This is a genomic window from Peribacillus alkalitolerans (assembly GCF_010882125.1).
Classification (GTDB): domain Bacteria; phylum Bacillota; class Bacilli; order Bacillales; family DSM-1321; genus Bacillus_BN; species Bacillus_BN alkalitolerans.
The window spans coordinates 115,343-173,013 of sequence record NZ_JAAGVZ010000002.1 but is presented as its reverse complement, the minus strand read 5'-3'; the positions used below and the strand labels follow the sequence as shown (position 1 = coordinate 173,013).

The window sequence follows — 57,671 nt, the reverse complement described above, 5'->3', positions numbered from 1 at the left end:
AATATACACATTACAAACTATTTTAATTAAGGTGGAATAACGTTTTGGAAACCAATTCATATAGAGTTTTATTATATTATCATTATGTTGATATAGAGAATCCTGAAGAGTTTGTAAAAGAACATTTAGCTTTTTGTAATGATCTTGGTCTGAAAGGACGAGTTCTTATTGCTTCTGAAGGAATCAACGGAACTGTTTCAGGTACTATTGAGCAAACAGAAAAATATATAGAAGCGATGAGACAGGATCCTCGCTTTAAAGATATGGTGTACAAGATCGATGATGAAAATGAACATGCATTTAAAAAAATGAAAGTTAGACTTCGCCCAGAGCTGGTTACCCTTCGTTTAGAGGATGACGTAGATCCAAGGGAGTTGACAGGGAATCATCTAAGTCCAAAAGAATTTTATGAGAAGATGCAGGATGAAAATACGGTCATAATTGATGCTAGAAATGATTATGAGTACGATTTGGGTCATTTCAAAGGCGCCATTAAACCGGATATAAACACTTTTAAAGAGCTTCCTGAATGGATTCGTGAAAACAAAGAGCAATTCGAAGGTAAAAAAATCTTAACGTATTGCACAGGTGGAGTCCGTTGTGAAAAATTCTCAGGCTGGTTATTAAAAGAAGGTTTTTCTGACGTGTCACAATTACATGGTGGTATCGTGACATACGGTAAAGACCCTGAGGTTCAAGGTAAGCTTTGGGATGGTCTATGCTATGTGTTCGATGAAAGAATAAGCGTTCCTGTTAATAGAGTAGAACATGTTGTCGTAGGGAAAGATTATTTTTCAGGCGAACCTTGTGAGCGCTATGTAAACTGTGCGAACCCAGAATGTAACAAGAAAATTCTTAGCTCTGAAGAAAATGAGCACCGCTATTTGCGAAGCTGTTCTCATGAATGCCGCGTTCATTCTAGAAACCGTTATATCGAGCAACATGGATTAACGGAAGAGGAAGTACAGGCAAGAATGGAAAAGATTGAAGCATAATCTTAAGCTAATCGGATAAATCCGGTTAGCTTTTTTAATAAACATTCGTTATCCACTTTATTTTTAGCTTTAATTATCTATGGTCAAAACTCTGAAATTGAGAAAATAAACAGTTTATATTTCAAGAATCTAATAAAAAGCATTCATTTTTCTTGAAAATTTCGATATTATAATATTTAGGTATACGAAATACTTTTTAGAAAGAAGATGCTTAATGGAATGGATCAAACAAGGGTAGCTAAACGTAACTTAATCATCATGTGGTTTTCAAATTTCTTTATTGGTGGAAGTATGACCATGGTACTCCCGTTTATATCCCTATATATCGGGACGTTCGGGGATTTTTCTGAGGAGTATATCAAGCAATGGTCAGGGTGGACATTTGCAATTACCTTTGTTTCAGCCTTTTTATTTTCACCATTATGGGGTAGGATTGGAGATCGAATTGGAAGGAAGAACATTCTTATCTTTTGCGGTATCGGGATGGGGATCTCGATATTCTTAATGGGGTACGTCCATAACGTGTGGCAATTGTTCATATTAAGACTGTTTATGGGGGTTTTCACAGGATTTATATCCATGTCCCAAGCCTTTATTTCAACACAAACACCAAAAGAAATTGCTGGTCGAGTATTAGGAACTCTTCAAACAGGAAGTATTACTGGTTCTTTATTCGGACCGCTAATCGGTGGGGTACTTGCTGATTCATTGGGGTACGCTACGACTTTTAAATCCACGTCAATTTTAATATTTATATCAGCTATACTCGTAATGGCTACTAAAGAATTCAGAATTGGGATAAAAAAGGGGACAAAAACGAAGTATTCTAGCAAGGAAGTTTTATCTCACATAATTAAAAATCCAGTTTTATTAACCGTTTTAATCATTTCTTCCATTGTCCAAATTGCCCATTTCAGTATTCAACCTATATTGTCCTTATATGTTGCGGACTTGCATGGAAGTACTAATATAGCCTTTTACTCTGGAGTTGCTTTTTCTGCTGCAGGTCTTGGAAATCTGATGATGTCAAGGTATTGGGGGAAAATAGGAGATCGGATAGGGTACATAAAAATTCTAGTACTCCTTCTTTTTCTCTCTACAATCATTTATCTACCGGGTGCATTTGTCACAAATATATGGCAGTTGGTGGTGATTCGCTTTGCTCTTGGAATTGCAATTGGAGGTATCATTCCAGTAAGGGTTGCTTATATCCGACAAGAAGCTCCTATTGCGATGCAAGGGGAGGTATTAGGCTATAACACGAGCCTTCGATTTTTAGGTAATGTCATCGGACCGATGATGGGTGGTATGATTTCAGCCTATTTTGGATTTTCTGCTGTTTTTATTTTAACAAGTATGTTATTACTACTAGCTGGAATTATCCTATATGTTTCAATGCATCGTCATCCAGAATTGGAGAAACAATCCGTTTAGGATATACTTGCATCAAAGAACTAATGAATCATAGGAGGTAACTAAAGTGAGACTCCAATCAAAAAGGATAATACAGCTTGTCAGCAATGATTTTGAGGACTTAGAGTTATGGTATCCAGTTTTACGCTTAAAAGAAGAAGGGGCAATCGTTCATATCGTCGGAGAAAAGGCGGGAGAAAAATACATAGGTAAATATGGTGTTCCTATATTTTCTGATTATGCTTTTTCAGACATCAATCCAGATGATTATGATGCGATTTTGGTTCCTGGTGGCTGGTCCCCGGATTTATTAAGACGTTTTGATGACGTTTTAAGCATGGTTCGTACTATGAATGATCAACAAAAACCAATAGGTCAAATCTGTCATGCAGGTTGGGTATTGATTTCCGCTAAAATCCTTTCAGGTAAAAAAGTGACTAGTACTCCAGGCATAAAAGATGATATGACCAATGCGGGAGCTACTTGGCTTGATGAACCAGTCGTAGTTGACGGAAATATTGTATCTAGTCGAAGACCACCTGATTTGCCAGATTATATGCGCGAATTCATTAATGTGTTGGGGTAGATTTTTAATCATTAGGCAGTGAAATCGACAAGTTGGGAATATAGAAGGCAAAGTCGGGAATAAAAGAAACTGATCTTTGCGAAGGATAGTAGTAGGGAACTTCTAAAAATAGAAGTTCCCATTTTTTATGGCTTATAGCTTAAACGGATTAGTTAATTTTGAATTACATTGTAAAAAAGTTATCTCTCTCCACTTTGCAAACTCTAAGGGAGAAATTTTTATACCATTCGGTTTTTCCTTTTTCTTGAGCCACCCTATGAACTGAATTTTCCTTCCAATTTTTAATAGATTCTAATGAGTCCCAATATGAAACCGTAATTCCCAATTCTTGATCACGAGCACTTTCAATACCTAAGAAACCATTTTGTTTAGAGGCTAGCTCTACCATTTTCTCTGCCATTACCCCGTATCCTTTGTCACCTTCAGTACGTTGTGATGCAAATATAACAGCATAATAAGGTGGCTTAGGAGTTTTTGCAATTCCACTCATTTTCTTTCCCCCAATACTATAATTTATTTATTAAACTCATCTTCCCTTTAAATGTAATGCCATTACCCAGTTATAGATTCTTTGGTTGTTTCAGAAAAACAGATCTGTTTTCCAGGCCTAGCAACAAGATAAAGCACAAATAAAGAAAATAACACATTCAAAGCTGCCAATAGAACGATTGTATATCTTAAGGGAAAGACGTCACCTAAAAAACCAACCAATAGCAAAAGGAAGATTTGCAAACCACTTTGAGCAACACTGACAACACTTGATACCCTACCCATCAAGTGAAGGGGGATATTATTTTGATAAAACGTACTAAATCCTGTATTCATAAATGCATTAAACAGGCCAAGGATGGTAAATCCTACAACAATGGTTAGGAACGAGTTTGATAGTGAATAAATGAGATAACCGATAGATACTAAGAGCATCCCCAGTCCCATTAATGTCCTTAAGCTTAAATGCTTAGATAAGAAAGCCGTGATGAAAGCACCGACTGCGAACCCGACTCCGGTAATACTCACTAAAAAGCTATAATCAGCTTCAGTCAATCCAACCACTTGTTGTACAAAAACTACCTCCTGGGAATCCATCGCTAGTGAAAATAATCCAAATGTTAAAAAACAAGAATAGACAGCCATGACAAAATATTCTTTTCTACCGAAGGATATGACTTCCTTCCAGTCATCTTTCAGTGTAGCATATCTAGATTTATTAGAATTCTCATGACTTTCCGGATTAACATTTGGCAATAACAAAATGATCATGGCTGAAATAAGAAAAGATGCGGCGTTTGCAAATATCGCGAATTCAATTGATCCCATCAAAAATAAGCCTCCAGCAATGGCAGGACCAACTATAAAAGCACCTGAAGTAACCAAACCACTTATGGAATTGTATTTTTTTCGCTTTTCTACAGGTACTAGTGTTGCAATATAGGTTGTAGAAGCAGGGGAAAAGAACGATTTAGCTACACTGATCAGACACAATAAAGAATAAATACCCCAAACATTAGTCATGAAAGGTATCAATGCCACTAGGATTGTGCGAATGATATCAGTCGTGATCATGATTTTTTTCTTATTTGATCGGTCAATAAACCCGCCACTCCATGAATTGGTTAGCACAGAAATAATCGGTCCCACAATCCAAAGACCTGCGACAGCTGCAGCTGAATGGGTCATTTGATAAACGAGCAAATTGATCGCAATCAGGTAAATAAAATCACCTAGCGTAGAGATGCCGATTCCAGTTAGCATTAGGGAAGCTAATTTCCAATTAAATAGTTTCATTCTCTTAACTCCAACTGTTTAAATTTTCATGGACCTCTTACTCTTTAATTATGGATGAAAGGTGGCTAAATAAAAAGAAAAAAATGTAAAAGAAGACATCGAAAAAATGGCGTCTCTTCGTTTATTTACCTACATATCTTCCCAAATCTGGTATTGCGATTTGATTAAAGTAATAGGGTTATGATTTTAATTAATGAGGTAATTTAGGAAAAGGTATACACGATGACTTTAATCCTTATTTAATAAATGAATCAAATATTGAGTTTCCCTATATACAATGTATATTTGACCGACATAATTAAACATGTTACTATAAGGTCACACGTTACATGTGACCAAACGGTAACATGTAATAAGAACCATACGAAAGGATCGTTGTAATGGAGGACGAACTTTCTACGTTATTCAAAGCTTTAGGCCATCCAATTCGTCGAGGGATATTGGATATTCTTAAACATTCACCTAAAACAACGGGTGAGCTAAACGAATACTTTCCTGAAGTCACAAGGTATGCCATTATGAAGCATTTGTCGATTTTGGAAGAAGGAAATTTGGTAGTGGTGAGACGTGAAGGGAAATATAGACGGAATTTCTTGAACGCACTCCCTCTCCAAGAAATGAATAACCGTTGGGTAGGTAAATATATGGAATCAACTGCTAATTCACTATTAAACCTACGATCGGTAGTTGAACAAAAAGGAGGAGATCTTGATATGACAACAACTGAGCAAGAACAAAGCAAAGTTTTTCGTATTGAACAAGAGGTTTTCATCAATGGACCACGCGAACAAATATTTAAAGCGTTAACAGAACAAGCAGGAGATTGGTGGGAATTTCGGATAGCTCCTAAAGGAGTATCATCTCATTTTACCTTTGACCCAGTACCTGGAGGTCAATTCATTGAAAGATGGGGTGGAAATGAAGGGGCCGTTTGGGGTAATGTTTATTATGTGAATGCGCCTGAGGAGATTAGAATGATGGGTCACCTTGGGATGCAAGGAGCTGTAAACAGCGCATATACGTACCGACTAGTTGAAAAGGATGGCGGGACATTGCTTCAGTTGTCCCATACTGCTTCAGGTATCATTCAAGAAGATTGGGAACAAAGCCATACCGAAGGATGGAAGTATCTTCTTGGAACTTTACTTAAAAATTATATAGAACAAAAATAAAAAGAATTAACTTTCAATATTGGTTTTACTGTTAAACATGAAGATCCATCTGTAGTGGAGGCAAAAATGTGGCAACATGCAATTCAAGATCAAATCGAAATGCTAAAGTCCATGAGTGAAGAGAATTTGGTCGGATAGTTGTCTGAGACACATTATAAGATTGGACTACGTTCATAATCAAAATTCATCACAAAAACAGTCGCAACATACGTATTGTAACTGTTTTTAGTTGTTTTTATGAATTGAAAGAATCAAAGACTGTGAGGTATTAGGTTATGGTGGATGTATCTACAGAAATAAGTATTCGCTGCCCACTCACTACGGTTTCTGAGTATGCAGCAGACCCAGATCATGCTCCTGAATGGTATGTAAATATAAAGTCGGCTGAGTGGAAAACACAAAAGCCTTTAAACATTGGATCGTTAATAGCATTCAAAGCCCAATTTTTAGGACGAGAACTAGCCTATGTGTATGAGATAAAAGAATATAAACCAGGGGAAATTCTCGTCATGAGAACTGCAGATGGTCCTTTTCCAATGGAGACAACATACACTTGGGAAGCCATTGACGAAAATGTAACGAAAATGACTTTAAGAAATAAGGGAATTCCTACTGGGTTCTCTAAAATAATGACACCGTTCATGTCAGCGATGATGAAAAGAGCAAATCAAAAAGATTTAAAGAAAATCAAAGATATTTTGGAAAATAAGTAATAAAAAGGCCGTTCTCTGATGTATGAGAGCGGCCTAATTTATTAACCATCACTTCCGGAGCTGCTGGAATCAGCTGCAGTCGCAGCTGTAATACTTGCAGTCATGGCAGCTTGCTGTGCTTGAATCAAGGTTTCAATAGTTACATTTAAGCCAGCTCTTGTAGCATCGCCAATAGTCGTTTTATGACTCATGAAGAGCATTACACTTAACATAAAATTAACATCCTTATTCCATTTAAAGAGCCTATCATTATTTAATTCAGTATAAATAGTAACTAGTTCATCTATTTCACTTTCAGGTTTTTCTAAAAAAGTAAGCATACCTATATAAGGATAATACATCATTTTAGTCTTAATTTTTGCTCTCTCTAAAAGAGTTTTCAAGGTAAAGAACTGCTCTGCTTTTTTATCAGCCATTTGTTCTTCATTCAATGCCAAAACATGGCTTAAAAATTGGAGGTCATTGCCTTTATATAACCCTTTTTGGTTCAGGATCCTGTAATAGTCCTCAACGTTATTCACTAATTCATCTGCACTTTTTTCTCGCATGGAAAGGATTGCAGCTAATGGATAATCCCCTGAGTTTGTTAGGAAAAAGTGGTGATCCTTCATTCCTTTGTAAATGTCTATGGTTTTTTGTATATAGTCATCCATCCGATTATCGTCCACTTTTAAAAGAGTACTAGCTGCAATATATGAAAAAGGGGTTCTACTGAAGCCTTTTTCTATAAGTGCTTCGTATATTTTTAGTAGATAATTAAAACTAGTATGAATTTCTTCTGTAGAAGTATCCAAAGCAGCAGCTGTAGTAAATCGTTGAGCGGATTTTAAGTATGAAAACATTCCTACTTCGTCCTTTACATAGTCAGCAACCTCTACGAATCTCTTTAAGTTAAACTCTTTTGAGGTTGTTACATACATAGCAGAAATTAACATAAGAAATCGTTTATCCGCTTTCCATTTTAATGAAGAATAAAGTTGGGAATAGATGTCTTTATAAAGTTCGATTCTTTCATTTAATGTAAGATCTAGCATTAGGATTATCACACCTTTTTTATGATAGTACTAATAAGTACGTGTTCAATTTGATAAAGGTTTCAGAAGTAGTTATTTTTTAACAAATAAATAATAATGAAGGAACAAAATAGTCAAGAAGGAAACTTGATACAAATTATAGAACTAATCCTTACTTGAAATATCAAAAACAAAGAACATTATAAGGAAAATTACTGGGGGTATATTATGAACGAGCATTTAACAGTGAAATCAGGTATTAATATCATGGCACCAGCATCAAAAGTTTGGGAGGTTCTGACCAAATCAGAATTCATTCGACAGTGGGATGATATTCCTGAAGGTTTTACAGCTGATAGCTTATCTCTTGGTAGTGTATTAGAATGGGCAGGGTATTCAATGCTTACTGTTAAATCTTTTGAACCAAATAAATTGCTGTATCTTTCCCTTTACTCACTTAAATGGGATCTACCTCCTTCCTCATATGATATTGGCTATACTTACAATTTATCCACAGAATCCCAATTTACGCTACTCACAGTTGAAATAGGAGACTTCTCTCAATTGCCTGAAGGCGAAAAATATTATCAAAGTTCATTAGAATTTGTTAATATTGCCTTGAAAAAAATAAAAGGGCTTTCAGAAATGTAATATTTTTAATGAAGGACTTAAGGTTTGCAATATATTTTTGTTCCTTTTATGTTGTAATTAATTGAAGCTTCTTTGAAAAGTCTAATGTTATGGTTTTTGCAATTAATCCTTTACCATCCATGTTGGTTACAAAAACGTATATTTATAGTGATATAATATGATTTTTCTATTGTACATCCGTATTTATTTTTCGTTAATAAGCAGAACAAAAAGGAGTTCACACTAAGCTCCATTTTATCTAATTATTTTATAAGCTTTTTTAAATCCTTTTCTAATTGCTTAAACAAAACCTCATGTCTACACTTCATTCCAATATTCTCCTTTTATTGATGACAATATTATTCGGTAACTTGTTTGTGATTTCTTGCTTATCACATGAGAAAAAAAGGATTTATGCTTACGTAAGCCTTAGGTCTTATAGAAAATTATAGCTTAGGGTCGTTATTCTCCATTCCATTTTTCCTTATGATGGAAATATAAGAAATGATTAAATGGAGGAATGAATAATGAAGAAATCAATTAATATAGGATTGGTCATTGGTGCATTGTTACTATTTACTACAGGTTGTAATTCAGTGGTTACAGGGAAAGTAAAGGAAGAAAACATCTCTGTAAATAAGGATAAGGCAAAGGAATTAGAAGTTGAGCTGAATTTAGGAGTAGGGGAAATGATGGTTACAAATGGAGCAAATGAATGGGTAGAGGGCAGTATTAGATCTAACATTAAGAACTTTGAGCCTAAGGTTTCCTATGACCTTGATGGTAAAAAAGGAAAGGTCGTTATTGAACAATCCAAGCAAAAATTCAAGAATATGAAAATAGGAAATATAGAAAATGAATGGAACTTAATGCTTTCTGAAGATATTCCGATGAGTCTTGATGTCAATGTAGGTGCAGCAAGTACAAAGCTGGATTTGAAGGGTATTGAACTTAAAGATCTAGATATTGATGCTGGTGTAGGTAATCTAACTGTTGATTTGGGGGGAGATTGGGAAGATAGCTTCGAAACGAATATAAAAGCGGGAGTGGGTAAAACCACTATAGTATTACCATCAGAGGTTGGCGTAAAAATTACTTCAAAAAAAGGGATTGGTTCAACGAATATCGTCGACTTTATTTCCAAAGGTGATGGAGTTTATGTTAATGAAGCCTACGAGGATGCTGACGTGATTATCACCGTAAATACAGATTTGGGAGTCGGGGAAGTAACTTTTAAATTAGATAAGTAATTTTTGAAGTGGACTGTTTTTAAAAAGCAGTCCACTTTTTTATTTATTCTAATGATATTTACCGGAGTAAGTATAAGGAACTAAAATACATTACTACCAAAAAACGACAATATAATGTGAAACTTTTCCAATATTGTAACGTAGAGTAGGTATTCACAAAAAATAAAGAAATAAATTAGGAGGGCTCCAGTATGTTTGAATTATTCAAACGAGTAAAAACCGTTGTCAATGCAGAATTACATTCCTTAATTGACAAGGCTGAAAATCCGATTCACATGCTTCATGAATACCTACGACAAATGAGCGTAGAAATTAAGGAAGCAGAAAAAGCCACTGCAAAAGTAATTGCCAATGAAAAGCTTTTGTCTAAAAAACTAAGCGATTTAAACGAGATTATTACTAAAAGGAAAGAACAGGCTATTGAAGCATTAACAAACAATAGAGAAGACTTAGCGAAACGTGCATTGGAAGATAAAACAAAAATAATGAATGAGATGAATGAATTAGTAGAGCAGCACGATACTACTTTACAGCATGCAACTGATCTAAAAGCTAAGTTAAAGATTATGAAAGATGAGTATCGAGAAATGGAAATAAAGCTCGATTCCCTAAAGGCAAGGCAAAACGTCGCAAAGGCTAGAGCATCCATAAATCATGCATTAACTTCAATTAATCAAGGAAATGCCAAAAATGACTTTAAGAGGATGGAAGAAAAAGTGATTCAGTTTGAAGCAGAAGCTGGGGCCAGTGAAGATTTGCAGGTGGTAAGTCAATCTTTAGATCAAGAAATCTCTGAATTGTCAGGTAAAAATCAGGTGGATTTAGAATTAGAAGAATTGAAAAAACAGCTGATCAAAAATGAGGATACAAATTAGAGGGTGACTACTTATGGAGCTTTTCGGATTTCCTCTTCAAACTATTTATCTAGTTATGCTAATTGTATTTGGAGTACTCACATTACTATACTTACTGTTTGCTGATATTTTAGAGGGAATTGCAACAACATCATTTGATTTTTTCAATCCGACCTTATGTTTAGCTTTTTTCACTTTTTTTTCAGCAGGTGGATATATTTTAGAACGTCTCTCACCTTTTAAAAGTATTTTCATAGTTTTGATATCCATAATCACTTCACTTTTTCTAGTTACACTACTCAATGTATTTATCCTTATTCCTTTATCAAAGGCTGAAGAATCCCTTGTTTATACACAAGATTCGTTAAAAGGACGAATAGGAAAAGTGATCATCCCAATACCAGAGGATGGATTTGGTGAAGTATTACTAGAAAGTAATAGTGGACGTATCTCTAAGCCAGCAGCATGCTTTGAAGGCTCTGCAATAAACGAAGGCCAAATAGTTTTGGTCATAGATATTCAACATGGAGTACTGTACGTATCACCTCATGAATTCTCAGAAGAATTCTACTCATAATCTAGCAGGTTCTAAACAAAGAGGAGGATGTCTGTATGACACCAATTATTATTACTATAGGTATAGTTGCTTTTGTATTGATTGCCCTTATTGCCGTTTTTATCATTAAGTATCGAACTGTAGGTCCAGATGAAGCTTTGATCGTAACTGGAAGTTACTTAGGTAGTAAAAATGTAAATGTGGACGAATCTGGAAATAAAATCAAAATCATCCGTGGTGGTGGAGCGTTTATTTTGCCTGTTTTCCAACAAGCAGAGCCACTAAGTCTATTAACTAGTAAACTAGAAGTTACAACACCTGAAGTGTACACAGAGCAAGGCGTTCCAGTCATGGCAGATGGTACTGCAATCATCAAGATTGGCGGGACTATTGAAGATATTGCGACAGCAGCGGAACAATTTTTAGGAAAAGGAAAAGAAGACCGAGAGAACGAGGCTCGCGAGGTTTTAGAAGGACATCTTCGTTCCATTCTAGGATCCATGACTGTTGAAGAAATTTATAAAAATCGTGACAAATTTTCACAAGAAGTCCAACGAGTTGCATCACAGGATTTAGCAAAAATGGGACTTATCATTGTCTCCTTTACGATTAAAGATGTAAGAGATAAAAATGGATACCTGGATGCACTTGGTAAACCAAGGATTGCACAAGTTCGAAGAGACGCAGATATCGCGACAGCCGAAGCTGAAAAAGAAACTAGGATCAAGCGCGCTGAGGCTGATAAAGAAGCCAAAAAAGCTGAATTGGAACGTGCTACAGAGATTGCTGAAGCCGAAAAAGACAATCAAATGAAAATGGCTGATTTCAGACGAGATCAGGACGTGGCAAAAGCACGTGCTGACCAAGCCTATGACCTAGAAACAGCACGATCAAAACAAGAAGTAACCGAACAAGAAATGCAAATCAAGATTATTGAACGCCAAAAACAAATTGAATTAGAAGAAAAAGAGATTTTGCGAAGAGAAAGACAATATGATTCGGAAGTGAAAAAGAAAGCGGATGCAGATCGATATGCTGTAGAGCAGGCGGCGGCAGCTGAAAAGGCGAAGGAATTTGCTGCAGCAGATGCAAATCAATATAGAATAGAATCCATGGCAAAAGCTGAAGCCGAGAAGGTTAGACTAGATGGTTTAGCTAAAGCAGAGGCTGAAAGAGCGAAAGGGGAAACGGAAGCTGAAATTATTCGCTTAACTGGATTAGCTGAAGCCGAAGCGAAACGCAAGATTGCTGAAGCGTTTGAACAGTACGGCCAAGCTGCTATCCTTGATATGATCGTCAGAATGCTTCCGGAATACGCGAAACAAGTAGCAAGCCCGTTATCGAACATTGATAAAATTACCGTCGTTGATACTGGAGGAAGTGGGGATCATGGTGGCGCGAATAAAGTGACGGGTTATGCAACAAGCCTCATGTCATCGTTACAGGAATCCTTAAAAGCATCATCAGGAATTGATGTGAAGGAATTATTAGAAAACCTATCTGGGAAAGGGAATATTCGTCATAGCCTAGATAGGATTTCATACGAGCTTGGAACTACCAATCAAATTTCAGCAAGTAAAGATGTAAATGAAAAAGAAATGAATAACCTGTAATGATAAAAAGGTCGCCCATGATATTTTCATGGGCGACCTTTTTGAATTCAATTTATGAAAAACGGTTTTCAAAGTATCTTTTCTTGCTTGAAAGTATCATTCAGTTTCATTTTCTCTATTTCAAGTCTCATTTTTTCCGTTTCGATTAGGTAGTTTTGATTTTTAAGCTTTTCTAGTTCTAATTCATCTTGTATAAATTTACCCTTAAGCTTAGTCTGGGTTTGGAAATGCCCTGTTACGATAGCAACGATGGGGATCGAGAAAACCATGATCACTGCCACAAGTCCTGTCATACGGAATCCTCCTAAAAAGATAATATGATATTTAATTATTTATTACGAAAATGAGTTACTAAAAGTTTCAAGGGTTGGAAGTAGAAGTTATCTGTTAAAAAATGAAAAGGGCAAGCTGTTATTATTTTGAATGTCAGATTCCATTATACCATTATTATCCATTTAATATAAGTCTAGTTAAATTCCATCACCCTGAATTCTTAATTTACAATTAGTAGGAGGTAAGAACATGATTGATTATAGAATAGTTCAAGGGCAAGGTTATTCTAAAAAAATAGGTTCACTAGTTTCAATGATGGATTATTCAAGAGCTGTGTTATTGGATGATATAAAAAATCTTAGTCAAGAGGATTTAGATTTCTTACCAGAAGGCCTTGGAAACACCATTGGGGCTTTATTAATGCATATTGCTTCCATTGAATTTGTTCATCAATTAATAACGTTTGAAAACAGGGACATAAATGAAAATGAACGTTTAAAATGGGGCACAGCTTTGGAACTTGGTGAAAAAGCAATGCTTGAAATAAAGGGAAAATCTCTAGTGTTTTACCTGAATGAATTAAATCATGTCAGGGAAAAAACTTTAACACTGCTAAAATCACAAAAAGATAACTGGTTGTTACATGAGCGCAAATGGGACAATGGTATTTCTTATAATCACTACTGGATGTGGTACCATGTGATGGAGGATGAAATTAACCATCGTGGCCAAATCAGAATCATTAAACGTTTGTTGAACAAAAATTAACTTATTAGAAGAGCTGCATAATCCTATGTCAGCTCTTGTTTATTTTATTTGTATGCCTTCTGAAAGAAATTCTGATTTTAACCTTTGTGCAGAAGTAACCGCATTTGTTCCATCACCATGTAAACAAATGGTATCTGCTACTATCGGTATCATCTTACCATGTATTGGGGTTGCCAGCATGAAAACCGCATGCAATATTGGCGGAAATTTCGCGATCATCGACGATACGAAAGGCACCAAAGCTTTCTCAAAGGTCACAATTCAAATCTACCTCAAACAACTAGTATCTACTCTCTTGCCATTTTGCAGTTATTATTTTTTGAAGCGATCTGATTTCATTTTCTTGCTCAAAAGCTAATTGATGGGCTTCTTTAAGGGATATTTCAGTAAAGAAAAATGAATCCCCTGGTTTAAGCTGTGCCAAGCGAGGTAAGTCCCTCGAAATAACTTGTGCAATTTTAGGGTATCCGCCAGTCGTTTGTCTGTCAGCCATTAATATTATAGGTTGACCATTTGGTGGTACTTGGATTGACCCAAATGTGACACCTTCGGTTATCATTTCCTGTTTTTTGGTGAGTTGAAGCTCGGATCCATGTAAACGAAATCCCATTCTATTTGAATCCTTCGTAAACTTAAAGGGGGTTGTTTGAAACTTGATTCTACTTTCCACATCAAACAGATCATACTGTTTTCCTCTAATAAATCTTATAGGTCCTGAGGTAAATATCGTTTGAAAGTAGCGATAAGATAGCATCCAATTGAATTTTTTTGGGGTCTTATGATGAACTTCTTCGATCGGCAGCAGATCTCCTTTTACTAAAGCCCTTCCATGCATACCGCCAAATCTTGCAGGTAGACAGGTGCTTTTACTTCCTAACACTTCATCAACTTGGATACCACCTTTAAAGGCGATATAGCAGCGACAACCATCCACCACTTTTCCAAAATTTAAAAGTTCGCCTTTTTTTACAAACGTGGGTTTATTTATTGAAACTGGATTATCGTTGATTGAAGGTGACAAATTCCCCCCACTTATAGCAATAACTGAATCTACTAAAAACTGAAGGGAGGGACCTACTAAAGTCACCTCAAGAACAGCCTCCTTCTCATCGTTTCCAACAAGAAGATTAGCTAATCTCATAGATAATAAATCCATTGCACCAGAAACAATAATGCCTTCACGCTGATACCCGTATCGACCAATATCCTGTACCGTCGTTAATAATCCTGGTTTATGTACCATTACTTCCATGATTTACTCTCCCATTGTTCGAATTCCTTTTTACTAATTGGAAAGAACTTTACTTGATCCCCGGCTTTTAATAGGGTAGGAGGACTTTGGTAAATATCAAAAAGGTTGACTGGTGTACGACCGATAATCTGCCATCCACCTGGTGTATCTAAGGGATAGATACCCGTTTGTTTCCCAGAGATTCCCACAGATCCTTGTTTAACCTTCAATCGTGGACTAGTTTTTCTTGGATAGTGGAGTCTTTGATCGAGCCCAGAAAGAAAGGGGAACCCAGGAGAAAATCCGATAAAAACCACATCATAAACAGTATTAGAATGTAAGTGAATGATTTCTTGAATGGTTAGGCTCTTATTTGCTGCCAGTTCTAAAAGATCTAATCCAAAATCCTCCTCATAACAAACGGGAATATCAAAAATACGCTTATTTAAAACAACTACTGCATTTAGTGAATCTAGGATTTTAGTTAGTTGGCTTTTAACAGTATGGAACGGAAGAGAGCCTTTAATTACATAAGGGTTATAATAAATGGTAATGGTATTGTAAGCGGGGACAAGTTCTAAAAACCCTTCAAATGGTTGTTGACTGATTTGATGGACTGCTTTTTGTACTTCAAGGGTTTGCTCGTGCAAATTATCATGTATAAATTGTATGATAATTGCATCCTCGCTTAATGAGCTTATCGTATATTCCATTGGATTGTTTCACTCTTTCTTTATCTGCCTAAATTAAAGATAACAGATAAATCAGAAAATGGTAAATGGAATTCGTTTTTTCAAAAATGGAGTTTTGATTTTCCTTTTCTTCTTCTATTTTTCGATAAAAAGAAAAAGCCTTTGATTTCCCATCACAGGCTTGATCAATTCTATACTCAATAACACAAATGCACATTTACCTTTATTCTGTAAGTATAAATCGTTTTATCCTTTACTTGTTTTTATATTCCGTTGCTCATAACCACAATCAGGGCAATTAAAAATTACATTTTGATTGGATTGTGCAGTCAATACCAATTGTATTTCAGATTGTGATTTACAATTTGGACAAGTTACAACTGGAGTATCCATATTCATCTATATCCCTCCATATAGCAAGGTGGTATCAACTCTTGATACATTAAAATGAACTATTCCATTATATGTTCTATTAAATTAGATACAGGAACATCTTGTTCTTTGCTTGGTTCATCAAGCGGGTAAATTCTAGCTGTTTCATTCTTTTCATCTACATTTTGAATATAAATGGGTACCTCATTGTAAGTAACGTTAGCCATTACAGGTGAAGCAGCAATCTCTTGGGCTCGCTGTTTATTCATATCTTTACCTCCTTATGATTGGGAACAGTTTTAATGTTTACTTTTAACAAATGAAGTATTCTTGAAGCATAGAGATTGTTCATGGATGGCCGTTTCTATTAAGTATTTGACGAATAGTGATTAAAAAAGAGCATTGAGATTTTTTTGTTTTCTTATCAAGCAGGAATCAATAAAAATTTAAAGAATTATTAGTAAGTCATTTATTGAAGATTGAAATTTGGAGGATCCTGACATGGCAACACCAAAGCATATCGTTTCAGCAGCAGCTATCATATTGAATGAGCATAATGAAATTCTATTGATAAAAGGTCCACGACGAGGCTGGGAAATGCCAGGTGGACAAGTTGAAGAGGGAGAGTCCTTGAAACAAGCTGCAATTAGAGAAACAAAGGAAGAAAGTGGAATAGATATTGAAATATTAAAATTTTGTGGCGTCTTCCAAAATGTAAACGAATCGATTTGTAACACATTGTTTTTAGGATCCCCAATCGGTGGAGAACTCACAACTACTCCAGAGAGTTTGGAGGTAGGTTACTTTCCAATTAAAGAAGCAATTGAGATGGTAACTTGGAAAAATTTTAGACAGAGAATTGAACTATGTTTAAACCCAGAATCCCAACCTTTTTATATTGAGTTTTAAAAGGTTATTCCATTTCATAGCGGACCAACCAATTCGTTTGAGGTAAGTAATATAAAGTGAATTTTTTATTTTTTAATTCTTCCAGATTTTTATACCACGGGGTCGGATATAACTCATAAGTCTTGCCATCGATAGTCAAATAAACATCTGTACCGCCTCTTGCAGTGTCGTATTCTTCTATGGCATATGGTTTTCCACTAATGATGACAAAATCTTTTCTGTTGTAGGAGGGTATATCTCTCCAATAATAAATAGAACTGTACATCAGTCCACTCCTATGAGTAAGACAAGTCCTTTAACTATGACTGTTGGGATGTTTTTTTTAGTTTTAAATGACTGGTTAGCAGATTTCCATCGGGTTGGAATGGTGATTCCTGTTAAAAGAATAAAGATTGCCATTCCCGTTAATCCGATGACAAACAAAATGAACATACGGGCTGCATGTCCTGCTAAAAGAAAAATTCCAAAAAATAATGAAAGTCTAAAGAATATGCCAGGATGCAAGCTCAACCACCTTCTAAGCATTTTATAATTGACATTAGTATGTTAATTGGTATCCTTTTTATGTAAAAAGGAAGAAAGTAAAAGAACTATCAATAAGTTTTAGAAGTAATAAGAAGAATAGTTGATTTATGAGAGGGAAATAATGATTAAAATCCTTAATGGTTCTCAAACTGCAATCATTGTGTTACATGAAATATATGGAATGAATCCCCATATCAAAAATTTTTGTGAAAAAATATCAAAAGAGAATTTTGATATTTTTTGTCCAAACTTATTAGATAATGAAACATCATTTGACTATTCACAAGAAGAACAGGCCTATCATCATTTTATTGAGAATGTAGGTTTCTATGGAGCGGCTGATAAAATTAGAGACTTCGTAAAAGGTTTAAGGGATTCGTACCAAAAAGTATTTATTATCGGATTTAGCGTAGGCGCAACGATTGCTTGGCTATGTAGTGAATTAGAATTTGTAGATGGCGTAATAGGATTCTACGGATCTCGGATTAGAAATTATAATGATATTAATCCTAGATGTCCTATTCTGTTGTTCTTTCCTCAAGTTGAAAAATCATTTGATGTGGACGAGTTAATTTCTAGATTGGTTGAAAAGAATATCAGTATTTATAAATTGAGAGGCGAGCATGGTTTTAGTGATCCTTATTCTTCAAAATATCATGCTGAATCTGACCAAATTACATATAGAGAACTATTGAATTTTATCAAAACACATTAAGGGAGAGTCTATAGCCATGTACGAATTGAAAACAAAAGAAAACGATCACAGTGTGATTGAGTTTATTGAAAATGTCGATAGCCTTAAAAAAAAGGAAGATGCATATAAATTATTAGATATTTTCACTGAAACTACAGGATTTAAAGCGAAGATGTGGGGCCCAAGTATAATTGGATTTGGTTCATATCATTATAAATATGAATCTGGTCACGAAGGAGATGCGCCATTAGTAGGCTTTTCTCCTAGGAAAGCTAAAATTAGTTTGTATTTTGCCCCAGGTGATACAAAGAGAGATGAGTTGTTAGGCAAATTTGGAAAACACACTACCGGAAAAGCCTGCGTATACATAAATAAAATTGCAGATATTGATGAGGATGTACTAAAAGAATTGATTACCCAATCGATTAAATTTTTACAAGAAACCTATCCTAATCAATAAAAACTGAAATTTGCAATTGTAAAATAAATGTTTACAATTAATTCTTTGATTGTTACTATATCATAAATCAAAATTTTGACATGGCGATGAAGAGAAGAGTAGATAAAATGTATTCTTTACAGAGAGCTCCATTTGCTGAAAAGGAGTAAGAATGATTTATTGAACCAAGCCTCTGAGCTATTACATTGGAACCTTTAAGTAGGGGATAGTGTGACAGGAGCTCCTGTTATAGAGCTAGGGTATAAGTATTGTAGGATACCGTACCCGAAGAGGTTAATATGGCGACATATTAATAAACTGGGGTGGCACCACGATATCAAATCTCGTCCCCAAGACTGAATATAGTCTTGGGGGTGGGATTTTTTTTATTTACTTAAACAAATTAGTTCTTTTTAAAAATAAATGATCATTAAGGAGGAAAAAAATGTTTACTGATTCTGTTTTCAATAAACTCATTGAAGAAGATATAACAAATAATTCCTATCCAAGACCCATATGTACGAGGTTTCCACCTGAACCAAATGGGTACCTCCATATTGGTAGTGCCTACGCAATTCACTTAAATCATATGATTGCTAAACAATATAACGGGAGTTTCAACTTACGATTTGATGATACCAATCCTTTAAAAGAGGAAATTGAATTTGTTCATTCAATTATCGAGGATATGAATTGGTTAGGAGTAAATCCTAGTAATCGAGTATTTTATGGGTCTGACTACTCAAATGAGATCTTTGAGGCTGCAATTAGATTGATTAACAAAGCGAAAGCGTATGTATGTGAATTATCACCAGAAGAAACTACAGAATACCGCGGGACATTGACCAGCCCTGGTAAGAATAGTCCCTATAGAAATAGATCGATTGAAGAAAATATAAACTTATTTAATCAAATGAAGAATGGCGAATTTCCGACATCCTCCATGGTTTTACGTGCAAAAATAGACATGGAATCGCCAAACATCAACTTAAGAGACCCAATTCTATACAGGATTATTCATGCCCAACATTATAGAACGGGTAATGATTGGTGTATTTATCCGATGTACGATTTTGCTCATCCAATCCAAGATGCGATTGAAGGAATAACTCATTCCTTATGTTCGATAGAATTTAAAGATCACCGACCACTTTATGAATGGGTATTAAATGAATTAAATATTATGGATCCTCCAAAACAAAGAGAATTTGGTAGAGTAAATTTAACTGGGGTTGTAACAAGTAAGCGGTATTTACGTGAATTAGTCGCCGGTAATTATGTTGATGGCTGGGATGATCCAAGATTGCCTACTATCCGTGGTTTAAGAAGAAGGGGCTTTACGCCAGAAAGCATCAAAATGTTCATCAACGATATTGGTTTAGTGAAGCATCAAAGTACTGTTGATTATTCCATGTTGGAAAGTGCCCTAAGAAGTGATCTTAAGGCTAAAGTGAGCAGTGTTATGGCAGTCCTAAATCCACTTAAAGTGACTTTAACGAACTATGATGAAGGTAAGACCGAATATGTAACAATAGAAAATAATGCTGAGAATGAAGATTTAGGAAGGAGAGAAGTTCCCTTTTCTAAGGTTATTTATATAGAGAAGGAGGACTTTATGGAAGTGCCACCAAAAGGATTTAATCGATTGACTTTAAATTCTGAAGTCCGTTTAAAGGGAGCCTATTTCATTAAATGTAATGAAGTAATAAAAGATGAATTAACAGGTGAAGTCATTGAGCTTCGTTGTACTTATGATCCTATTACTAAAAGCGGAACAGGATTTACAGGAAGAAAGGTAAAGGGAACCATTCACTGGGTGTCAGCACTACATGGTATAAAAGCAGATGTAAACTTATTTGAAAAAATGTTTGAAGATGAAGAAATCGTTAGGGACAATGAAATGACATGGGATCAAAAAATAAACTCAAATTCAAAAGTTACCCTTAAAGACTGTGTTATTGAGCCTTCCATTAAAAACGCTAGAGCAGAAGATAAATTTCAGTTTATAAGACACGGATATTTTTGTGTTGATAAAAATTCAACAGCGAAAGAATTAATTTTCAATTGGTCTGTTTCATTGAAGGATTCATGGAAAACAAAAAGCTCTTAGGTTTGATTACCTTTTTATTAAAAGGCTGTTTTCGTAAAGTTTGTTGTTTTTTTAGTGTAATTTAACATTAACTATCTGAGTTTATTGTAGTGGAGGGCACTTGACTTCTGCGGGAAAAAGAGGGAAGTGGGAGACCCCACAGGCGGTAACGCCGAGGAGGCTCCCATCCCTCCCCGCGGAAAGCAAGTGCCGGAAATAAACGGACAAACTATATAGTCTAAAAACAACCCTCTATGCGAAATGAGCTTATAAATAAACAAGCATAGAAAAGTGATTACAGCTTCTATGCTTGTTTTAATATCATTTATTAAAACAAAGGATTTCCCAAAGGTTTTCATCTGGGTCCGAGAAATAAAAGGAGTAACCCCAGTCATTTTTTTGAAGAGGTTTTTTGATTAACCCTTCAGAATTCGTTATTTTTTCAAATAAGTCATTAACCTCTTTCTCCGACTCACAATAATGGGACAAAATGACACTGCTTAATGGAGTTGTTAAACTATTACTTTCTTTACCAGAGATTTTGTCCATTTCTTTCCTAAGAAATAAAACAAGTGATAACTCATTTTCCAATTCAAATAAAATGTGATCACCACCAGATGCTTCGTTAGCAATGCCTTGTGTTTTTAACCCTAATGTGTCTCTATAAAAGCGCAAGGCTCTTTTCAAATTATCTACAGGTAAAGTAACGATGTTAATTTTCGGTTTAATGTCCAATACACCCTTTCAAGGAAATTGTTTCTTAAGATTATATCAAATGTAGTTAACCATACTTATAAATAAACTAACCTTTTTGGACCCTAAATTAGAGCTATTAACCGGTAGAATAATATGAATCAATGGAAAAATTTTATAAAATTCTTAATGTCAAATACTGTTTTGTTATATACTTAATTTAGATTTGTTAACCATTGTTTAGGGAGTAAAATGTATGAAATACGAATGGCGTAAACAGGATAAAGAATTATATATTCCCAAAAACTTACCAAGCTTAATAGAAATTCCTCCATTAAAGTATTTCACAATTAAAGGTAAAGGGAACCCTAATAGTGATGCTTTTTCCAAACTTGTCGAGGCGTTATATAAATTGTCTTATACTATTCGAATGATGCCCAAAAAGGGTTTCACACCAGATGGCTATTTCGAATATACAGTATTTCCTTTAGAAGGCGTCTGGGATTTAGATGAGGAAGGAAGAAAACTAAATGTATTGGATAAAGATAGATTCGTATATATATTAATGATTCGTCAGCCGGATTTTGTGACTGATGATTTAATAATGCAGGCTAAAGAGTCGTTAATTAATAAGGGCTCTGAAAAATTGATAAATGAAATAGAGCTTGAAGTCATTCAGGAAGGCTTGTGTGTCCAATGCATGCATGTAGGAAGTTATGATGATGAACCAAAAACATTTTCGTTGATGGAAGAGTTTTGCAAGGAAAAAGGACTGCAACGAACGGAAAAAATACATAAAGAGATCTATATTAGCGACCCAAGAAAAACAGCTACAGACAAGTTAAAAACTGTTCTTCGCATTAAAGTTACAGCTGATTTTTAAATAATTAGGAGGGGAAATAAATGAGATTATATTTTGACCTTTTTGAAAACGATCAACCTGCTATTCATAACTAAGTCGAGGTATGAATAGGAAAATTGATTCTGCCTCGTCATAAATATTTATTTTTTAATAAACCATGACGGAGGTATATATATGAATCATGTTAAACAAACCCTTATTGGAGCTATTTGTTTATCGTTAGCAGCAAGTATCTGGGGCGGTATGTATGTCGTTAGTAAATATGTGATGGATTTTATCCCCCCATTAACATTAGTATGGTTACGGTATATTGTTGCCTTTATCGTTCTGTTTGGAATACTAAAGGCTTTTCAAAGCAAAAAAACAAAACAAGAACCCATTAAGAAAAAGGATTGGCTTCTATTTGCTTGGATTGGTTTCATCGGGTATTTCGTATCCATTTCATGTCAATTTATTGGTACTAAATTATCCGATGCTCATACAGGCGCGCTGATTACTTCAGCTACACCAGCCTTTATTGTTATCTTTGCAAGGATTGTTCTGAAAGAGAAATTAACAGTGCAAAAGGGCATTTCTTTATTACTTGCGACCATAGGTGTTGTTATAGTAATAGGTTGGGATACGAAAGTAGGTAGCTATTACACGGGAAGTCTTATTTTATTAGGAGCTGCCATTACATGGGCATTACTATCAGTTTATGTGAAAATTGCTTCTGAAAAATTTTCAACACTGATCATTACAACCTACGCTATACTATTTGCGCTTATCTTTACTACACCTGTGATGGTTTGGGAACTACAATCTTATGAGTTAAATATTCCAAGCACTATGGTTCTATTAGGTGTGTTATATCTTGGAGTGGTTTCAACAGCGGGAGCTTTCTTTCTTTGGAATAAGGGGATGGAACTAATGGATGCCGGGATAGGATCCTTATTTTTCTTCTTCCAACCCGTTGTTGGTTCTTTCCTAGGGTGGCTTTTACTTAATGAGAAATTGAATGTAAATTTCTTTATTGGTGGAATGTTTATTCTTGCAGGTGTATTGATTGTCACCTTCAAAAAGGGAAAAAATCGAGCAGAAAAAATAGAAGCGGAACTTACTAAAAATTGATTGGTTTGACTGTTGAAATCGGAGGATTATAAAGAAAATTATTTCTCACCAATATTCAATAGACTAGAAGATTTGCTGGAGCTAATCCAGCAAATCTTTTTTTCTCATATATTTCAAAGGCATTAACAAGACCAGTAAAGAAATCGTACTTAGTGAAGTTATTGAACAAGACCTTTATAAGAATAAATGACAAATGGTCAACAACATTTTTTATGCCTGCTGATCATTTGAACGAAAAGAGGGTAACCATGAATAGAAAAAAACTAATTTCTGATTTAGTAGATAGGATTTTGGATGTAAAAGGAACTCATCCTATAAAAGTAGGAGTTAGTGGAATCACCGCATCGGGAAAGACAACTCTCGCTAATGAGATTGCGGAAGAAATTCTAGTTAGAAAGAAAAATGCTATTAGAGCGAGTATAGATTATTTTCATAATCCAAGGGCTATTCGTTACAAGCAAGGGAAGGATTCAGCTATAGGTTATTACGAGGATGCCCACGATTATGAAGCCTTTAGGGAAAAACTATTGTTACCATTATGTCCCGGGGGTAATTTGTATTATCATACTGTTTCTTTAGACTTAGCTACGGATAAATATGTAAGAACAGAACCAAAAAGAGCAACCAAGGATATGGTTTTTATTATTGATGGCACCTTCCTATTCAAAAAGGATTTAATAAAACTTTACGATTTTAAGATTTTTGTAAAAACAGACTTTGAGATTGCAAGAAATAGAGGTGCTCTAAGAGAACAACACAATTTTGGTGGATATGATAAAGCAGAATCAATATTCATTAATAGATATCATGCAGCTTCAAAGTTATATATAGATCAACACTTACCAGAACGAATTGCGGATATAGTTATCAATAATAATGATTTTGATGATCCATATTTTGAGTGTTAATCTTTTTTATAAGCTATGTTGATTTAGGAGCCTTCAAATGATTGCATAATTTAATGAAGAAGGGTGTTTGAATGTGCGAAATGAACAAGTAATGATGGATCTAATCATAAACACTGCGATGAATGATGAGAGAATCCGTGTGGTGTTAATGAATGGATCGAGGGTAAATCCTAATGCTAAAAAAGATTTTCTTCAGGATTACGATGTCGTGTACCTTGTGAATGATATTGAATCTTTTACTTCTGATCATTCTTGGGTTAACATCTTTGGTGAAAGAATCATAATGCAAATGCCTGAGGATATGGTTCTGCCTCCAGCTGATGGTGATGAGCGTTTTGTATATTTAATGTGGTTTAAGGACGGCAATCGAATAGACCTTACCCTAATTCCTATCGAAAAAAAGAACCAATTACTAAAACCGGATAGTTTAACGAAGTTGATAGTAGATAAGGACGGTATCATTGGTAATCTACCGCCATCAAGCGACGAAGACTATCATATTAATAGACCTTCAGCAAAGGAATATGATGATATTTGTAACGAGTATTGGTGGATATGCATGAATATAGGGAAAGGCCTTTGGCGTGAAGAGCTGACCTACACCAAATTTATGTATGAACAAATCAATCGGAATGTGCTCATTCAAATGATTGAGTGGTACATCGGAACACAAACTGATTTCAAGAAAAGTGCTGGCAACCGAGGAAAGTATATAGAAGATTTTCTAAATCCTAAGGAATGGGCTGAATTCGTTGAAACATATGCGGATGCCAAATACGAAAATATCTGGGAATCACTCTTTAAAATGTGTAATTTGTTTAGAAAAATTTCAAGGATTGTAGCCGATCGATTAGATTTCGTGTACCCAATTGAAGAGGATAAGAATGTTATTCAATTTCTAAAACACCTACAATATAAACCTAAAAACTAAAATAATGTCATAGGGACTAAGGGGGAACTATGTATACATATTTAATGTTTGAGAGAAAAAACGAAAAAGAATTAGTTGAATTTTTAACTTCAGAAACTTGGTATTTTCATGGGCAAGAAAACCCGACCGAGGAATCAATCAGAAATAACATCAACAAGGGGTTTTACTCGGAAGATGGAAATGTGACTTTTTGGATTTTGCATGAACAAGATAAAATAGGCATCATTAGAATTTTTGATTTAGAAGATCCTATCTGTTTATTCGACATAAGACTAAGAGAGTCGGATAGAGGTAAGGGAATCGGTAAAGAAGCCCTTAGATGGCTTTGCGATTATGTCTTTAAGAATTTCCCAGAAATGATAAGGATTGAGGGACATACAAGACAGGACAATTTCGCTATGAGAAAAACCTTTTATAACAGCGGTTTTGTCAAAGAATCCTTAAATCGACAAGCCTGGAGACAAAATGGGAAATTATATGATTCTGTTGGATACGCGATGATTAGGGAAGATTGGCTGAATAATACTATAACAATAATTGAGGATCATTTTCGATATTGATTTTTATTAGAACTATTATTTTATAGAAGGAGGGGCTTATGTGACCACAATAGGTCTGATAAGGCATGGAATCACAGAATGGAACACTTTAGGAAAGGCTCAGGGACTATCTGATATTCCTTTAAATGAAATAGGTAAACAACAGGCATTAGCATTGGCAAATAGACTTTCTCTGGAAGATAAATGGGATATGATTGTAACTAGTAACCTATCGCGGGCTATAGAGACTGCAGAAATTATTTCTTCCAAACTTGATGTATCCATTACCCATATAGATGAAAGAATCAGAGAAATCAACTATGGTGATATTGTAGGGACTACTGAACAAGAAAGAATTGAAAAGTGGGGTAGTAATTGGAGTGAATTAAATCTTGGAATGGAAAAGCATGAAGATGTGGCAAGAAGAGGGATTGAATTTATTAGAGAAATATCTCTTACCTATCCAGAGAAAAGAGTACTTCTAGTCAGTCACGGCTCGTTAATCGGCCTTACCCTCGAACACCTACTTCCAGAAAGGTTCCAAATGACCCTCATTAATAATACTTCAGTAACAATCCTTGAAAATATAGAAAATAAATGGGAATGCACTTTATTTAACTGTACAGCCCATTTAGAACAGAAAGTTAACTAATTTTATGCTAATAGTAGGATAAAAAATGATCGGAAATCAAAAACATGTTAGGGAACTTGGTAATTATATTTGAAGGTTGCTAACTGGTACATACAATGCTATCACTGATATCCCTGGTGTGAATCCGTCAAGATCCCACATTTACTAATTAAAACTTTAATTGCAGGTATTGTAAGGTCTTGTCGACTACAAACAGAAACACATTTCTAAATCCTTAGATGATTTATCTAAGGATTTTTTTGTATGAATAAAAATAGAACCTATATTTAACAATGATTTTCAAACAACATAAAACAAAAATATTTTCTATTAATTTACGAATACTAAGGAATATAAAAATACATGATTAACAATTTCTTAACAAAGGGTTAATGTGGGATTAATATGCAATGATTATGATTAAACCGTAAGAAACAGTAAGGAACATTAAAAAAACCACATTAATTGGAGGTACTATTAATGAAATGCAGCTCTAAGAAAAAAGGTTTCAAATCTATTCAAGCTATGATGTTAGGTCTTAGTGTAATAGGATTAACTGCTTGTGGAACTGATAAGGAGCAATCTGCACCAGCAGTAACGGATGCAAAATCATTAACCCTGCAAGACATCGAAACAAAAGCAAAAGCAGAGGGAGAAGTCAATAGTGTGGGGATGCCTGATTCATGGGCTAACTGGGGTGAAACATGGCAAGAAGTAACAGATAAATATACATTGAAGCATACTGACACAGATTTATCCAGTGCTGAAGAAATTGCAAAAATGGAAACTGAAAAAGAAAATGCAACAGCTGACATTGGTGATGTAGGGATTTCATTCGGCCCAATCGCTGAAGGAAAAGGTTTAACAATCCCATATAAAACTTCCTATTGGGATGAGGTACCTGAATGGGCGAAAGATGATGATGGAGATTGGGTGGTTGGTTACCAAGGAACAATTGCATTCCTAACTAACAAAGAGTTAGTAAAAAATCCACCAAAATCTTGGGATGACATTTTAAATGGTGATTATAAAGTTACTGTTGGCGATGTTCAACGTGGTGCTCAGAATCAAATGGCGGTTCTTGCAGCAGCGATTGCTTACGGCGGTGATGAAACAAATCTTAAACCAGGAATCGAATTTTTCACTAAGCTAGCTAAGGAAGGTCGTCTAAGCTTAACAGATGCTAAACCAGCAAATATTGAAAAGGGTGAAGTTGAGGTCGCTCTAGTATGGGACTTCAATGCTCTTGGTTACGCAGAACAAATCAACCGTGATCAGTTTGAAGTAAGTATTCCTAGTGAAGGATCAGTAGTAAGTGGTTACGCAACAATTATCAATAAATATGCAAAGCATCCTCATGCAGCTATGGCGACAAGAGAATATATCTTAAGTGATGAAGGACAAATTAATTTAGCAAAAGGATTTGCTCGTCCGATTCGTGATGTGGAGCTTCCTAAAGAAGTAGCTGAAAAAATGGTTCCGAAAGAACAATACGAAAAAGCAAAACCTATTGAAGATTACAAAGCTTGGGAAGAAACGGTTAAAACTTTACCGCAACTTTGGCAGGAAGAGGTGTTAGTACATGTCAAATAAAGTAATAGCAATAGTAGTTGATGGCATGAGATACGATAAAGCATGTGAAGCATTAGGATTTCTTCAGCATTTAGTTGAAACAAATCAAGCATCGCTATATAAGGTGAAGTCCGAGCTTCCTAGTCTCTCGCGTCCATTGTATGAAGTATTGCTTACAGGAACACCAGCATCAATGAACGGAATTACTTCTAACTATGCCGTTCGTCTATCAACAGAGAAAAGTCTTTTCCACCTTACACAAGAAAACGGATTAAGAAATGGAACGGTATCTTATTACTGGGTAAGTGAGCTTTATAATCGAGCTCCATTCCAACATATTGAAGATCGAGAGCAAGAAGATCCATCCAAGCCCATTCAATACGGAAAATTCTATTGGGAGGATGATTATCCAGATAGTCATGTGTTAGTAGATGCAGAAGCTTTACGAAGAAAGTACGACCCTCACTTCCTATATATCCATCCGTTAGGTGTGGATGTGCAAGGAGAAATATATGGTTCAGAATCAAAGGAATACCGTGAACAAATATTAAAAATGGGTAGCTTATTAGCACAATTTCTGCCTATATGGATTAAAGAAGGCTACCATATTTTAATAACATCTGATCATGGTATGAGTGAGACTGGCAACCATGGTGGAATAACAGATGGAGAGCGTGATGTACCACTATTCATTATCAGTCCTAAAGTAGAACCAGGCGTATACAGTGAAGAAATCCCGCAACTAGCCTTTGCACCACTAGTTTGTGAACTTTTAAATATTGAACCTTCAGAAAAAATGATTTCTTATCAATTACCAGGCTTAAAAAAAGGTATCTCTATTCATTAAAGCTTTCCCCCCTGAGAAAGCTTTAATATAGGAATTGGATTAACGATTGATCGTTAATCCAATTCCAAAATCGTTAAAGAAAATAGAGGAGCGATAGACTTGCTAAAAATTAAAAAACAAAAATTCTACTTATTTGCTCTTTTATTGCCATTTATTCTGTTTGTAATCGGTTTTGAAATTGGACCATTAGTGGCAATGATTAAGAATAGCTTTTATGCAGATGACGGAATAACAGTATCAATAAACCAATATATCACAATTTTCAAAAGCAAATTTTACTTACAAGCACTAAAAAATAGTCTAATCATTTCCCTATTTTCTGCAGTAGTCTCAGTGATTGTAGCTGTCATTGCAGCATATTCGTTTACAAGGTTTTCTAAAAAAATACAAAATCGACTATTGATGATTGCCAATATGACTTCAAATTTTGAAGGTATTCCGCTTTCATTTTCTTATATTATCCTACTTGGTAATAATGGGTTATTTACGCTACTTTTTGCAAAGCTTGGTTGGGATTTGTTTGCAGATTTCAATTTATATTCATGGACAGGACTTATCCTAGTATATGTTTATTTTCAAATACCTCTCGCTGTCATGCTGATCTATCCTTCCTACCAAGGAATTAAAAAACAATGGATTGAAGCCTCCTCATTATTGGGAGGAAATAGATCATCTTTTTGGTTACGTATCGGGATACCAGTACTTTTACCTAGTATTATAGGTACATTTAGTATTTTGTTTGCAAATGCAATGGGAGCTTATGCAACTGCTTATGCATTGGTTGGAAGCAATTACAATTTGCTATCCTTACAAATCGCATCTCTAGTTGCTAGTGACGTCACATTAAAACCACAGTTAGGAAGTGCATTAGGTGTCCTGCTTGCAGCGACCATGATAGGTGCGATGTGGTTCAATGAACGTATGATGCGTCGCATTAGGAGGGATCTACAGTGAAATCTTCTTTAACTTTTCATAAAGTGGTTATTGGATTACTAGTTACGTATTTATTGATTCCATTAGTTGGAACATTCTTATTCTCAATTGCTGGTAAATGGGATAATAGCATCTTACCTGAGAGTTACACAATGAAGTGGTATATTGAATTATTTCAAGATGAAAGGTTTTACGATGCTTTTAAACGAACATTATTCTTAATTGTCATGTCAGTTGGTATAAGCATTGTGATCATGCTCCCTACGATTTTTATTATCTCAATATATTTCAGTAAATGGGAAAGATTACTCCAAGCAACGGCAATGCTTCCTTATGGCATCCCTCCAATAGTTGGAGCAGTTGGTTTAATTAAAGTTTATTCTGATGGACCCATCCAAATTGCCGGAACACCTTGGATCTTAATCGGTGCTTATTTCATTACCATTCTACCATTTATGTATCAAGGTATTCGAAATAGTCTTCGAACGATAAATGCGGTCCAACTTGTGGATGCAGCTGAATTATTAGGTGCTACTAAATTTCAAGCGTTTCGAACTGTTGTATTTCCAAACATTATTTCAGGTATTTTAGTATCTACCTTATTATCGGTCGCTCTATTATTTAGTGAGTTTGCGATGGCAAATTTACTCGTAGGAGGTCGATTCGAGACACTACAAATCTATCTTGCCGATAAGCTTAATAGTAGTGGGCATTTAACAAGCGCAATTGTCATTACCTACTATTCAGTGATTTTACTGTTAACAGGAACTGTATTAAAGCTTACATTCAGAAAAGAAAATAAATCAGCAATGTCTACTAAGATGCGAATTCTTTCCATATTTAAAAAACATAATCCTCAAAAAAATACAGCTTTAGAAGGTGAAAACTAATGAGCTATGTAACGATTGATCAAGTAAATAAGGCTTATGACAATCAATTAGTTTTAGATAACATTTCATTAACCTTGAAAAAGGGCGAATTTGCAACACTTCTTGGACAAAGTGGATGCGGCAAAAGTACCTTATTACGTTCCATTGCTGGACTTGAAGAAGTAGATGTTGGAAGCATCCAAATTGATGGGAAAGATATTACAAATTTATCCCCACGTCAGCGTGAAGTCGGCATGGTGTTTCAGTCTTATGCTCTGTTTCCGAATATGACTGTTTTTGATAATATCGCCTATGGACTTAAAATGAAAAAAGTAAAAAATATTAAGTCTAGAGTTAATAAAATGATTGAAAAGGTCGATTTAATTGGCAAAGAAGAGTCTTACCCACATCAATTATCTGGCGGACAACAACAAAGGGTTGCGCTTGCCCGTGCACTAGTGATGGAACCAAAGGTACTTCTATTGGATGAACCTCTAAGTGCATTGGATGCAAAAATTAGAAAAAGCTTGCAAAAAGAATTGAAGAGAATTCAAAAAGAACTAGATATTACGACAATTTTTGTTACTCATGATCAGGAGGAAGCAATGACGATGTCTGACCGAATTTTTGTAATGAATAAGGGTCAGGTTGTCCAAACCGGTTCTCCATCAGAAATTTATACTACACCAGTTAATTCATTCGTTGCCAAATTTATTGGAAATTACAATGTTTTAAGCATGAAAGCTTTCCATAAACTAGTTCGAAGCTCTGAATTACAAGGAGATGAAGTGGCTATACGACCAGAAGTTTTACAATTAGCTTCTTCTGTAGAAGAAAACCTAAATTCTCTAGAGAGCTGGGGAATTAAAGGCTACATTAAAGATGTAACCATGACGGGAAATGTTTTAAGATATGAAGTTGAAACCAACGAGTCCTCTATTCTTGTTGACTATCTTCACCACCGTGGGGAAATGTTTGATCAGGGTTCACGAGTTCAGATAATTGTCCCCAAGCAGGAATGCATTGTTTTATAATAGAATAATTTTTGAAGGGGGGCAGAAGTATGTCTGTATTACCTGAAGAAAGAAAAAATGAAATATTAAAAGAGCTAAATAACATGGGTAAAGTAAAAGTTATGGAATTAGTCGAGCAATTTCAGGTTTCTGAGGAAACCATTCGACGTGACTTGATGTTATTAGAGGAAAAAGGCCTATTAAAAAGAGTATACGGGGGAGCGATTAAATCAGTTTTTCAATTCGAGGAGCCTCCTTTTTTACAGCGTACAACGGTGAATCAAGAAGCGAAAGGTAGAATCGGACAAAAGGCAGTAGAACTTATATCTAATGGAGATGTGATTGTCATTGATGTAGGAACGACAACCCTTGAGTTTGCTAAATTTATAGAAAATAAAAATGATATTACAATTATCACTAATTCATTACCTGTTTCTTCTGTATTAACAGAATCGCTTAATCAAAATAGATTTAGTGGGCAAGTTTTATTATTAGGTGGACAAATTGATCCTAAGCAGCAATCTATTAGTGGCAGTCTTACCGAACAATTATTAAATCAATTTAACGTAGATAAAGCTTTCATATCAGCTGGTGGTGTTTCAATCAAAAGTGGAGTTAGTAACTATCATTTACATGAGTCTTTGGTATCAAGGAAGATGGTTGAAGTATCAAAACAAGTAATTCTGCTATCAGATTACTCTAAAATGGGTGTGGATACATTTTGTAAGGTTTGTCCTCTTGAAAAGTTGGACGTAATTGTATGTAATCAACCAATGACAGAGGAATGGAGAAGTCACACTAATTTAGAAAACATCGAATGGATAGAGGCATAGTTATTCCGCTAATCGACAAATAAAAAGTCAGAAGGAAGATTTATTTTTCTACTGGCAATTTCCGGTAAGGCACCGTGAAGTGCTAGTTCTAAGAAAAGCATTCCTTCTGGCTTTGTTTTTGGCACTCCTACATTTGGATTGTTTCTTATTCCCAATTTGTAATTTGTGAAGAACTAGCAAGAAAATTGATAAAAAAGGGAGCTAATCACAATGGGATTCATTGCAATTGATTTAGATGGAACATTACTTAACGATCAAAATGAAATAAGTGAAGAAAATATTAAGGCAATAAATTATGCACAGGATAAAGGGATTGAGGTAGTCATTTCAACGGGAAGGGCTTACTTTGACGTGAAAGCAATATGTAAGAAAGCTGGAATATCAACATTTGTCATCGGGACAAATGGGTCAACTATTCATACAAAAGATGGAAGGAATCTTTCTTCAATCGTATTGGATAATGAATGTGTCAAATCTATTGTGAAATGGTTAGATGAAAGGAATTATTATTACGAGGTGTTTACTGACAAAGCAATTTATACCATTAAAAAAGCAAAAGAACAATTCGAAAATGAGATTAATAGTTTAAAAAGCAAAGATTTGGATGAAAAGATGAGAGAAGTAGTAGATGTTGCGGAACGACAATTTGATCAGTTTGGATATATTTTAGTTGATAACTATCAAAATATATTTGAACAGAAGGAAGAATTTTTTAATATTCTTGCGTGTTCATTTGATATGAAAAAATTAGAGGAAGCACGAGACCAATTCAAAGAGTATAAAGAGTTAGTGGTTGTATCCTCTGCAGACCATAACATTGAAATGACTAGTAAAAGTGCGACAAAAGGGTTAGCCCTTGAAAAATTAGCATACTTGTTGAATGGCTCCTTAAATCAGTCCATGGCAATTGGTGACAGCAATAATGATTTATCTATGTTCGAGAAAGTTCGGTATAGTGTTGCAATGGGGAATGCAAATGAGGAAATAAAAGCTGCATGTACAACGACCACCTTAAGGAATGATGAAAATGGTGTTGCAAATGCAATTTATAGATATATGGAAAACCTAGCAATCATAAAATAAGCGTAACAGGATTTGGGTACGTTTCGTACTTTATAACGAACATTCCAAGTATTCTATCGTTTAATTTACTAAAGGGTGAAAATGAAAGTCAATATTGAAGGAGAACAATAGAATGGCTTGGATATATATAATAATAGCAGGACTTTTAGAAATTGTTTGGGTGATTGGTCTTAAGTATTCACACGGTTTTACGAAATTGGTACCTAGTATCATTACAATATTAATCATATTCTTTAGTTTCTATTTACTTTCTAAATCGTTATATTCCATATCACTAGGTACTGGATACGCCATTTTCACTGGCTTAGGAACAATTGGTACAGTTATTGTTGGTGTTTTGTTTTGGGGAGAGCCCATAAGTTCATTAAAAGTATTTTTTATTTCTCTTATCATAATAGGCATAATTGGTTTAAAAATCATTCCTGAAAAAAAATTAAACGTGTTACACAAGGATAGGGGGGAGAATTAATGCCTTGGTTATTTCTACTTGTTGCAGGGTTTGCCGAAATTGGTAGTGTAATAAGTCTAAAGCAAGCAGATGGATTTAAAAAATTGCTACCATCAATTTCTTGCCTTATATTTGGGAGTGTAAGCTTTTATTTCCTTTCCATGTCATTGATTTCTCTTCCAGTAGGGACTGCCTATGCAATATGGACTGGCATCGGATCAGTTGGAAGTGTTATTGCAGGAATGATCTTTTATAATGAATCAAGAAGCATAATGAGAATTATTCTAATTTTGTTTATTATAGCTGGAGTAATGGGCATTAAAATGACATCCTGATATTATTAAATTATTGGCTCTGTTAAACTTGCCTGTTGATTTCCGTTCCAGACGCTTGCTTTCCGGGGGGCGTTCGCCGAGCCTGTAACGCTAATCCCCCAGGAGTCAAGCGCCCTCCACTCCAATCAGCAAAGAGCTAAAAATCAACAATGGACTTTAACACAGCCAAATTATTAATAACAATAATTTTGATATTAAATTCGGATGATTCCAGTCGAGGAGAATAGAGATGAAAACTACACAAGAATGGATTAAAGAATACCCTTTAATTACGGATTTAGTCAATTTTAAGGAAGTATTTTGGTCAAATCCTAAATATGAACCCTATCAGAATAGTGCTAATAATCTTCCACTTAAAGTTGAAGATGTACAGGCTGCAGAGGAACGGTTAAAGCGTTTTGCACCATACATTGCTAATGTATTTCTAGAGACTAGGAACCTAAACGGTATCATAGAATCTCCAATCGCTGAAATACCAGTTTTTAAACAAAAGTTAGAACAAATCTATCAACAATCATTGCCAGGTAAATTTTTATTAAAGTGTGATAATGATCTCCCTATCTCTGGATCTATCAAAGCCAGAGGGGGAATTTACGAGGTTCTGAAACATGCAGAAGACTTGGCACTCCAATATGGAATGATAAGGTTAGAAGATGATTATTCCGTTTTAGATAGTGAAAAGTTCAAAATTTTCTTTTCAAAATTTTCTATTGCAGTGGGTTCTACCGGTAACTTAGGTTTAAGTATTGGCATCATGAGTGCCAAAATTGGTTTTAAGGTAATTGTTCACATGTCTGCAGATGCAAAGCAATGGAAAAAAGATCTCCTTAGAAGTAAAGGCGTGACGGTTATCGAGTATAAAGAAGATTACAGTAAAGCAGTGGAGGAAGGACGTAAACAAGCTCAAAGTGATCCGAATTGCTACTTTATTGATGATGAAAATTCTAGAGATTTATTTTTAGGCTACGCTGTAGCAGCATTACGCTTAACAAAACAATTAGAAGATCTTAATGTTATTGTTGATGAAAATCATCCACTTTTTGTATATCTTCCATGTGGAGTAGGCGGTGGACCAGGTGGAGTAGCTTTTGGTCTAAAACTTATGTTACAAGACCATGTACATTGCTTCTTTGCTGAGCCTACTCATTCGCCATGTATGCTATTAGGTTTAATGACAGGGCTTCATGATAAAATTTCTGTACAAGATATTGGAATAGACAATATTACTGCAGCTGATGGTCTTGCGGTCGGAAGAGCGTCAGGTTTTGTAGGTAAAGTGATCGAGCCAATATTAAGCGGAGACTATACCGTTAGTGATGATGAATTATATAGACTATTAGCTTTAATGAGAGATACAGAAAACATTTGCTTGGAGCCGTCTGCATTGGCAGGTGTAATAGGTCCGGTAAAGCTATGTATAGAACAAGATGGACAAGAGTACATCCAGAAGAAAAATTTAGATGATAAACTGAAAAATGCAACTCATCTCATGTGGGCTACCGGTGGAAGCATGGTTCCTGAAGAAATCATGATGGATTATTATAATAAAGGTTTTTCCTTACTGAAATAAATATTAATTTTTCATTAAGATATAATTATTTGAATTTCACATATAAATTGGATAAGCGCTTACATTAGTGTGCGCACAATCACTGGTTTGGTTATAATGCTATGAAAAGAAAACCTCTTTTCATTTTCCCATTAGATCCGTTCAACCATGATTACTTTCGTATGAATAGGTATTCTATTCATTTGGAGTATTCATGCTTGGACGGTTTTTTATTATACATAATCTTGTCCCAATCTGAATAATGGTTATTAATTTATGACTTTTACCGTTGTTACCATTCTAGAAGTTTATTAAATATTTCTAGGATCTCTATAAAAACTATTTACAAGGGGGAAGAAATTTGAAGAAAACTATCATATTTGCTCTGACATTATGTTTAGTATTCATGCTTGCAGCGTGTGGCAAAAGTGAGAAAAGCACATCAAATGGGAAACAGGATGAGAAAAAAGACACTGGGGTTTTGGCGGAAATTCAAAAGGCTGGAGTTATTGATATTGGAATTGAAGGCGCATATCCTCCATTTAACTACTTTGATGAGAGCAATAAGTTAATAGGATTTGACGTCGATATTGCAGACGAAATTACAAAGAGAATGGGAGTTAAGCCTAATTACGTTCCTACGCCATGGGACACTATCATAGGTGGTTTGCTGACAAAAAAATACGACATTATCCTATCAAGTATGTCTATAACTGAAGAGAGAAAACAAAAAGTGGACTTCACAGACCCATACTATCATACCGGAGCTCAATTATTTGTTAACGAAGACTATACAGAAATAAAAGATCCTGCAACAGATATTAAAGGTAAAAAAATAGGGGTAGGAATTGGTACAACCTTTGAAAAGAAAGCAACTGAACTTGGCGCAAGCGTAGTGGCATATAAAAGTGATCTTTTAACTTTCCAGGACTTAGCTAATAAGCGTGTCGTAGGTGTAATTACCGATAAAGCAGTCGGAGCTAGGATGATACAAGAAAAAGGTTACCCATTTAAGACTGTAGGTGACATGCTGATCCAAGATGCTGCAGGTATCACTCTAAACAAAAATGAAGAAGCATTAAAAGCAGAAATTAATAAGCACCTTAAAGGCATGATGGAAGATGGGACCTATGAAGAAATTAGTAAGAAATGGTTCGGTGAGGATATTCGCTAAGGAGAGATATAATGCTGAATTTTAGTTTAGTTGGCGAGTTTATTCCATTCTTGATCAAGGCGGCAGTTGTAACAATGCAACTGTCTCTTGTATCTATCATAGTTGGACTAGTCTTAGGTCTATTCATTGCTTTAATGAGGATTTCCAAAATCAAGGTTTTGTCTTATATTGCTCAGTTCTATATTTGGATCATACGTGGTACCCCTATGCTGGTTCAATTGTTTCTTGTTTATTTTGGCTTGCCGCAAATAGGGATTGAGCTTTCCCCATTTCTATCATCAGTCATTGCCTTGGGGATGAATGCTGCCGCGTACATCGCTGAAATTTATCGTGGGGGCATCATGTCTGTACCAACAGGACAAGTAGAGGCTGCGGAATCACTAGGAATGAGATATCCCGCAATTATGAAAAAAATCATATTGCCTCAAGCAATTAGAGTTAGTGTTCCATCACTTGGAAATCAAGCGGTTATGATGTTGAAGGATTCTTCATTAGCATCCCTTGTAACGGTTTCTGAACTTATGATGGTTTCACAGCGCTTTGCATCTACAAATTATGCATTTATAGAATTCTATATTGTCGCAGCTGGTTTCTATCTTGTGATGACCACCATCTTTACATTTATTTTGAACAAGGTTGAACATCGAATGTCCATTAGTGAACGCTAGGAGGAAATTGAAGTGGAAGCTAGGAAGATCGAAGAAGTTGGCATAGTACCCCCCATCATTCTTGTTGAAAATCTTCATAAGAGCTTTGATCGATTAGAAGTTTTAAAAGGGATTGACCTTCAAATTAAAAAGGGTGAAGTAGTCGCTCTGATCGGTGCCAGTGGTTCTGGAAAAAGTACTTTGCTTAGATGTCTGAATCGACTAGAAAGCGTGTCAAGCGGAAAAATTACGATCGATCAGATTGCCTTGGATAATTCTGTGAAGAATATCAGCAAAATTAGGCAAGAGGTAGGTATGGTCTTTCAACAATTTAATTTATTTCCCCATTTGACAGTTTTGGATAACGTAACAGTGGGACCGATTCAAGTATTAAAACAAACCAAAGCCGAAGCGGAGCTTGCAGCGATAAAACTCTTAGAAAAAGTGGGTCTGAAGGATAAAAAAGATGTATACCCAAAGAAGCTCTCGGGAGGACAACAGCAACGGGTGGCAATAGCACGATCCCTCGCAATGAATCCGAAAATCATGCTATTCGATGAACCGACCTCTGCACTGGACCCAGAATTGGTAGGGGAAGTCTTACAGGTTATGAAGCAATTGGCACTGGAGGGCATGACCATGGTGATTGTAACGCATGAGATGGGGTTTGCAAAAGAGGTCGCAGACCGAGTGATTTTCATGCATGGCGGTGTCATTGAGGAAGAGGGAGATCCGAAGGTAGTATTGACTAATCCGAAAAGTGAGAGGCTGAACTCATTTTTACGGTTAGTAAAGTAAACTATTAAAATCATGAAAAGGAAGCCCTGCAATGAATCGTCTCAGTCTGTTAAGTTTACAAGTTAATCAAGAAACTGATCAGTCAGCTAAACAAGCAAAAGACACTTATACCTATCTGAAAGAGTTTTTATCAGAAGAAAAAATAGTAAAAACTAAACCCCATATTACCATCATAGGTGGTGGCATTGTTGGACTCATGTCTGCCTATTTTTTGATAAAATGTGGGTTCCATATCACCGTTTTAGAAAAAGAGTCATTTGGAGCTGCCGCTTCTGGTAGAAATGGAGGAGGTGTCCTTACATTAGGTAGGGAGCTAGTAGAAATCCCTTTTGCCCGATTGGCAACTGAAATATGGAGTTCACTTGATAAAGATGGAATTGACACAAAATTTATTTCATCCGGTCATGTTATGGTCGCAAGAAATGAATATGAGAAAGAAAAACTATTAGCTGCTCAAGAGTTATATAGAACTGCTGGTTTGAATATGAAAGAGTTGACCCCAAAAAAATTAATTAACCTGGTTCCAGATATATATCCAGAAGTGAAATTGGGATTGTTTAGCGAAACTGACGCGCAAAGTTACCCTTTTTCAACGACAACAAGTCTATTAAAGCACCTTAATGAAATGGGAGCTACCTTAGTCAATCATTGTGAAGTAATTGGATTTAATATCACTAACGGATTCATAGAGTATGTGATTACCGACCAAGGAAATTACCATTCCGATGCTTACCTCATTTGTGCAGGACCATGGACCACAGATATTTGTAAAGCTCTTCAGGAACAAATCATCATCAAGCCAAGGCGTTCACAGATTTTAGTGACAGATATAATTAATGGAAGGAGAATTCATCCTTTCGTTACTGGAAATTCATTATATTTACGTCAAACACACGCCGGTAATGTCATATTCGGTGGAGGAGGTCCTTGGGAGATTACTGGATTTGATGTTACTAACACTACCTTTGCAATGGAATTTCTAACTAGTAGATTACTAGAACTGTTTCCTTCATTCCGAAATAAGCAATTAATTCGGGCTTTTGCTGGGACCGTTGAATTAACGGAGGATCATTTACCTTACTTTGGGAAATTGAATAGTCTCGAAAATACCTTTATCTCTGCAGGTTATAACGGCCATGGTTACGGAATGTCAGCAATCATGGGGAAAATCATGGCACATAGCTTGTGTTACCACTTTCGCGGGATTAGGAACCCGATTGAAAAATCGATTTTGTCGAATTTTTCAGTAACACGTTTCAAGCAAAAAGGCAGGGAATGAACATGTGGAATCGCTCTATCATTATTTGTAGATGTGAAGAGGTTTTACTTGAAGAAATAGAGTTAGCAATTCTTGAAGGTGCATGCACGACTCAAGAACTAAAAATGGCAACTCGTGCTGGGATGGGTATTTGCCAAGGAAGGATTTGCAGGTTGTCTTTGGAATCCTTAGTTCCACCAGGTACAAAAGAGTTTTTAGAAAGCCCCAGTCAACTTACCATACATCTGCCTGTTCGTCCGGTCTCTCTTTCTAAAATTTTGAGAAGGGAGACATAAAATGAGAATCCAGCATCCAATGTTATCGCCTCGGTCCAATAAAACCATCTCTTTTTCTTTTAATTATGTACGCTATGAAGGGTTAGAAGGAGATACGGTGGCTATTGCGTTATGGGCAAATGGTGTAAAAGCCTTACGTATTAGTGAGAAAAATAATGAACCTAGAGGCATGTATTGTGGGATAGGTCAATGTTATGAGTGCAGGATTCATCAATCTAAACAGGGTTTAGTAAAAGCATGCACGACAACCATAAATGAAGGAGATCAATTTTTTTCTTCAGAATCATAAAAAATGGACCTAGTGATGTAAAGGGGGGAGGGAATTGAAGGTCGATGTTGTCGTGGTGGGGGGCGGTCCTGCAGGCTTGTCTGCTGCAATTGAGATTGGGAAAAGAGGCGGTAAGGTAGCTTTAGTCGACGACCACCCAAGATTAGGGGGAAAATTACTCGGTCAGCTACATCAGGAGGGAAAGCATGGCTTTTGGTGGAAAGGGTTTGAATTAGCTCAATCTCTGCAAAAGGAAGCACAAGGTGCAAATGTAATATTTCTATCCAATAAACAGGTTTGGGGCTTGGAGCCTGGATGGAAAGTCTATATATCTGACCTAGTTAAGGACGAAGCAGGATTGGAGATCGAAGCTAATGTGGTACTACTGGCAACTGGTGCTGTAGAAAAACCAATCCCCATACCTGGATGGACATTACCTGGTGTAATTTCTATCGGGGCTGCCCAAGTCATGACTAATGTCTATCATGTGTTGCCGGGTCAAAAAATTCTCATTTTAGGGATTGATATACTATCTTTAACGATTGGTAGATCCATGAAGTTAGCTGGTGCGAAAATCCAAGGAATTTATATGCTACCAAAATCCCCATTTTCAAAACAGGCCACTCCTTTATTACAATTAGAGGACATGAAGGATATGACAAATTATGCACCTTCAAGCTTTATAAGACTTTCAGGTAAACTTTTACAGAACAAAACTGGAAGGAAAATAGCTGCAAAAATGTATCCTCGGATGGGCATGAAAATGTGGGGTATTCCGATTCATTTAAGGAAAACATTACTTTCAATCAATGGGGAACATGAGGTCGAGAGTGTGACCGTTTCAACAATAGACATTGATGGCAATCCTACTGGTGGTCTAAAGAACATTGAAGTAGATGCCGTTTGTATTTCGGGTGGATTGAGTCCCTTATACGAGTTGGCTGCTACAGCTGGATGTAAGTTTGTTAAATTGGAAGGGTTATCAGGGATAGTGCCTTTACATAACCATGAACTAGAAACCACAGTCTCCAATCTCTTTGTTGCGGGTAACATTACAGGGATCGAGGGTGCGAAAGTGGCTATGGCGCAGGGTAAATTGGTGGGACGTACCATTAGCAGAAAATTGGATATTGGAAAAATCAGTGATTCTGATATCGAGGAAAGTATTTCACATGTGGAAGAGGTTAGAAAACTTTCATCTATTCAATTTCATCCTAAAGTATTTGAAGCAAGACAACAATTAGATAAGCTTTGGCAACAATGGAAACTAGTAAAATCATAGGCTACAAACCAAAAATGATGCATGAAAACGATTCATTTTCATATATTGACTAATATAATACTTCTCAATAAATGTTAATAAAAAAATGCGTTTCTGTTTGTGGGGGGAATTACTATTCATACTCTAGATACTGTAATTGTCACTGGTTATGCAAAAGCTCCACAGGGAACTTCTATGTATGAGCTATACAAACATGCGGGGATTGTCCTTGAAATTAATCATCAGACACATAGGATCGTAAAGGCTGATTTTACTTTTGTAACTGGCTTAACGAAGGACTTTTTTGAGAGAATCTTGATTGGATACTGTTTAAATGAGGGACTTGATCCGTTAATCCAAACCATTAAAGAGCATTATTTCGCCCCATCTCAACAGGCAATCATTGTAGCATTGCAGGCTGCAGTACAAAGATATTGGGACTCTACCTCAAATAAAATAAAGAATTAGTTTTAATAAAGTGGGAGATTTCCCTCTCTCATGGTCTTATTAAAGCTGAGTGGATTGGAAAGGTAACGAAATTCTTATGAATTTTGTAACTTATTACAATTCTGCTCAGCTTTTTTCTTTGGATTGGACAGGGAGAAATCATTGATTTGGAGGAACTAGAATGAAAAAGCTAATTTCAGCTGAAGCAGCAGCTTCCATGATACCGGACGGAAGCAGAATCATGGTGGGCGGTTTTGGTTTGGTAGGTAGCCCTTTAACCTTGATTCATTCTTTATTTCTTTCGGGAGTGAAAGATTTGGAGATTATTAGTAATAACCTAGGTGAGCCAGGCAGGGGTTTAGGCATTCTGGTTAGGAATAAGCGAGTGAAAAAAGGTATAGGTTCATACTTCACCTCCAATCCAGATGTAGTGAAGGCATATCAGATAGGTGAGTTGGAAATTGAATTGATCCCTCAAGGAACCTTATCAGAAGCGATTCGCGCAGGAGGAGCTGGAATTGCTGGATTTTATACGCCTGTTGGTGTGGGGACATTAATAGCCAGTGGTAAAGAAGAAATAGTCATTGAAAATAAGAAGTATATATTGCAACCTTCCTTAAAAGCAGATTTTGCGCTAATAAAAGCACATAAAGCGGATGTACATGGCAACCTCGTCTATACAAAATCAGCCCGAAACTTCAATCCGAACATGGCGACTGCGGCAAAAGTAGTCATTGCCGAGGTGGATGAAATAGTAGGAGTTGGTGAACTGACACCTGAGGAGATTGTGACACCACATTTATTCGTAGATTTTGTTGTGAAAAAGGAGGTGGAGATGCCATGAGTCACAAGGACTTTATTGCAAGAAGGGCAGCTCAGGCACTGAATGATGGTGATATTGTGAACCTGGGGATTGGTATACCAACGTTAGTGGCGGATTATCTTCCAGATGGGATCACAGTGTTTCTCCATTCTGAGAATGGAATTTTAGGCGTAGGACCTTCCCCTACACCAGATCAAGTGGATAAAAATTTAGTGAATGCTGGAAAGCTTCCAGTCACAGTCGAGGTAGGTTCGTCTTTTTTTGACAGTGCTTCCTCCTTTGCCATGATCCGTGGTGGCCATGTGGATGTATCAATACTAGGTGTTCTTCAAGTGGACGAAAAGGGAAGAGTGGCAAACTGGGCCGTACCAGGAAAAAGCGTGCTAGGTGTCGGAGGGGCAATGGATCTTTTAGAAGGCTCGAAAAAAGTGATTGTCACCACCCTTCATACCACAAAAGAGGGGGAATCGAAAATTGTAAAAGAATTACAATATCCGATCACCTCTGAAAGGAAAGTCGATTTAATTATTACAGAACTTGCTGTGTTTGAGGTGGGTGAAGGCGGATTAACCTTGATTGAAACAGCACCTGGAATCTCCGTCAATCATATTCAAAAACATACTGAAGCAAACTTCAAGGTCTCAGAAAATCTAAATCTAGATTCGGTACAGAACGGGATGGTGAAGGATTAATGGTGGTGATTGTTAGTGCATTAAGGACTGCAATCGGAAAATATGGAGGCTCTCTTTCAGCTTTGCCACCCGAAGATTTATTGACCGTTGTCATGAATAATAATCTTTCTTCCATCGGCTATGACTCTTCCATCGTAAATGAAGTTATCATAGGACAAACGAAGCAAAGTGCTGAAACACCCAATATTGCCCGCGTTGCTTCATTAAAGGCTGGCTTTCCTGAAGAAGTGATTGGCCATACCATCCAGAAACAATGTGGTTCAGGACTACAGGCCGTTATCAACGGCGTCATGTCTATTTTGACTGAAACTTCTGATGTGGTACTGGCTGGTGGGGTAGAAAGCATGTCACAAGCTCCTTACTATTTTGTAGGAAACCGACAAGGGATAAAGCCTGGGAATCTGACATTACTAGATTCAAATATACGTAGTCAGCCGTGCTCCCAACCTCAGAATAGATATGGATCTTTTACCATGGGAGAAACGGCAGAGTGGTTATCGGAAAAGTACGAGATTACAAGAGAAGAGCAAGACCGATTCGCACTTGATAGCCAAGAAAAAGCCTGGAGGGCAATAGAAAGCGATCGTTTTTCAGATGAAATCGTCCCAGTTAGTATGGCTAGTGGAAAGGGTGAGACAGGATTATTCGCGGTTGATGAACATCCAAGGAGAACCTCTTTTGATAAACTGGCAAAACTCGAGCCTGCCTTTAAGAGATATGGATCGGTTACAGCTGGAAATTCCTCGGGAAGGAATGATGGTGCGGCTGTCCTTATGTTAATGAGTGAAGAAAAAGCAACTAGTCTTGGATTGACTCCGCTAGCGTATATTAAATCGTGGGCTACTAGTGGAGTATCACCAAAAGAAATGGGGATGGGTCCTGTTTCTGCAAGCGAAAAGGCGTTGGCAAAAGCAGGGTTAACGATTCATGACATGGATTTAATAGAGTTGAATGAAGCCTTTGCTGCACAAGCTTTAGCCTGCCTGAAGCAATGGCCAGGGGTTGACAGGAAAAAAGTGAATGTAAATGGTGGGGCTATTGCCTTAGGTCATCCATTAGGATGTTCAGGTGCAAGATTACTAGTGACTCTTATCCACGAGCTTCAAAAAACAAAATTAACGTACGGATTGGCAACATTGTGTGTTGCAGGAGGCCAAGGAATTTCAATGGTGGTGGAACGATGGAAAGAGAGTTAAAAGAAGATTATGTATTTCATAGGGATTTTACAAAGACATACCCGATTATCACACACGGGGAAGGAATCTACCTATTTGATGAGGATGGAAAGCGATATATTGATGCCTGCTCAGGAGCGGTAGCTGCAAATTTAGGCCACGGTGTCGAAGAAATTGCTGATGCTATGGCTTTGCAAGCCAAGAAAGCTGCCTTTGTCCACAGCATGAGATTTGAAACCGACGTCTTATTCGAGCTTGCGGAGAAAATTGCGAAGCTCGCTCCTTCTTCTTTGGATAAGGTTTATTTTACAAGTGGCGGTTCAGAGGCGAATGAGAGTGCGATCAAGCTTGCAAGACAATTCCATAAAGATGCTGGAAGGCCTGAGAAGCACATTGTCATTGGTAGATGGCAATCTTACCATGGCAATACATACGGCTCGCTGTCTGCTGGGGGAGATATCAAACGGCGACAAATGTATACACCTAACCTGTTGAATTTCAGCCACATCCATTCCCCAAATTGTAAAAGATGTCCTTATCAGCGTGAACAGGATGATTGCGATGCGAAAAAAAACTGGTCATGTGTGGGTAATCTTGAAAGCGTCATTCTTGAATTGGGCCCTGAGAACATCTCTGCCTTTATTGCTGAACCAATAGTGGGTAGCCAGCTTGGTGCAGTCAGTCCACCAGAAGCTTATTTTAAAGAAATCCGAAACATATGCGACAAGTACAATATCCTTTTGATAGTGGATGAAGTCATGACTGGCTTTGGTCGTACTGGGAAGGACTTTGGCATCCAGCATTTCGGGGTGACTCCTGACATTATTACATTTGGAAAAGGTGTATCAGCAGGATATGCACCTCTGGCGGGTATGATTGTCCATGACCGTATTATTAAAGGTTTGCTGCAGAACAGTAAAGGAAAATTCGTTCATGGTTATACTTACAGCGGACACCCTGTATCATTGGCAGCCGGCTTATCGGTTTTAACGATTTATGAAAGAGAATCGATTCTTAAAAATGTACAAGAATCCGGTCAATATTTAAAGGATAGGCTAATGAATTTGAAAAGTGCTTGTCCAATTATCTTTGATATCCGTGGAGAAGGGCTTTTATTGGGGATCGAATTAGCTGTCGATGGAGATAAAGGAACTCCTTTTCCAGGAAAAATACAGGCTTCGGAGCGAATAAATAGTATTGCCATGAGCATGGGTGCTGTTTTTTATCCTGGCAGTGGTTCGATCAATGGACATTCAGGTGACCATCTATTAATTACACCACCACTAAATGTTACAAAGTCCGAAATAGACGAAATTATGAGTGTTTTGGAACAATCACTTCAAATCTTTATTGAGGAATTAAAGGAGGAAAAGTCGCATGAGATTGCAAAATAAAACGAGTGAAATTCAGGATAAAGCTAGAAAGCATTTATCCCCTGTAATGACAAGGGTAACAGAATTAGTCATAGAAAAGGCGAAAGGTGCCAGGTTTTGGACAGCAGATGGAGATGAATATATCGATTTTGTTTCCGGAGTGGCCGTTAATGCCGTCGGCCATGCCAATGACGTAATGGTAGATGCAATTAAAGATCAAGCAGAGTCTTTCATACATTTTGGTTTGAATTACGGTTATTATGCATCAGCTGCAAATCTTGCAGAAAAAATCGCAGCCATCACACCTGGAAATCTGGATACGGTCTTTTTCTCCAATTCAGGAGGAGAAGCCATTGACGGTGCAATTAAACTAGCACGCGCGGCAACGGGAAGACCAGGAATCATAGCTTTCGAAGGATCCTTTCACGGCAGAACACTCGGTGCCACAGCCATTACAGCTTCCAGTTCCAAATATCGAAAATACTATGAACCTATCTTAGGTGAAGTGTATCATGCTCCTTACCCTTATCCCACCCAATTAAAAGGTGTAAAGGAAGATGAGGTAACCTCCTACTGTTTACACCAGCTACAAAAAATCTTTGATTTACGTATCGATCCTTCGCGAGTGGCTGCCATTGTCATTGAACCTGTCATGGGGGAAGGCGGTTACTTCCCGGCACCACCTGAATTTTTACGTGAGCTGAAGAAAATCACTAAACAGCACGGCATTTTATTAATCTTTGATGAAGTTCAAACTGGATTTGGACGCACAGGTAAAATGTTTGCTGCAGAGCATTCTGGAGTATGTCCAGACATTATGGTTTTGGCAAAGGCTTTATCAGGCGGCATGCCCCTTGGTGCAATTGTTGCAAGTAGGGAAATTCACGAAAAATGGCCTGTTGGTGGTCATGGTTCAACATTTGGTGGAAATCCAATTTCATGTGCAGCAGCACTTGCAAACATTAAAGTGATTGAAGCAGATGGATTAGTAGACCGCAGTAGAGATATAGGGGCGAAGATTGTGGAACGCTTACGAGAGTCACTAAAAGGGCTACCAGGAATAAAAGATATTCGCGGTTTGGGCTTGATGATCGGAATTGAATTCCATGATGATATTGCCAGCCATGCAGTACCAGCCATAAAACAGAAATGTTTGGATAATAAGCTTTTAATTATGAATTGTGGAGTGCAAGGCCAGACCATCCGTTTAATGTTACCACTAAATATTAATGAAAAAGATTTAGACCAAGGCTTGAGCATCTTAGAAAAGGCTGTTAAGGATACTTTTTAGGGAGGGGTTAGGTTGATTCATCAAGCTACTAAAAAAGGACTATATATTAACGGATCTTGGGTACAAGATGTAAACCAGGAATACTTCGAGAGCGCGAATCCTGCAACGGGTCAAGTTGAAGGATATTGTGCCTTTGCCACCCCTTCACAAGTTGACAAAGCCGTAGAAAGTGCGAAATTTGCATTTAGATGGTGGAAAAACACCCCACTTCCAGAACGGGCCCAATTTCTTTGGAAAGCCGCACAGCTTTTTGAAGAGAGAAAAGAGTCTTTAGCCAATACGATGACAAAGGAAATGGGTAAAGTTTTAGCGGAGTCTCTTGGGGAAGTCGGAGTAGTGGTAGAAACATGCAAGTACATGGCAGGGGAAGGACGTAGGCTTTTTGGAGAAACAGTTTCGTCAGGTGCTGGCAATCGTCATATCATGATGGTCCGTGAACCAGTTGGTGTGGTAGCATGTATCACTCCATGGAATTTTCCAGTGGCTTTGGCTGGTTATAAAATATTAGCGGCATTAATCAGTGGGAATACAGTAGTATGGAAGCCAGCTTCTGAGGTCGCATTATCAGCTCAAATTTTTACAGAAGTATTTCATGAAGTTGGCCTGCCCAAGGGCGTATTAAATCTAGTGACTGGTGCAGGTAGTAAAGTTGGCGTTCAACTTGCTGAGCATAAAGATGTTAAGGTCATTTCTTTTACAGGCTCTACAGAAGTAGGAATTAAGTTATCAGAAACAGCTGCAAAAACCTTGAAAAGAGTTTCATTAGAGCTTGGTGGGAAAAATGCTGCCATTGTCTTGAAGGATGCGGATTTGGACTTAGCAGCTGAAGCAATCGTTAAAGCAGCATTTACGACGACAGGACAAAGGTGTACTGCTGCCAGTCGAGTCATAGTGGAATCTAATGTGAAGAAAAAGCTACTTAAAAAGGTCGTTTCACTAACTAAAAAACTAAAAGCAGGAAATGGACTTGAGGCAGGAGTGGATATAGGACCACTTACCAATAGGAATCAACTAGAAACAGTGGAGCAATATGTTTCTTTGGCAATTCAAGAAGGCGCCGTAGTTGAATGTGGCGGAAAGAGAATTCCAAGTGAACAAGGATTTTTTTACGAACCTACTGTTTTAAGCAATGTAAAAAACAGTGATCGTGTTGCACAGGAAGAAATTTTCGGACCAGTTTTAGCATTTATTGAGGTTAATAGTTTTGAAGAAGCCATCGAGGTTAATAACGATACGGTATATGGATTATCCACATCCTTGTTTACTAGCAGTCTCCACTTTGCAAATCGTGGAGCTAAAGAGATTGAAAGTGGCCTAGTTTATATAAATAATGGGACATCAAATGCAGAGTTGGGTGTTGCGTTTGGAGGAACGAAGCATTCCGGTAACGGCCATCGTGAAGTTTCCCATCATGCATTTGATGTCATGACCGAATGGAAGTCGGTTTACACCACCTATTAATTTATTATCTGCTTAAGGGCGACGATGGTGCCCCAGAATGGACACCTACTTTTTTCTTAACAGAAGGAGTGGCCATATGAAGAAATATAGAATTGGGATTGCATTTTTTTATCATGAATCCCATAGTTTTGCCCCTTTAAAAACCGATATCCAGGCATTTTATAATGAGGGATATTTCAAATCGGTCGAAATATTTACTGCGTATACTGACACTAAAACTGAAGTCGGTGGCTTTTTGGATGTATTGAAGAGAGTTGACGAGGTGGAAATTGTCCCTTTATTATGTGCAGCTGCCACGCCTTCAGGTACTGTAACGAATGAAGCATATCTTCAAATTGAAAAGGAAATGTTGTTTGAAATTCAGAAGGCAGGCCAGCTTGACGGTTTGCTCCTTGCCCTACATGGTGCAATGGTAGTCGAAGATATTTTTGACCCTGAAGAGAAACTGTTACACGAAATTAGAAGTTTGCTAGGAAACGAAATTCCAATCGCGACCACTTTAGATATGCATGCAAATCTCAGCTCAGAAATGATCAAACATACTCCCTATCATTTCGGCTATAAAACATATCCTCACGTCGACATGTATGATCAAGGAGTGAATGCAGCAAAAATCATGCTGGAGCATTTACTGGAAGGAAAACGCTATGAAGCTGCCTTCATCAAGCTTCCAATGATGCCACCTTCAATCAATATGAGGACGGAAGAGGGGCCCATGCAGGTAATGGTTGACCTAGCAATCACTATGGAGGGCAATGATTTTATCAAAAATGCATCGGTCTTTGGGGGATTTCCTTATTCTGATATTCCAATGGTTGGGGCAAGTGTCCTTGTCATTGCGGAAAATAAAGTGAGTGCTAAAAAAGCAGCAAAGGAACTGGCAAAGAAGTATTGGGATTTAAGACAGGACTTTATTATGAAACTTCCGACAGTGAGTGAAGGTATGAAACTAGCCTTATCAATGAATGAAGAAAAACCGATTGTCTTGGCAGATATTTCTGATAATCCTTTAAGCTGTGGGAGTGGTGATACGACCGCGTTATTAAGGGAGTTTATTAGAATTAATCACCCTAGGAGTTTGTTTGGAGGTTTGACGGACCCCGAATCCATAGAAAAATGTAGGAGGGCTGGGGTAGGTGGGACGGTTGAATTAAAGTTGGGAGGAAAGACTTCCCCTGAATTCGGAACTCCTGTCGAAGTGCATGCAAAGGTCATTTCCCTATCAGACGGAATATTTTTCAATAGTGGTCCATTCAATCAGCATTTACGTGTCGATGTTAAAGGTGCTGCCTATATTAAAATAGGGGAAGTCGACATTTTGTTGATCGGACGGCCCATGTCAGCAAATGATCCTGAAATGTTCCGCCATATCGGCATCGAACCAACCTCCTATCGTATCCTTGGTATGAAGGTAAAAAATCATTTCCGAGCAGCCTTTGACCCTCTAATCAGTAAAGTCATTTATGTAGATGCTCCTGGAGTTGCATCGAATGAATTAATGAATTTTCCTTATAAGAATATCCCAGATGAGATCTGGCCATTAAAAGATATTACGTATTTCATAGAATGAGGAGGATTAAGATGACTGTCATTGATAAACCTTTCTATATCGAAGTCCCTAAAAAATTAACTCCCGAGGAGCAAAAATTGATGATCGAGCTTGAAAGGGATGCTTTCCCTGGAACAGGTGCCGTCGATGAGCAAACACTTGTACCTATTGCAAGATACGGTAAACTTATCCTTTATCGGCAACAAGACGATGACAGGCCAGTCGCAGTTTGTGAGTGCATGAGAGATTATAATAATCCTGATAAAGCCTATATATTCGGGTATTATGTTAGATCGGATCATAAAGGGAAAGGCATCGGCAAGAAATTCTTACGAGAAGTTTACACCATCTTAAAGAACGATGGTTTCTCATTGGTCTGCTTGACTGTAAGTGTGAAAAACATTCCAGCAGTAAAGTTGTATGAAAGAGAAGGATTTGAGATTAAAGAAACGAGATACTCTGAATTCGGGAATGGGGAAGATCGTTATTATATGGAGAAATTATTATAGGATTAGTTTGCACCTCATATCTTGTTATGATATGGGGTTTTTTGTATAGGGTGGACCTAATTTAATTAGTGCCTTCTTGCATTAGAAATTGGTTAAGTCGCTGACTCCAAGTTAGAACCTACATTTATCAAGCACTCGAGTCCGTTTATTCAACACTCAATGCTAGATATCCTACACTTTTTGGTTTCTTTATCCAACTTTTTAAAATTTTTCCTACACTTTTTTGGAGAAACGGAGATATATCCATTTTTTATTGAATCTATCCACAGATAGAGAGGGTTATTCGCTAGTATTTTTATTTATCCATCACATTTCGTCCGAACAAAGTGTATATATCCTTAACTTCAAGTTACACCTCATTGATTATCCAATACTCAATGCAACTAAATTGCAAATTCCAAATTTTACAGGCTTTTGCTCCAGATTTTCAATGTTATACTAAAATATATTAGAATTGAGATTTTAGATATAGTGAGGGGATTTTATGAGAAGGGTGTTGCCTGCACAGATTGTTTCTCATAGTCAATTCGGGTATAAGAAATTACCTGCAAGTGTGCAATGTAAATGTCCAAAATGTAGTAGAACAAGCCTTTTTACTATAAAAGTTAATTATAATCAAACATGTAAATCCAGCATTCTTTCACATGGAGTTTGTTCGTCCTGCAAAGAAGAGTCAGTCTTTATCATGATTCTTAACCAAATGGAGCAAGTCAACGAAGAAAATGTACTTTATATATATGACCCCAACTCAGCCAAAGAACTTTTGACTCATCTAGAGAATATCAAAGATATTCCGGCTGATTTAACAATGGCTTACCGATCGGCTTTAAACGTAAGCGAATTCAAAGACTCTGTTGCCACTGTAGTCATGTCTAAGCGAGTCCTTGAAAGTATTCTTAAAAACTTTCTCGGTGAAGAAATTAAAGGGCAAAATCCTTCAAAGCAATTTGAACAATTGCAAAAGCATGATGATTTTGCAAGGCCCTTGCAATTTCTAAGTCAACTAGCCCAGCCTGGAAGTATCTTTTACCAGATGCTTGATCTTGAAAAAGAAATTGATCAAGAAATGGCTGCTTTATTAATGGAGCTTTTAGAGAGTTTAATCGAGTATTTGTTTATTCTTCCAAATAAAATAGAATTATTACAGTCAAAATTGGAGCAAAAACTTCTTCCAAATAAAATAGAATTATTACAGTCAAAATTGGAGCAAAAACTCCGATAACATAACTACTCCCCTTTATTGGCCAACATGGGTACTAATAGAGGGGTTTTTTATTATACTTTCCAGGTTTAACTTTTCTCATTAATTAATGAACATAGATTTCGTAGAATTATTGATTTTATTAAAGTGCCAGGCACCATCCATAGCTTTTCCAGATACCTAAAAAGGAGGATTCAAAAATAAATAGAATCTATAGATTTAAGTAATGTTTTATAAAGGGGAATGAAAATGGAGGATTTAAGATACCCAATTGGTAAGTATGTTTTTAATGAAGAAATTTCGAGGGAAACAATTGATACATGGATAGAAGAGATTTATAATACTCCTACAAAATTAAGACAAGCTGTTCAAAATTTAGGGGATAATCAGTTAGATACACCTTATCGGCCAGAGGGATGGACAATACGCCAAGTCATCCATCATTTAGTGGATAGTCATATGAATAGCTATGTGAGATTCAAACTAGCTCTTACAGAAGATAACCCTACCATTAAACCTTATTCTGAAGATCGATGGGCGGAGCTTCCAGATTCTAAACTACCTATTGAAATTTCTTTAGACTTATTAGGAGCCCTACATAAAAGATGGGTTTATGTTTTACGTAATATTAGTCCTACCGAATTAAAAAAGACTTTCCAACATCCTGATTCTGGAGAAATTACTTTAGAGCAAAATATTGGCCTTTATGATTGGCATTGTCGTCATCATATAGCACATATTACTTCCTTGCGTAAAAGGCTGAATTGGTAATTAAGTAAAATTTTTGTTAAGATTGGATTACTTTCTATCAGTTTGGGAAGATTTAAAGTAGAATTATTCTATACCGAGAGGAGAATGAGACATGGCAAAGGTTGAAGTTGGAGAAGTTTTTACAATTAGCGATGAGAATGATAATGAAAATGAAGTAGAAGTATTGGCAGCTGTTGATATTGAAGGAGCGGAATACGTTGCTGTCAGCTTTGTGGAGGATCTTCAAGAGGAAACAGAAGACGACATTGATATCTTCTTTTTGAAAGTAGATTCAGATGGAGATTTTACTGCGATTGAAAGTGATGAAGAATTTGATAAAGTTTCAGCTGCATTTGATGAATTAATGGACGAGGAAGAAGAGTAAAATTTCTTTGAGAGCAATGAAAAGATTGCTCTCTTTTTTTATAGTGTATTATCAAAATTATTATGCTTATTGAGGAATGTCACTATTTCCCATCTTTTTCAAAAAACTTAGTGATTTCTATTTACTAAGGTAATATACTATGAATAATATTATTTCGAACGAATAAACGATGTTGATGAAGTGTAAGTACGTATCAGATAGTGAGGTCCAGAGAGTCGGTGGTTGCTGTGAACCGATCCTCACCTGATACGGAATGGGCTTCTGAATCGCTCCGCTGAACCTAATTAGTAGGCGTTGCCGGGATTCTCTCTCCGTTATCAAAGAGAGGAGTATCGAAAGGACTTCTACCTTTCCGTACTTAAGAGTGAGTCGCATTGCGATTAATTAAGGTGGTACCACGAGAACCTCGTCCTTTTTCTGGCCGGGGTTTTTTTGTTTTTTAAATTCGAATTTCTTTAAGGGGGTGATGGTCTTGGAAGAAGGTTGGTGGTGGAGCTCTGAAAACAAAATACTAATCAGATTTATTAGGAGGATTTCATATGAAGGACCGTATTTTAACAGGGGATCGAATTACAGGAAAACTTCACCTTGGCCATTACGTTGGGAGTTTAAAGAATCGAGTGGAGTTGCAGCATAAATACGAAACATTTCTATTACTAGCGGATGTTCAGGCATTAACGACACATTTTGAACATCCTGGGCTTATCAAGGAAAACTTACGTCATGTAGCTATGGATTATTTAGCTGCGGGGATTGATCCAAATAAAGCGACTATTTTTGTACAATCCTTAATTCCAGAAATCGCAGAATTGACAGCCTATTATTCCATGTTTGTTACTGTGAATTCTCTACGCCATAATCCTACTATTAAAGCTGAAGCAAGGACACGTGGAAACAATGAGATGAATTATGGCTTCCTTGGATATCCCATTAGTCAAACTGCAGATATTACATTTTGTAAAGCTACATTGGTACCAGTTGGGGAAGATCAAATTCCCCATATTGAACAATCAAGAAAAATAGTCCGTCGCTTCAATCAACTGTACCAACCCATATTGGTTGAGCCCACTCCATTAGTTGGTGAAGTGCCACGGCTAATAGGTTTAGATGGAAGCAACAAGATGAGTAAAAGCATGGGGAATGCGTTGATATTGGATTCAACACAAGATGAAGCATCAGAGAAAATTAGAAAAGCAAAGACAGATCCCTCCCGAATTCATAAAAATGACCCTGGGCATCCAGATATTTGTCCAATCTACGCGTATCATCAAGCATTTCGAAAAGAAACATCCGATGAAATCTATGAAAGTTGTAAAAAAGGGCAAATTGGATGTATGGAATGCAAACAAAAAGTTGCAGGTGCCATTAATGAACTACTGGAGCCAATGAGGGACAGGAGAGTTGAATATCAAAAGAATCCGAAAAAAGTCGATGAGATTTTGATGGCGGGTACAGATAGAGCCCGTGAAATAGCGAAAGAAACTATGCAAGAGGTCCGTGAAGCTATGGGCTTGAATTACTTTTCATAATCAGGACATTCAAGCATAAGGGAAGAGCATGATTGATTTAAAATTTATAGGGTAATCTATCTCTATATGTTTTAAACAGTCCTCTTCTCTTATGCTTTTTTCTTTTTTATTGATTTAAACACAGGAGGTTCTGAAATGTTCAAAAGAGCTTTTGGCGTTTTGCAAAAAGTCGGGAAGGCGTTAATGCTACCAGTTGCACTTCTACCAGCAGCAGGAATCCTTCTAGCGCTCGGTGCAGCGCTTAAGAACCCTGCTTTATTAGAGTTAGCGCCTTTTCTTGATAACAGTGGGGTAGCAATGGTTGCATCTATCATGCAAAAAGCTGGCGACATTGTATTTAGTAATTTACCAGTCCTTTTTGCAGTTGGGGTAGCGGTAGGGCTTGCTGGTGGTGATGGCGTAGCTGGATTGGCTGCCATCATTGGATATTTGATCATGAACGTGACAATGGGGACAGCAGCAGGAATAACTGCAGAAGATGTCAATGGCCTTAATTATGCAAATGTATTAGGAATTCCAACTCTTCAAACTGGTGTATTTGGTGGAATTATAGTGGGGATTATAGCCGCAATGCTGTTTAACAGATTCTATGAAATCGAATTGCCATCCTATTTAGGCTTCTTTGCCGGAAAACGCTTCGTCCCGATCATAACGGCAGCTATTTCCCTCCTACTTGGTTTACTCATGCTTGTAATCTGGCCACCCATTCAAACTGGATTAAATGCCTTTTCACAAAACATGGTACATGCAAACTTGACACTTTCAGCATTTATTTTTGGATTAATTGAAAGATCTTTAATCCCGTTCGGATTACATCATATTTTTTATTCACCATTCTGGTTCGAATTTGGAGAATATGTGACGAATGCTGGTGAAACAGTCCGTGGGGATCAACGGATTTTCATGGCAGAAATAGCAGATAATGTTCAAAACTTAACGGCAGGTACCTTTATGACAGGGAAGTTCCCGTTCATGATGTTCGGATTGCCTGCAGCAGCTTTGGCGATTTATCATGAAGCACGCCCTGAAAAGAAAGTATTAGTCGGGGGTCTTATGGGCTCAGCTGCATTAACATCTTTCTTGACAGGTATTACAGAACCACTAGAGTTTTCCTTCCTGTTCGTAGCTCCTGTATTATTTGGTATTCATGCTATATTCGCTGGTTTATCCTTTATGATCATGCATTTATTAGATGTTAAAATTGGCATGACATTCTCAGGTGGGTTGATTGACTATATCCTTTTTGGATTAATCAACCCTCAAACAAATGCTTGGATCGTGATTCCGGTAGGGGCAGTATTTGCAATCATCTATTATTTTGGTTTCCGTTTTGCGATTCGCACGTTTAATTTAAAAACACCAGGACGTGAAGATGCTACAGAGGAAGAGGAGGTAGGCAAAAACCATAAAGGTGGAAACTTACCATACGAAATTCTTCAAGCAATGGGTGGGGAAAAAAACATCACTCACCTGGATGCATGTATCACGAGACTTCGTGTCTCTGTCAATGATGTTAACGAAGTCAATAAGGATCAATTGAAAAAGCTTGGTGCTGCTGGAGTGCTTGAAGTAGGTAATAACATTCAAGCTATATTTGGACCTAGATCTGAAACCATTAAAGGTCAAATGAAGGATATTATGGGCGGTAAAAAACCTCGCGTTGTAGAAAAGCCAACAAAAGGTGGAGTTGAACAACAAATAGAAGAAGTAAATCCAAAAGCCCTTCAGACCGAACATAAAGAGGAACGTTTCTATTCACCTATAAAAGGTGAGATTAAATCCATTACTGAAGTTCCTGATGCCGTCTTTTCTGAAAAAATGATGGGAGATGGATTTGCGATTGTGCCTTCTGAAGGAACGATCGTGTCTCCAGTCGATGGACAAATCATCAATCTGTTTCCAACAAAGCATGCCATAGGAATACTGTCTGATTCTGGTCGAGAGATATTAATCCATGTTGGAATAGATACAGTAAAACTAAAAGGGGAAGGCTTCGAGTCTCTAGTAAAGGAAAATGATCGGGTAGAGGTTGGTCAGATGTTGTTAAATGTGGATTTACATTATCTTAAACATCATGCACCTTCGATCATGACGCCAATTGTATTCACTAACCTTAAACCAGAGGAATCGGTGGTCATCAATAAAACTGGCAATGTGGAGTTAAAAGAAGAACATATCATTTCCATTACGAAGTAGTTCAAAAAAATCAGCCTCAAATAAATTGGGGCTGATTTTCAATTTTATAAAGTAAAGTTAGGTTACTTGGTTAAAATAACAAAAATGAATTGTGGTAAAGTTGGTGTTTCCAGATGAGTATACTCTCACAAGAGGAATTAAACGAATTAGTTTTGAATGCAAAAAAATTCACGAAACAGGGGAAATTAGCAGATTATATTCCGGCTTTACTGAATGCCAATAGAGATGACTTGTCGATTGCCATTTACCATCCAGATGGAGAATGTGTTTCAGCAGGAGATACTAGTGATAAGATGACACTGCAAAGTATCTCAAAAGTCCTTACCCTTGCATATGCTCTAATTGACTGTGGCGAAGATTATGTTTTTAGCAAGGTTGGCTATGAACCGACTGGTGATCCTTTCAATTCAATCATTAAGCTTGAAATTAACAATCCTTCCAAACCTTTGAACCCAATGATCAACGCAGGAGCGCTCGCAGTTGCACATATGATATATGGAAATACAGTCCTGGACCGATTTAATAAGATACTTTCATTCGTTAGAGAACTAAGTGGAAATTCAAAGGTCACTTATTCCGAAGAAGTCGCAAAATCGGAATTTGAAACGTCGTTTCTTAACCGTTCACTTTGCTATTATATGAAACAGCATGGAGTTATAGATGAAAAGGTTGAGGATTTAATGGATTTGTATACAAAAATATGTGCCATTGAAGTAGATTGCTTTGATTTAGCCAGGATTGGCATAGTATTCGCCATGAATGGCATAGACCCTGTGACAAATAGACGGATCATACCAGAGGAAGTGGCTCGAATATGCAAAACCTTCATGGTGACCTGCGGAATGTACAATGCATCAGGT

General features: G+C 36.7%; 65 protein-coding genes, 1 pseudogene and 2 other annotated features (1 of these 68 cut by a window edge). Of the genes and pseudogenes, 53 read left to right on the top strand and 13 right to left on the bottom strand.

What is annotated here, in order from left to right; genetic code table 11:
* Positions 1–44 precede the first annotated feature (44 nt).
* The 3 genes from trhO (at position 45) to G3O09_RS03325 (ending at position 2,994) form a co-directional block, all read left to right on the top strand.
* Positions 45–995, top strand: a complete 951-nt coding sequence (gene trhO / locus G3O09_RS03335) for an oxygen-dependent tRNA uridine(34) hydroxylase TrhO (protein WP_163100069.1) — start codon at positions 45–47, stop codon at positions 993–995.
* Between the two features lie 219 nt (positions 996–1,214).
* Entirely contained in the window at positions 1,215–2,429 is a 1,215-nt protein-coding gene (locus tag G3O09_RS03330) for an MFS transporter (protein WP_163100068.1), read from the top strand.
* 46 nt (positions 2,430–2,475) lie between these two features.
* Positions 2,476–2,994, top strand: a complete 519-nt coding sequence (locus G3O09_RS03325) for a type 1 glutamine amidotransferase domain-containing protein (protein WP_163100067.1) — start codon at positions 2,476–2,478, stop codon at positions 2,992–2,994.
* 163 nt (positions 2,995–3,157) lie between these two features.
* Here the strand turns inward: G3O09_RS03325 and G3O09_RS03320 are convergent, their stop codons facing one another.
* Positions 3,158–3,484, bottom strand: a complete 327-nt coding sequence (locus G3O09_RS03320) for an antibiotic biosynthesis monooxygenase family protein (protein ID WP_163100066.1) — start codon at positions 3,482–3,484, stop codon at positions 3,158–3,160.
* Between the two features lie 62 nt (positions 3,485–3,546).
* A complete protein-coding gene (locus tag G3O09_RS03315; protein WP_163100065.1) occupies positions 3,547–4,779 on the bottom strand; it encodes an MFS transporter in 1,233 nt (410 codons plus the stop codon).
* A gap of 380 nt (positions 4,780–5,159) precedes the next feature.
* Here G3O09_RS03315 and G3O09_RS03310 point away from each other — a divergent pair, with 380 nt between their 5' ends.
* Positions 5,160–5,951 (top strand): SRPBCC domain-containing protein, encoded by a 792-nt coding sequence (locus tag G3O09_RS03310; protein ID WP_163100063.1) that lies wholly within the window; start codon positions 5,160–5,162, stop codon positions 5,949–5,951.
* A 275-nt stretch (positions 5,952–6,226) separates the two neighbouring features.
* Complete coding sequence (locus tag G3O09_RS03305; protein WP_163100061.1) at positions 6,227–6,664, top strand: SRPBCC family protein; 438 nt, start codon at positions 6,227–6,229, stop codon at positions 6,662–6,664.
* A gap of 41 nt (positions 6,665–6,705) precedes the next feature.
* On the opposite strand, the gene G3O09_RS03300 is transcribed toward G3O09_RS03305, so the two are convergent.
* On the bottom strand, positions 6,706–7,698 hold the full coding sequence (locus G3O09_RS03300; RefSeq protein ID WP_163100059.1) for a DUF4003 family protein: 993 nt from the start codon (positions 7,696–7,698) through the stop codon (positions 6,706–6,708).
* A gap of 207 nt (positions 7,699–7,905) precedes the next feature.
* Here G3O09_RS03300 and G3O09_RS03295 point away from each other — a divergent pair, with 207 nt between their 5' ends.
* The 5 genes from G3O09_RS03295 to G3O09_RS03275 all read left to right on the top strand — a co-directional run bounded on the left by G3O09_RS03295 (position 7,906) and on the right by G3O09_RS03275 (position 12,580).
* Complete coding sequence (locus G3O09_RS03295) at positions 7,906–8,328, top strand: SRPBCC domain-containing protein (RefSeq protein ID WP_163100057.1); 423 nt, start codon at positions 7,906–7,908, stop codon at positions 8,326–8,328.
* 506 nt (positions 8,329–8,834) lie between these two features.
* On the top strand, positions 8,835–9,557 hold the full coding sequence (locus G3O09_RS03290) for a toast rack family protein (RefSeq protein WP_163100056.1): 723 nt from the start codon (positions 8,835–8,837) through the stop codon (positions 9,555–9,557).
* A 191-nt stretch (positions 9,558–9,748) separates the two neighbouring features.
* Positions 9,749–10,432, top strand: a complete 684-nt coding sequence (locus tag G3O09_RS03285) for a PspA/IM30 family protein (RefSeq protein ID WP_163100054.1) — start codon at positions 9,749–9,751, stop codon at positions 10,430–10,432.
* 13 nt (positions 10,433–10,445) lie between these two features.
* Positions 10,446–10,988 (top strand): NfeD family membrane protein, encoded by a 543-nt coding sequence (locus G3O09_RS03280; RefSeq protein ID WP_163100052.1) that lies wholly within the window; start codon positions 10,446–10,448, stop codon positions 10,986–10,988.
* Positions 10,989–11,023: 35 nt separating this feature from the next.
* A complete protein-coding gene (locus G3O09_RS03275; RefSeq protein WP_163100050.1) occupies positions 11,024–12,580 on the top strand; it encodes a flotillin family protein in 1,557 nt (518 codons plus the stop codon).
* A 68-nt stretch (positions 12,581–12,648) separates the two neighbouring features.
* On the opposite strand, the gene G3O09_RS03270 is transcribed toward G3O09_RS03275, so the two are convergent.
* Entirely contained in the window at positions 12,649–12,873 is a 225-nt protein-coding gene (locus G3O09_RS03270) for a hypothetical protein (protein ID WP_163100048.1), read from the bottom strand.
* Positions 12,874–13,102: 229 nt separating this feature from the next.
* Here G3O09_RS03270 and G3O09_RS03265 point away from each other — a divergent pair, with 229 nt between their 5' ends.
* Complete coding sequence (locus tag G3O09_RS03265) at positions 13,103–13,621, top strand: DinB family protein (RefSeq protein ID WP_163100047.1); 519 nt, start codon at positions 13,103–13,105, stop codon at positions 13,619–13,621.
* A 39-nt stretch (positions 13,622–13,660) separates the two neighbouring features.
* On the opposite strand, the gene G3O09_RS03260 is transcribed toward G3O09_RS03265, so the two are convergent.
* From G3O09_RS03260 to G3O09_RS03235, 6 genes and pseudogenes are all read right to left on the bottom strand, one after another.
* Entirely contained in the window at positions 13,661–13,774 is a 114-nt protein-coding gene (locus G3O09_RS03260; RefSeq protein ID WP_163100045.1) for a LamB/YcsF family protein, read from the bottom strand.
* Between the two features lie 10 nt (positions 13,775–13,784).
* A pseudogene (locus G3O09_RS03255) lies at positions 13,785–13,901 on the bottom strand (LamB/YcsF family protein); the annotation flags it as partial.
* Positions 13,902–14,873 carry a 5-oxoprolinase subunit C family protein gene (locus tag G3O09_RS03250; RefSeq protein ID WP_163100043.1) on the bottom strand — a complete coding sequence of 324 codons (972 nt, stop codon included), beginning with the start codon at positions 14,871–14,873 and terminating at the stop codon, positions 13,902–13,904.
* Entirely contained in the window at positions 14,864–15,565 is a 702-nt protein-coding gene (pxpB, locus tag G3O09_RS03245) for a 5-oxoprolinase subunit PxpB (RefSeq protein ID WP_163100041.1), read from the bottom strand. The genes G3O09_RS03250 and pxpB overlap by 10 nt, the downstream gene beginning before the upstream one ends.
* A 225-nt stretch (positions 15,566–15,790) precedes the next feature.
* Entirely contained in the window at positions 15,791–15,943 is a 153-nt protein-coding gene (locus G3O09_RS03240) for a hypothetical protein (RefSeq protein ID WP_163099719.1), read from the bottom strand.
* A 53-nt stretch (positions 15,944–15,996) separates the two neighbouring features.
* Positions 15,997–16,185 (bottom strand): small acid-soluble spore protein H, encoded by a 189-nt coding sequence (locus G3O09_RS03235; protein WP_163100034.1) that lies wholly within the window; start codon positions 16,183–16,185, stop codon positions 15,997–15,999.
* A gap of 232 nt (positions 16,186–16,417) precedes the next feature.
* Here G3O09_RS03235 and G3O09_RS03230 point away from each other — a divergent pair, with 232 nt between their 5' ends.
* On the top strand, positions 16,418–16,825 hold the full coding sequence (locus tag G3O09_RS03230) for an NUDIX hydrolase (RefSeq protein WP_163100032.1): 408 nt from the start codon (positions 16,418–16,420) through the stop codon (positions 16,823–16,825).
* A 4-nt stretch (positions 16,826–16,829) separates the two neighbouring features.
* Here G3O09_RS03230 and G3O09_RS03225 read toward each other — a convergent pair whose 3' ends face one another.
* Together G3O09_RS03225 and G3O09_RS03220 are read right to left on the bottom strand one after the other, a co-directional pair.
* The gene (locus G3O09_RS03225; RefSeq protein ID WP_163100030.1) at positions 16,830–17,090 is read right to left on the bottom strand and encodes a hypothetical protein; all 261 of its coding nucleotides are present in this window, start codon (positions 17,088–17,090) and stop codon (positions 16,830–16,832) included.
* Entirely contained in the window at positions 17,090–17,329 is a 240-nt protein-coding gene (locus tag G3O09_RS03220; RefSeq protein WP_163100028.1) for a hypothetical protein, read from the bottom strand. Before G3O09_RS03220 ends, G3O09_RS03225 begins: the two co-directional genes overlap by 1 nt.
* A 142-nt stretch (positions 17,330–17,471) precedes the next feature.
* Here G3O09_RS03220 and G3O09_RS03215 point away from each other — a divergent pair, with 142 nt between their 5' ends.
* From G3O09_RS03215 to G3O09_RS03205, 3 genes are all read left to right on the top strand, one after another.
* Positions 17,472–18,065, top strand: a complete 594-nt coding sequence (locus tag G3O09_RS03215) for a dienelactone hydrolase family protein (protein WP_163100026.1) — start codon at positions 17,472–17,474, stop codon at positions 18,063–18,065.
* A 16-nt stretch (positions 18,066–18,081) separates the two neighbouring features.
* Complete coding sequence (locus G3O09_RS03210) at positions 18,082–18,504, top strand: DUF1801 domain-containing protein (protein ID WP_163100024.1); 423 nt, start codon at positions 18,082–18,084, stop codon at positions 18,502–18,504.
* Between the two features lie 77 nt (positions 18,505–18,581).
* Positions 18,582–18,838 (top strand) — a binding site (T-box leader).
* A 90-nt stretch (positions 18,839–18,928) separates the two neighbouring features.
* Complete coding sequence (locus tag G3O09_RS03205) at positions 18,929–20,593, top strand: glutamine--tRNA ligase/YqeY domain fusion protein (RefSeq protein ID WP_163100022.1); 1,665 nt, start codon at positions 18,929–18,931, stop codon at positions 20,591–20,593.
* A gap of 300 nt (positions 20,594–20,893) precedes the next feature.
* On the opposite strand, the gene G3O09_RS03200 is transcribed toward G3O09_RS03205, so the two are convergent.
* Positions 20,894–21,307, bottom strand: a complete 414-nt coding sequence (locus tag G3O09_RS03200) for a VOC family protein (protein ID WP_163100020.1) — start codon at positions 21,305–21,307, stop codon at positions 20,894–20,896.
* A 214-nt stretch (positions 21,308–21,521) separates the two neighbouring features.
* Here G3O09_RS03200 and G3O09_RS03195 point away from each other — a divergent pair, with 214 nt between their 5' ends.
* The 38 genes from G3O09_RS03195 to glsA all read left to right on the top strand — a co-directional run.
* A complete protein-coding gene (locus tag G3O09_RS03195) occupies positions 21,522–22,148 on the top strand; it encodes a GyrI-like domain-containing protein (RefSeq protein WP_163100018.1) in 627 nt (208 codons plus the stop codon).
* A gap of 153 nt (positions 22,149–22,301) precedes the next feature.
* Positions 22,302–23,237: a DMT family transporter gene (locus G3O09_RS03190; protein WP_163100016.1), complete on the top strand. Its 936-nt coding sequence runs from the start codon at positions 22,302–22,304 to the stop codon at positions 23,235–23,237.
* Positions 23,238–23,485: 248 nt separating this feature from the next.
* Entirely contained in the window at positions 23,486–24,145 is a 660-nt protein-coding gene (locus G3O09_RS03185) for a nucleoside/nucleotide kinase family protein (RefSeq protein ID WP_163100014.1), read from the top strand.
* 73 nt (positions 24,146–24,218) lie between these two features.
* Positions 24,219–25,076, top strand: coding sequence for an aminoglycoside 6-adenylyltransferase (locus G3O09_RS03180; RefSeq protein WP_163100013.1), 858 nt, complete (start codon positions 24,219–24,221; stop codon positions 25,074–25,076).
* A 29-nt stretch (positions 25,077–25,105) separates the two neighbouring features.
* A complete protein-coding gene (locus G3O09_RS03175; protein WP_163100011.1) occupies positions 25,106–25,636 on the top strand; it encodes a GNAT family N-acetyltransferase in 531 nt (176 codons plus the stop codon).
* Between the two features lie 40 nt (positions 25,637–25,676).
* Positions 25,677–26,267 (top strand): histidine phosphatase family protein, encoded by a 591-nt coding sequence (locus tag G3O09_RS03170; RefSeq protein WP_163100009.1) that lies wholly within the window; start codon positions 25,677–25,679, stop codon positions 26,265–26,267.
* A 459-nt stretch (positions 26,268–26,726) separates the two neighbouring features.
* On the top strand, positions 26,727–27,839 hold the full coding sequence (locus tag G3O09_RS03165) for an ABC transporter substrate-binding protein (RefSeq protein WP_163100007.1): 1,113 nt from the start codon (positions 26,727–26,729) through the stop codon (positions 27,837–27,839).
* Entirely contained in the window at positions 27,829–28,665 is an 837-nt protein-coding gene (locus G3O09_RS03160) for an alkaline phosphatase family protein (RefSeq protein ID WP_163100005.1), read from the top strand. The genes G3O09_RS03165 and G3O09_RS03160 overlap by 11 nt, the downstream gene beginning before the upstream one ends.
* 99 nt (positions 28,666–28,764) lie before the next feature.
* On the top strand, positions 28,765–29,619 hold the full coding sequence (locus tag G3O09_RS03155) for an ABC transporter permease (protein WP_163100003.1): 855 nt from the start codon (positions 28,765–28,767) through the stop codon (positions 29,617–29,619).
* Entirely contained in the window at positions 29,616–30,488 is an 873-nt protein-coding gene (locus G3O09_RS03150) for an ABC transporter permease (RefSeq protein WP_240338318.1), read from the top strand. Before G3O09_RS03155 ends, G3O09_RS03150 begins: the two co-directional genes overlap by 4 nt.
* Positions 30,488–31,501, top strand: a complete 1,014-nt coding sequence (locus tag G3O09_RS03145) for an ABC transporter ATP-binding protein (protein WP_163100001.1) — start codon at positions 30,488–30,490, stop codon at positions 31,499–31,501. The genes G3O09_RS03150 and G3O09_RS03145 overlap by 1 nt, the downstream gene beginning before the upstream one ends.
* A 29-nt stretch (positions 31,502–31,530) precedes the next feature.
* On the top strand, positions 31,531–32,313 hold the full coding sequence (locus G3O09_RS03140) for a DeoR/GlpR family DNA-binding transcription regulator (RefSeq protein WP_163099999.1): 783 nt from the start codon (positions 31,531–31,533) through the stop codon (positions 32,311–32,313).
* A gap of 210 nt (positions 32,314–32,523) precedes the next feature.
* A complete protein-coding gene (locus G3O09_RS03135; RefSeq protein ID WP_163099997.1) occupies positions 32,524–33,396 on the top strand; it encodes a Cof-type HAD-IIB family hydrolase in 873 nt (290 codons plus the stop codon).
* A 112-nt stretch (positions 33,397–33,508) separates the two neighbouring features.
* Positions 33,509–33,865, top strand: a complete 357-nt coding sequence (locus tag G3O09_RS03130; RefSeq protein ID WP_163099995.1) for a DMT family transporter — start codon at positions 33,509–33,511, stop codon at positions 33,863–33,865.
* Positions 33,865–34,179 carry a DMT family transporter gene (locus tag G3O09_RS03125; protein WP_163099993.1) on the top strand — a complete coding sequence of 105 codons (315 nt, stop codon included), beginning with the start codon at positions 33,865–33,867 and terminating at the stop codon, positions 34,177–34,179. Before G3O09_RS03130 ends, G3O09_RS03125 begins: the two co-directional genes overlap by 1 nt.
* Before the next feature lie 229 nt (positions 34,180–34,408).
* Positions 34,409–35,749: a D-serine ammonia-lyase gene (gene dsdA / locus G3O09_RS03120; RefSeq protein ID WP_163099991.1), complete on the top strand. Its 1,341-nt coding sequence runs from the start codon at positions 34,409–34,411 to the stop codon at positions 35,747–35,749.
* Between the two features lie 340 nt (positions 35,750–36,089).
* Positions 36,090–36,902 (top strand): transporter substrate-binding domain-containing protein, encoded by an 813-nt coding sequence (locus G3O09_RS03115; protein ID WP_205439595.1) that lies wholly within the window; start codon positions 36,090–36,092, stop codon positions 36,900–36,902.
* A gap of 11 nt (positions 36,903–36,913) precedes the next feature.
* Positions 36,914–37,570: an amino acid ABC transporter permease gene (locus G3O09_RS03110; protein WP_205439594.1), complete on the top strand. Its 657-nt coding sequence runs from the start codon at positions 36,914–36,916 to the stop codon at positions 37,568–37,570.
* A gap of 54 nt (positions 37,571–37,624) precedes the next feature.
* Positions 37,625–38,347 (top strand): amino acid ABC transporter ATP-binding protein, encoded by a 723-nt coding sequence (locus G3O09_RS03105; RefSeq protein ID WP_163100262.1) that lies wholly within the window; start codon positions 37,625–37,627, stop codon positions 38,345–38,347.
* Between the two features lie 31 nt (positions 38,348–38,378).
* A complete protein-coding gene (locus G3O09_RS03100; protein WP_163099989.1) occupies positions 38,379–39,626 on the top strand; it encodes an NAD(P)/FAD-dependent oxidoreductase in 1,248 nt (415 codons plus the stop codon).
* Positions 39,627–39,628: 2 nt separating this feature from the next.
* Positions 39,629–39,901 carry a (2Fe-2S)-binding protein gene (locus G3O09_RS03095; RefSeq protein ID WP_163099987.1) on the top strand — a complete coding sequence of 91 codons (273 nt, stop codon included), beginning with the start codon at positions 39,629–39,631 and terminating at the stop codon, positions 39,899–39,901.
* Position 39,902: 1 nt separating this feature from the next.
* Entirely contained in the window at positions 39,903–40,190 is a 288-nt protein-coding gene (locus tag G3O09_RS03090) for a (2Fe-2S)-binding protein (RefSeq protein ID WP_163099985.1), read from the top strand.
* Positions 40,191–40,224: 34 nt separating this feature from the next.
* A complete protein-coding gene (locus G3O09_RS03085; protein ID WP_163099983.1) occupies positions 40,225–41,451 on the top strand; it encodes an NAD(P)/FAD-dependent oxidoreductase in 1,227 nt (408 codons plus the stop codon).
* Positions 41,452–41,550: 99 nt separating this feature from the next.
* Positions 41,551–41,898, top strand: coding sequence for a DUF3870 domain-containing protein (locus tag G3O09_RS03080; RefSeq protein ID WP_240338317.1), 348 nt, complete (start codon positions 41,551–41,553; stop codon positions 41,896–41,898).
* 160 nt (positions 41,899–42,058) lie between these two features.
* On the top strand, positions 42,059–42,721 hold the full coding sequence (locus G3O09_RS03075) for a CoA transferase subunit A (protein WP_163099982.1): 663 nt from the start codon (positions 42,059–42,061) through the stop codon (positions 42,719–42,721).
* Positions 42,718–43,392, top strand: coding sequence for a 3-oxoacid CoA-transferase subunit B (locus tag G3O09_RS03070; RefSeq protein WP_163099981.1), 675 nt, complete (start codon positions 42,718–42,720; stop codon positions 43,390–43,392). The genes G3O09_RS03075 and G3O09_RS03070 overlap by 4 nt, the downstream gene beginning before the upstream one ends.
* On the top strand, positions 43,392–44,588 hold the full coding sequence (locus G3O09_RS03065; RefSeq protein WP_163099980.1) for a thiolase family protein: 1,197 nt from the start codon (positions 43,392–43,394) through the stop codon (positions 44,586–44,588). The genes G3O09_RS03070 and G3O09_RS03065 overlap by 1 nt, the downstream gene beginning before the upstream one ends.
* Positions 44,573–45,961: an aminotransferase family protein gene (locus tag G3O09_RS03060; protein WP_163099979.1), complete on the top strand. Its 1,389-nt coding sequence runs from the start codon at positions 44,573–44,575 to the stop codon at positions 45,959–45,961. The genes G3O09_RS03065 and G3O09_RS03060 overlap by 16 nt, the downstream gene beginning before the upstream one ends.
* Positions 45,945–47,231, top strand: a complete 1,287-nt coding sequence (locus G3O09_RS03055; protein ID WP_163099978.1) for an aspartate aminotransferase family protein — start codon at positions 45,945–45,947, stop codon at positions 47,229–47,231. Before G3O09_RS03060 ends, G3O09_RS03055 begins: the two co-directional genes overlap by 17 nt.
* Before the next feature lie 12 nt (positions 47,232–47,243).
* Positions 47,244–48,692, top strand: coding sequence for an aldehyde dehydrogenase family protein (locus G3O09_RS03050; protein ID WP_163099977.1), 1,449 nt, complete (start codon positions 47,244–47,246; stop codon positions 48,690–48,692).
* A 76-nt stretch (positions 48,693–48,768) separates the two neighbouring features.
* The gene (locus G3O09_RS03045; RefSeq protein ID WP_163099975.1) at positions 48,769–50,262 is read left to right on the top strand and encodes a M81 family metallopeptidase; all 1,494 of its coding nucleotides are present in this window, start codon (positions 48,769–48,771) and stop codon (positions 50,260–50,262) included.
* A gap of 11 nt (positions 50,263–50,273) precedes the next feature.
* Positions 50,274–50,750: a GNAT family N-acetyltransferase gene (locus G3O09_RS03040; RefSeq protein WP_163099973.1), complete on the top strand. Its 477-nt coding sequence runs from the start codon at positions 50,274–50,276 to the stop codon at positions 50,748–50,750.
* Positions 50,751–51,435: 685 nt separating this feature from the next.
* Complete coding sequence (locus G3O09_RS03035) at positions 51,436–51,972, top strand: hypothetical protein (protein ID WP_240338316.1); 537 nt, start codon at positions 51,436–51,438, stop codon at positions 51,970–51,972.
* Between the two features lie 228 nt (positions 51,973–52,200).
* A complete protein-coding gene (locus tag G3O09_RS03030; protein ID WP_163099969.1) occupies positions 52,201–52,722 on the top strand; it encodes a YfiT family bacillithiol transferase in 522 nt (173 codons plus the stop codon).
* 91 nt (positions 52,723–52,813) lie between these two features.
* Positions 52,814–53,086 carry a DUF1292 domain-containing protein gene (locus G3O09_RS03025; RefSeq protein WP_163099963.1) on the top strand — a complete coding sequence of 91 codons (273 nt, stop codon included), beginning with the start codon at positions 52,814–52,816 and terminating at the stop codon, positions 53,084–53,086.
* A gap of 163 nt (positions 53,087–53,249) precedes the next feature.
* Positions 53,250–53,503 (top strand) — a binding site (T-box leader).
* A gap of 122 nt (positions 53,504–53,625) precedes the next feature.
* A complete protein-coding gene (trpS, locus tag G3O09_RS03020; protein ID WP_163099961.1) occupies positions 53,626–54,615 on the top strand; it encodes a tryptophan--tRNA ligase in 990 nt (329 codons plus the stop codon).
* A 135-nt stretch (positions 54,616–54,750) separates the two neighbouring features.
* Positions 54,751–56,811, top strand: a complete 2,061-nt coding sequence (gene ptsG, locus G3O09_RS03015) for a glucose-specific PTS transporter subunit IIBC (protein WP_163099959.1) — start codon at positions 54,751–54,753, stop codon at positions 56,809–56,811.
* A 113-nt stretch (positions 56,812–56,924) separates the two neighbouring features.
* Positions 56,925–57,671, top strand: the 5' portion of a protein-coding gene (glsA, locus tag G3O09_RS03010) for a glutaminase A (protein WP_205439593.1). It continues 183 nt past the right edge of the window; only the first 747 of its 930 coding nucleotides appear in the window; its start codon is at positions 56,925–56,927; the stop codon falls past the right edge of the window.

Coding starts and splice junctions, on each gene's coding strand:
- G3O09_RS03135 (WP_163099997.1), top strand. CDS start 32,524: ATGGGATTCATTGCAATTGATTTAGATGGAACATTACTTAACGATCAA.
- G3O09_RS03190 (WP_163100016.1), top strand. CDS start 22,302: ATGAATCATGTTAAACAAACCCTTATTGGAGCTATTTGTTTATCGTTA.
- G3O09_RS03320 (WP_163100066.1), bottom strand. CDS start 3,484: ATGAGTGGAATTGCAAAAACTCCTAAGCCACCTTATTATGCTGTTATA.
- G3O09_RS03100 (WP_163099989.1), top strand. CDS start 38,379: ATGAATCGTCTCAGTCTGTTAAGTTTACAAGTTAATCAAGAAACTGAT.
- G3O09_RS03265 (WP_163100047.1), top strand. CDS start 13,103: ATGATTGATTATAGAATAGTTCAAGGGCAAGGTTATTCTAAAAAAATA.
- G3O09_RS03280 (WP_163100052.1), top strand. CDS start 10,446: ATGGAGCTTTTCGGATTTCCTCTTCAAACTATTTATCTAGTTATGCTA.
- G3O09_RS03215 (WP_163100026.1), top strand. CDS start 17,472: ATGATTAAAATCCTTAATGGTTCTCAAACTGCAATCATTGTGTTACAT.
- G3O09_RS03185 (WP_163100014.1), top strand. CDS start 23,486: ATGAATAGAAAAAAACTAATTTCTGATTTAGTAGATAGGATTTTGGAT.
- G3O09_RS03270 (WP_163100048.1), bottom strand. CDS start 12,873: ATGACAGGACTTGTGGCAGTGATCATGGTTTTCTCGATCCCCATCGTT.
- G3O09_RS03125 (WP_163099993.1), top strand. CDS start 33,865: ATGCCTTGGTTATTTCTACTTGTTGCAGGGTTTGCCGAAATTGGTAGT.
- G3O09_RS03230 (WP_163100032.1), top strand. CDS start 16,418: ATGGCAACACCAAAGCATATCGTTTCAGCAGCAGCTATCATATTGAAT.
- G3O09_RS03065 (WP_163099980.1), top strand. CDS start 43,392: ATGGTGGTGATTGTTAGTGCATTAAGGACTGCAATCGGAAAATATGGA.
- G3O09_RS03090 (WP_163099985.1), top strand. CDS start 39,903: ATGAGAATCCAGCATCCAATGTTATCGCCTCGGTCCAATAAAACCATC.
- G3O09_RS03330 (WP_163100068.1), top strand. CDS start 1,215: ATGGATCAAACAAGGGTAGCTAAACGTAACTTAATCATCATGTGGTTT.
- G3O09_RS03070 (WP_163099981.1), top strand. CDS start 42,718: ATGAGTCACAAGGACTTTATTGCAAGAAGGGCAGCTCAGGCACTGAAT.
- G3O09_RS03040 (WP_163099973.1), top strand. CDS start 50,274: ATGACTGTCATTGATAAACCTTTCTATATCGAAGTCCCTAAAAAATTA.
- G3O09_RS03275 (WP_163100050.1), top strand. CDS start 11,024: ATGACACCAATTATTATTACTATAGGTATAGTTGCTTTTGTATTGATT.
- G3O09_RS03175 (WP_163100011.1), top strand. CDS start 25,106: ATGTATACATATTTAATGTTTGAGAGAAAAAACGAAAAAGAATTAGTT.
- G3O09_RS03310 (WP_163100063.1), top strand. CDS start 5,160: ATGGAGGACGAACTTTCTACGTTATTCAAAGCTTTAGGCCATCCAATT.
- G3O09_RS03305 (WP_163100061.1), top strand. CDS start 6,227: ATGGTGGATGTATCTACAGAAATAAGTATTCGCTGCCCACTCACTACG.
- G3O09_RS03055 (WP_163099978.1), top strand. CDS start 45,945: ATGAGATTGCAAAATAAAACGAGTGAAATTCAGGATAAAGCTAGAAAG.
- G3O09_RS03045 (WP_163099975.1), top strand. CDS start 48,769: ATGAAGAAATATAGAATTGGGATTGCATTTTTTTATCATGAATCCCAT.
- G3O09_RS03165 (WP_163100007.1), top strand. CDS start 26,727: ATGAAATGCAGCTCTAAGAAAAAAGGTTTCAAATCTATTCAAGCTATG.
- G3O09_RS03300 (WP_163100059.1), bottom strand. CDS start 7,698: ATGCTAGATCTTACATTAAATGAAAGAATCGAACTTTATAAAGACATC.
- G3O09_RS03205 (WP_163100022.1), top strand. CDS start 18,929: ATGTTTACTGATTCTGTTTTCAATAAACTCATTGAAGAAGATATAACA.
- G3O09_RS03030 (WP_163099969.1), top strand. CDS start 52,201: ATGGAGGATTTAAGATACCCAATTGGTAAGTATGTTTTTAATGAAGAA.
- dsdA (WP_163099991.1), top strand. CDS start 34,409: ATGAAAACTACACAAGAATGGATTAAAGAATACCCTTTAATTACGGAT.
- G3O09_RS03235 (WP_163100034.1), bottom strand. CDS start 16,185: ATGAATAAACAGCGAGCCCAAGAGATTGCTGCTTCACCTGTAATGGCT.
- G3O09_RS03130 (WP_163099995.1), top strand. CDS start 33,509: ATGGCTTGGATATATATAATAATAGCAGGACTTTTAGAAATTGTTTGG.
- G3O09_RS03250 (WP_163100043.1), bottom strand. CDS start 14,873: ATGGAAGTAATGGTACATAAACCAGGATTATTAACGACGGTACAGGAT.
- G3O09_RS03145 (WP_163100001.1), top strand. CDS start 30,488: ATGAGCTATGTAACGATTGATCAAGTAAATAAGGCTTATGACAATCAA.
- trpS (WP_163099961.1), top strand. CDS start 53,626: ATGAAGGACCGTATTTTAACAGGGGATCGAATTACAGGAAAACTTCAC.
- G3O09_RS03210 (WP_163100024.1), top strand. CDS start 18,082: ATGTACGAATTGAAAACAAAAGAAAACGATCACAGTGTGATTGAGTTT.
- ptsG (WP_163099959.1), top strand. CDS start 54,751: ATGTTCAAAAGAGCTTTTGGCGTTTTGCAAAAAGTCGGGAAGGCGTTA.
- G3O09_RS03160 (WP_163100005.1), top strand. CDS start 27,829: ATGTCAAATAAAGTAATAGCAATAGTAGTTGATGGCATGAGATACGAT.
- G3O09_RS03195 (WP_163100018.1), top strand. CDS start 21,522: ATGAAATACGAATGGCGTAAACAGGATAAAGAATTATATATTCCCAAA.
- G3O09_RS03140 (WP_163099999.1), top strand. CDS start 31,531: ATGTCTGTATTACCTGAAGAAAGAAAAAATGAAATATTAAAAGAGCTA.
- G3O09_RS03290 (WP_163100056.1), top strand. CDS start 8,835: ATGAAGAAATCAATTAATATAGGATTGGTCATTGGTGCATTGTTACTA.
- G3O09_RS03240 (WP_163099719.1), bottom strand. CDS start 15,943: ATGAATATGGATACTCCAGTTGTAACTTGTCCAAATTGTAAATCACAA.
- G3O09_RS03025 (WP_163099963.1), top strand. CDS start 52,814: ATGGCAAAGGTTGAAGTTGGAGAAGTTTTTACAATTAGCGATGAGAAT.
- G3O09_RS03225 (WP_163100030.1), bottom strand. CDS start 17,090: ATGTACAGTTCTATTTATTATTGGAGAGATATACCCTCCTACAACAGA.
- G3O09_RS03260 (WP_163100045.1), bottom strand. CDS start 13,774: ATGATACCGATAGTAGCAGATACCATTTGTTTACATGGTGATGGAACA.
- G3O09_RS03095 (WP_163099987.1), top strand. CDS start 39,629: ATGTGGAATCGCTCTATCATTATTTGTAGATGTGAAGAGGTTTTACTT.
- G3O09_RS03285 (WP_163100054.1), top strand. CDS start 9,749: ATGTTTGAATTATTCAAACGAGTAAAAACCGTTGTCAATGCAGAATTA.
- G3O09_RS03315 (WP_163100065.1), bottom strand. CDS start 4,779: ATGAAACTATTTAATTGGAAATTAGCTTCCCTAATGCTAACTGGAATC.
- G3O09_RS03295 (WP_163100057.1), top strand. CDS start 7,906: ATGAACGAGCATTTAACAGTGAAATCAGGTATTAATATCATGGCACCA.
- G3O09_RS03110 (WP_205439594.1), top strand. CDS start 36,914: ATGCTGAATTTTAGTTTAGTTGGCGAGTTTATTCCATTCTTGATCAAG.
- G3O09_RS03060 (WP_163099979.1), top strand. CDS start 44,573: ATGGAAAGAGAGTTAAAAGAAGATTATGTATTTCATAGGGATTTTACA.
- G3O09_RS03075 (WP_163099982.1), top strand. CDS start 42,059: ATGAAAAAGCTAATTTCAGCTGAAGCAGCAGCTTCCATGATACCGGAC.
- G3O09_RS03035 (WP_240338316.1), top strand. CDS start 51,436: ATGATTCTTAACCAAATGGAGCAAGTCAACGAAGAAAATGTACTTTAT.
- pxpB (WP_163100041.1), bottom strand. CDS start 15,565: ATGGAATATACGATAAGCTCATTAAGCGAGGATGCAATTATCATACAA.